The sequence below is a fragment of the Mesoterricola sp. JemC181 genome, from assembly GCF_055384585.1.
Genome location: NZ_AP045076.1, coordinates 1,445,624 through 1,501,392, shown reverse-complemented (window position 1 = coordinate 1,501,392; position 55,769 = coordinate 1,445,624). Strand labels below are relative to the sequence as shown.

50 protein-coding genes and 1 tRNA gene (2 of these 51 running past the window's edge) are annotated in these 55,769 nt (G+C 70.6%); 24 read left to right on the top strand and 27 right to left on the bottom strand.

The genetic code is table 11. The features are described from left to right. Nucleotides 1-602, bottom strand: the 5' end (the start) of a protein-coding gene (gene xseA, locus ACZ5MC_RS06630) for an exodeoxyribonuclease VII large subunit (RefSeq protein WP_464517351.1). Its footprint begins 709 nt before the window's first position; 602 of the gene's 1,311 nt are visible here — the first part of the coding sequence; the start codon lies at nt 600-602; the stop codon falls past the left edge of the window. Between the two features lie 3 nt (nt 603-605). Continuing rightward, a complete protein-coding gene (locus ACZ5MC_RS06625) occupies nt 606-2,030 on the bottom strand; it encodes a pyridoxal phosphate-dependent decarboxylase family protein (protein ID WP_464517350.1) in 1,425 nt (474 codons plus the stop codon). 93 nt (nt 2,031-2,123) lie between these two features. On the opposite strand from ACZ5MC_RS06625, the gene ACZ5MC_RS06620 reads away from it, so the two are divergent. Beyond that, nucleotides 2,124-2,200 (top strand) — tRNA-Arg (locus tag ACZ5MC_RS06620). An 86-nt stretch (nt 2,201-2,286) separates the two neighbouring features. Further along, nucleotides 2,287-2,694, top strand: coding sequence for a hypothetical protein (locus ACZ5MC_RS06615; protein ID WP_306599531.1), 408 nt, complete (start codon nt 2,287-2,289; stop codon nt 2,692-2,694). Here the strand turns inward: ACZ5MC_RS06615 and ACZ5MC_RS06610 are convergent. After that, on the bottom strand, nt 2,669-3,922 hold the full coding sequence (locus ACZ5MC_RS06610) for a cryptochrome/photolyase family protein (protein ID WP_464517349.1): 1,254 nt from the start codon (nt 3,920-3,922) through the stop codon (nt 2,669-2,671). The two genes, ACZ5MC_RS06615 and ACZ5MC_RS06610, sit on opposite strands and share 26 nt — an antisense overlap. 86 nt (nt 3,923-4,008) lie before the next feature. Between ACZ5MC_RS06610 and ACZ5MC_RS06605 the strand changes: the two genes are divergently transcribed. From ACZ5MC_RS06605 to ACZ5MC_RS06595, 3 genes are all read left to right on the top strand, one after another. Next, nucleotides 4,009-5,022 (top strand): guanosine monophosphate reductase, encoded by a 1,014-nt coding sequence (locus tag ACZ5MC_RS06605; RefSeq protein WP_306599529.1) that lies wholly within the window; start codon nt 4,009-4,011, stop codon nt 5,020-5,022. A 9-nt stretch (nt 5,023-5,031) separates the two neighbouring features. Beyond that, nucleotides 5,032-5,547 carry a phosphoribosyltransferase gene (locus ACZ5MC_RS06600; protein WP_464517348.1) on the top strand — a complete coding sequence of 172 codons (516 nt, stop codon included), beginning with the start codon at nt 5,032-5,034 and terminating at the stop codon, nt 5,545-5,547. Between the two features lie 203 nt (nt 5,548-5,750). Continuing rightward, nucleotides 5,751-6,161: a DUF6982 domain-containing protein gene (locus ACZ5MC_RS06595; protein ID WP_306599527.1), complete on the top strand. Its 411-nt coding sequence runs from the start codon at nt 5,751-5,753 to the stop codon at nt 6,159-6,161. Here ACZ5MC_RS06595 and ACZ5MC_RS06590 read toward each other — a convergent pair. After that, nucleotides 6,142-6,639, bottom strand: coding sequence for a ferritin-like domain-containing protein (locus ACZ5MC_RS06590; protein ID WP_306599526.1), 498 nt, complete (start codon nt 6,637-6,639; stop codon nt 6,142-6,144). The genes ACZ5MC_RS06595 and ACZ5MC_RS06590 overlap by 20 nt on opposite strands. A gap of 103 nt (nt 6,640-6,742) precedes the next feature. Here ACZ5MC_RS06590 and buk point away from each other — a divergent pair, with 103 nt between their 5' ends. Both buk and ACZ5MC_RS06580 read left to right on the top strand, forming a co-directional pair. After that, nucleotides 6,743-8,956 carry a butyrate kinase gene (gene buk / locus ACZ5MC_RS06585; protein WP_306599525.1) on the top strand — a complete coding sequence of 738 codons (2,214 nt, stop codon included), beginning with the start codon at nt 6,743-6,745 and terminating at the stop codon, nt 8,954-8,956. A gap of 221 nt (nt 8,957-9,177) precedes the next feature. Beyond that, nucleotides 9,178-9,441 carry a hypothetical protein gene (locus tag ACZ5MC_RS06580; RefSeq protein WP_464517347.1) on the top strand — a complete coding sequence of 88 codons (264 nt, stop codon included), beginning with the start codon at nt 9,178-9,180 and terminating at the stop codon, nt 9,439-9,441. 35 nt (nt 9,442-9,476) lie between these two features. Here the strand turns inward: ACZ5MC_RS06580 and ACZ5MC_RS06575 are convergent, their stop codons facing one another. Continuing rightward, nucleotides 9,477-10,382: a phosphate acyltransferase gene (locus ACZ5MC_RS06575; RefSeq protein ID WP_306599523.1), complete on the bottom strand. Its 906-nt coding sequence runs from the start codon at nt 10,380-10,382 to the stop codon at nt 9,477-9,479. A 104-nt stretch (nt 10,383-10,486) separates the two neighbouring features. On the opposite strand from ACZ5MC_RS06575, the gene ACZ5MC_RS06570 reads away from it, so the two are divergent. From ACZ5MC_RS06570 to ptsG, 6 genes are all read left to right on the top strand, one after another. Next, on the top strand, nt 10,487-11,122 hold the full coding sequence (locus ACZ5MC_RS06570) for an SDR family NAD(P)-dependent oxidoreductase (RefSeq protein WP_464517346.1): 636 nt from the start codon (nt 10,487-10,489) through the stop codon (nt 11,120-11,122). A 25-nt stretch (nt 11,123-11,147) separates the two neighbouring features. Continuing rightward, on the top strand, nt 11,148-11,489 hold the full coding sequence (locus tag ACZ5MC_RS06565; RefSeq protein WP_306599521.1) for an ATP-dependent Clp protease adaptor ClpS: 342 nt from the start codon (nt 11,148-11,150) through the stop codon (nt 11,487-11,489). Nucleotide 11,490: 1 nt separating this feature from the next. Then, the gene (gene clpA, locus ACZ5MC_RS06560) at nt 11,491-13,743 is read left to right on the top strand and encodes an ATP-dependent Clp protease ATP-binding subunit ClpA (protein WP_464517345.1); all 2,253 of its coding nucleotides are present in this window, start codon (nt 11,491-11,493) and stop codon (nt 13,741-13,743) included. A 203-nt stretch (nt 13,744-13,946) separates the two neighbouring features. Then, complete coding sequence (locus tag ACZ5MC_RS06555) at nt 13,947-14,882, top strand: PaaI family thioesterase (RefSeq protein WP_306599519.1); 936 nt, start codon at nt 13,947-13,949, stop codon at nt 14,880-14,882. Nucleotides 14,883-14,969: 87 nt separating this feature from the next. Beyond that, a complete protein-coding gene (gene ptsP, locus ACZ5MC_RS06550; RefSeq protein ID WP_464517344.1) occupies nt 14,970-17,474 on the top strand; it encodes a phosphoenolpyruvate--protein phosphotransferase in 2,505 nt (834 codons plus the stop codon). A 12-nt stretch (nt 17,475-17,486) separates the two neighbouring features. Next, nucleotides 17,487-19,160 (top strand): PTS glucose transporter subunit IIBC, encoded by a 1,674-nt coding sequence (gene ptsG / locus ACZ5MC_RS06545; RefSeq protein ID WP_464517343.1) that lies wholly within the window; start codon nt 17,487-17,489, stop codon nt 19,158-19,160. A gap of 43 nt (nt 19,161-19,203) precedes the next feature. Here the strand turns inward: ptsG and ACZ5MC_RS06540 are convergent, their stop codons facing one another. From ACZ5MC_RS06540 to ACZ5MC_RS06510, 7 genes are all read right to left on the bottom strand, one after another. Next, nucleotides 19,204-19,734 carry an outer membrane protein gene (locus ACZ5MC_RS06540; protein ID WP_306599516.1) on the bottom strand — a complete coding sequence of 177 codons (531 nt, stop codon included), beginning with the start codon at nt 19,732-19,734 and terminating at the stop codon, nt 19,204-19,206. Nucleotides 19,735-19,745: 11 nt separating this feature from the next. Beyond that, nucleotides 19,746-23,984: an Ig-like domain repeat protein gene (locus tag ACZ5MC_RS06535; RefSeq protein WP_464517342.1), complete on the bottom strand. Its 4,239-nt coding sequence runs from the start codon at nt 23,982-23,984 to the stop codon at nt 19,746-19,748. 253 nt (nt 23,985-24,237) lie between these two features. Beyond that, on the bottom strand, nt 24,238-26,172 hold the full coding sequence (locus ACZ5MC_RS06530; protein WP_464517341.1) for a hypothetical protein: 1,935 nt from the start codon (nt 26,170-26,172) through the stop codon (nt 24,238-24,240). Beyond that, a complete protein-coding gene (locus tag ACZ5MC_RS06525) occupies nt 26,172-27,167 on the bottom strand; it encodes an AAA family ATPase (RefSeq protein ID WP_306599513.1) in 996 nt (331 codons plus the stop codon). The genes ACZ5MC_RS06530 and ACZ5MC_RS06525 overlap by 1 nt, the downstream gene beginning before the upstream one ends. A 14-nt stretch (nt 27,168-27,181) precedes the next feature. Beyond that, the gene (locus ACZ5MC_RS06520; protein WP_464517340.1) at nt 27,182-29,284 is read right to left on the bottom strand and encodes a transglutaminase-like domain-containing protein; all 2,103 of its coding nucleotides are present in this window, start codon (nt 29,282-29,284) and stop codon (nt 27,182-27,184) included. Next, nucleotides 29,281-30,525, bottom strand: a complete 1,245-nt coding sequence (locus ACZ5MC_RS06515; RefSeq protein WP_464517339.1) for a DUF58 domain-containing protein — start codon at nt 30,523-30,525, stop codon at nt 29,281-29,283. The genes ACZ5MC_RS06520 and ACZ5MC_RS06515 overlap by 4 nt, the downstream gene beginning before the upstream one ends. Before the next feature lie 19 nt (nt 30,526-30,544). After that, nucleotides 30,545-31,060: a rhodanese-like domain-containing protein gene (locus ACZ5MC_RS06510; RefSeq protein WP_464517338.1), complete on the bottom strand. Its 516-nt coding sequence runs from the start codon at nt 31,058-31,060 to the stop codon at nt 30,545-30,547. Between the two features lie 141 nt (nt 31,061-31,201). Here ACZ5MC_RS06510 and ACZ5MC_RS06505 point away from each other — a divergent pair, with 141 nt between their 5' ends. Together ACZ5MC_RS06505 and ACZ5MC_RS06500 are read left to right on the top strand one after the other, a co-directional pair. Beyond that, on the top strand, nt 31,202-31,747 hold the full coding sequence (locus ACZ5MC_RS06505; RefSeq protein ID WP_306599509.1) for a hypothetical protein: 546 nt from the start codon (nt 31,202-31,204) through the stop codon (nt 31,745-31,747). A gap of 8 nt (nt 31,748-31,755) precedes the next feature. Next, the gene (locus ACZ5MC_RS06500; RefSeq protein ID WP_306599508.1) at nt 31,756-33,003 is read left to right on the top strand and encodes a YhjD/YihY/BrkB family envelope integrity protein; all 1,248 of its coding nucleotides are present in this window, start codon (nt 31,756-31,758) and stop codon (nt 33,001-33,003) included. Here ACZ5MC_RS06500 and ACZ5MC_RS06495 read toward each other — a convergent pair. The 11 genes from ACZ5MC_RS06495 to ACZ5MC_RS06445 all read right to left on the bottom strand — a co-directional run bounded on the left by ACZ5MC_RS06495 (nt 32,987) and on the right by ACZ5MC_RS06445 (nt 43,659). Beyond that, nucleotides 32,987-34,684 carry a cholesterol oxidase substrate-binding domain-containing protein gene (locus tag ACZ5MC_RS06495; RefSeq protein WP_464517337.1) on the bottom strand — a complete coding sequence of 566 codons (1,698 nt, stop codon included), beginning with the start codon at nt 34,682-34,684 and terminating at the stop codon, nt 32,987-32,989. The two genes, ACZ5MC_RS06500 and ACZ5MC_RS06495, sit on opposite strands and share 17 nt — an antisense overlap. Before the next feature lie 73 nt (nt 34,685-34,757). After that, complete coding sequence (locus ACZ5MC_RS06490) at nt 34,758-35,750, bottom strand: RluA family pseudouridine synthase (protein WP_464517336.1); 993 nt, start codon at nt 35,748-35,750, stop codon at nt 34,758-34,760. Next, nucleotides 35,747-36,544 carry a prolipoprotein diacylglyceryl transferase gene (locus ACZ5MC_RS06485; protein WP_306599505.1) on the bottom strand — a complete coding sequence of 266 codons (798 nt, stop codon included), beginning with the start codon at nt 36,542-36,544 and terminating at the stop codon, nt 35,747-35,749. Before ACZ5MC_RS06485 ends, ACZ5MC_RS06490 begins: the two co-directional genes overlap by 4 nt. Before the next feature lies 1 nt (nt 36,545). Continuing rightward, nucleotides 36,546-36,986 carry a hypothetical protein gene (locus tag ACZ5MC_RS06480; RefSeq protein ID WP_306599504.1) on the bottom strand — a complete coding sequence of 147 codons (441 nt, stop codon included), beginning with the start codon at nt 36,984-36,986 and terminating at the stop codon, nt 36,546-36,548. Nucleotides 36,987-37,032: 46 nt separating this feature from the next. Then, nucleotides 37,033-37,779, bottom strand: a complete 747-nt coding sequence (locus ACZ5MC_RS06475) for a hypothetical protein (protein WP_306599503.1) — start codon at nt 37,777-37,779, stop codon at nt 37,033-37,035. 1,262 nt (nt 37,780-39,041) lie between these two features. Further along, nucleotides 39,042-40,136 (bottom strand): protein-glutamate methylesterase/protein-glutamine glutaminase, encoded by a 1,095-nt coding sequence (locus tag ACZ5MC_RS06470; RefSeq protein WP_306599502.1) that lies wholly within the window; start codon nt 40,134-40,136, stop codon nt 39,042-39,044. Nucleotides 40,137-40,141: 5 nt separating this feature from the next. Beyond that, nucleotides 40,142-40,990: an HDOD domain-containing protein gene (locus ACZ5MC_RS06465; protein WP_464517335.1), complete on the bottom strand. Its 849-nt coding sequence runs from the start codon at nt 40,988-40,990 to the stop codon at nt 40,142-40,144. A gap of 2 nt (nt 40,991-40,992) precedes the next feature. Next, a complete protein-coding gene (locus tag ACZ5MC_RS06460) occupies nt 40,993-41,841 on the bottom strand; it encodes an HDOD domain-containing protein (protein ID WP_306599500.1) in 849 nt (282 codons plus the stop codon). Nucleotides 41,842-41,859: 18 nt separating this feature from the next. Then, nucleotides 41,860-42,714, bottom strand: a complete 855-nt coding sequence (locus ACZ5MC_RS06455; RefSeq protein WP_306599499.1) for a CheR family methyltransferase — start codon at nt 42,712-42,714, stop codon at nt 41,860-41,862. Nucleotides 42,715-42,781: 67 nt separating this feature from the next. Continuing rightward, complete coding sequence (locus ACZ5MC_RS06450; protein ID WP_306599498.1) at nt 42,782-43,162, bottom strand: holo-ACP synthase; 381 nt, start codon at nt 43,160-43,162, stop codon at nt 42,782-42,784. After that, complete coding sequence (locus ACZ5MC_RS06445; RefSeq protein WP_306599497.1) at nt 43,159-43,659, bottom strand: GNAT family N-acetyltransferase; 501 nt, start codon at nt 43,657-43,659, stop codon at nt 43,159-43,161. Before ACZ5MC_RS06445 ends, ACZ5MC_RS06450 begins: the two co-directional genes overlap by 4 nt. A 139-nt stretch (nt 43,660-43,798) precedes the next feature. Here ACZ5MC_RS06445 and vorB point away from each other — a divergent pair, with 139 nt between their 5' ends. The 6 genes from vorB to ACZ5MC_RS06415 all read left to right on the top strand — a co-directional run bounded on the left by vorB (nt 43,799) and on the right by ACZ5MC_RS06415 (nt 49,924). Then, nucleotides 43,799-45,199, top strand: a complete 1,401-nt coding sequence (gene vorB / locus ACZ5MC_RS06440) for a 3-methyl-2-oxobutanoate dehydrogenase subunit VorB (protein ID WP_306599496.1) — start codon at nt 43,799-43,801, stop codon at nt 45,197-45,199. Beyond that, the gene (locus ACZ5MC_RS06435; protein WP_306599495.1) at nt 45,199-46,623 is read left to right on the top strand and encodes a 2-oxoacid:acceptor oxidoreductase family protein; all 1,425 of its coding nucleotides are present in this window, start codon (nt 45,199-45,201) and stop codon (nt 46,621-46,623) included. Before vorB ends, ACZ5MC_RS06435 begins: the two co-directional genes overlap by 1 nt. A 70-nt stretch (nt 46,624-46,693) precedes the next feature. Next, nucleotides 46,694-46,945: a hypothetical protein gene (locus tag ACZ5MC_RS06430; protein ID WP_306599494.1), complete on the top strand. Its 252-nt coding sequence runs from the start codon at nt 46,694-46,696 to the stop codon at nt 46,943-46,945. After that, nucleotides 46,942-48,042, top strand: coding sequence for an esterase/lipase family protein (locus tag ACZ5MC_RS06425; protein ID WP_306599493.1), 1,101 nt, complete (start codon nt 46,942-46,944; stop codon nt 48,040-48,042). The genes ACZ5MC_RS06430 and ACZ5MC_RS06425 overlap by 4 nt, the downstream gene beginning before the upstream one ends. A 61-nt stretch (nt 48,043-48,103) precedes the next feature. Next, complete coding sequence (locus tag ACZ5MC_RS06420) at nt 48,104-49,162, top strand: sensor histidine kinase (protein WP_464517334.1); 1,059 nt, start codon at nt 48,104-48,106, stop codon at nt 49,160-49,162. A gap of 21 nt (nt 49,163-49,183) precedes the next feature. Continuing rightward, nucleotides 49,184-49,924: a LytR/AlgR family response regulator transcription factor gene (locus ACZ5MC_RS06415; RefSeq protein ID WP_464517333.1), complete on the top strand. Its 741-nt coding sequence runs from the start codon at nt 49,184-49,186 to the stop codon at nt 49,922-49,924. 449 nt (nt 49,925-50,373) lie between these two features. Here the strand turns inward: ACZ5MC_RS06415 and ACZ5MC_RS06410 are convergent, their stop codons facing one another. Beyond that, entirely contained in the window at nt 50,374-50,943 is a 570-nt protein-coding gene (locus tag ACZ5MC_RS06410; protein WP_464517332.1) for a hypothetical protein, read from the bottom strand. 114 nt (nt 50,944-51,057) lie between these two features. Beyond that, on the bottom strand, nt 51,058-52,200 hold the full coding sequence (gene metK / locus ACZ5MC_RS06405; RefSeq protein ID WP_464517331.1) for a methionine adenosyltransferase: 1,143 nt from the start codon (nt 52,198-52,200) through the stop codon (nt 51,058-51,060). 129 nt (nt 52,201-52,329) lie between these two features. On the opposite strand from metK, the gene ACZ5MC_RS06400 reads away from it, so the two are divergent. Further along, nucleotides 52,330-53,469: a coiled-coil domain-containing protein gene (locus ACZ5MC_RS06400; RefSeq protein ID WP_306599488.1), complete on the top strand. Its 1,140-nt coding sequence runs from the start codon at nt 52,330-52,332 to the stop codon at nt 53,467-53,469. Nucleotides 53,470-53,599: 130 nt separating this feature from the next. Then, complete coding sequence (locus ACZ5MC_RS06395) at nt 53,600-54,355, top strand: CsgG/HfaB family protein (protein ID WP_306599487.1); 756 nt, start codon at nt 53,600-53,602, stop codon at nt 54,353-54,355. Here the strand turns inward: ACZ5MC_RS06395 and ACZ5MC_RS06390 are convergent, their stop codons facing one another. Both ACZ5MC_RS06390 and ACZ5MC_RS06385 read right to left on the bottom strand, forming a co-directional pair. Further along, a complete protein-coding gene (locus ACZ5MC_RS06390; protein WP_306599486.1) occupies nt 54,356-54,760 on the bottom strand; it encodes a phage holin family protein in 405 nt (134 codons plus the stop codon). Between the two features lie 81 nt (nt 54,761-54,841). Next, on the bottom strand, nt 54,842-55,453 hold the full coding sequence (locus ACZ5MC_RS06385) for an LPP20 family lipoprotein (RefSeq protein ID WP_306599485.1): 612 nt from the start codon (nt 55,451-55,453) through the stop codon (nt 54,842-54,844). 185 nt (nt 55,454-55,638) lie between these two features. Here ACZ5MC_RS06385 and ACZ5MC_RS06380 point away from each other — a divergent pair, with 185 nt between their 5' ends. Continuing rightward, nucleotides 55,639-55,769, top strand: partial view of a hypothetical protein gene (locus ACZ5MC_RS06380; protein WP_306599484.1) — the start only. It continues 973 nt past the right edge of the window; 131 of the gene's 1,104 nt are visible here — the first part of the coding sequence; the start codon lies at nt 55,639-55,641; the stop codon falls past the right edge of the window.

The window sequence follows — 55,769 nt, the reverse complement described above, 5'->3', positions numbered from 1 at the left end:
CCGCCCCGCACCATGAGGATGGCGTCGCAGCCCCAGAAGGCGTCCTGGATCTCCTGGAGGGCGAGGAGGTTCTCCGGCACCGAGCGGTCCCCCTGGGCCGCGGCGGGGGCGATGAGCAGGTCCACCCCGGGGGCCCGGCGCAGGGTCACCTCCAGGACGTCCCGCAGGGCCGCGCCGCCCAGGGCGGCCACGATGCCCAGCTTCCGGGGGGAGGCCGGCAGGGGGCGCCGGGGCCGGTCGAAGACGCCCTGGGCGCGCAGGTCGGCCTCCAGCTGGCGCAGCCGGGCCTGGAGGTCGCCCTTGCCGGCGGGCTCGCAGTGGGTGACGGCCAGGGAGAGGGTGCCCCCGGCCACGTAGAGGTTCAGGGAGCCCTTGACCACCACGCGGTCGCCGTCCCTGGGCGCGGCCTTCAGGAAGCGCTGCTGGCTGGCCCACACCGCGCAGGAGAGCGCCGCGCCCTCCTCCTTGAGGGTGAAGTACCAGTGGCGCCCCGAGGTGCGGGCGTTGGAGACCTCCCCGGCCACGCACACGGCGGCGAAGGGGGGCTCGATCCGCGTCTTGATCTGCTCAAGCAGCCGTTTGACGGAGAGCGGCGCGTCCAAGGGTCACCCCGCGGCGCGCATGGAAGCCTCGATGAGCGCCTCCCAGAGCCCCTCCACGTCGGCGAGCTCCGTGGCCGAACTGCCGATGGAGACCCGGATGATCTGGCGGCCCTTCAGGACGGAGGGCGTGAGGTAGTACTTCCCCGACTTGTTGACCGCCCCGAGAAGGGCGAGGTTGTGGGCCCGCAGCTCGGCCTCGTCCGTCATGCCCTCGGGGACGTGGCGCACGCACACGGTCTGGAGGCTCACGGGGGCCATGAGCTCCCAGCCGCCGGTGGCCTGCACCTGGGCCTTGAGCCACTGGGCGTTGGCCAGGTCCCGGCGCACCCGGGCCTGGAGGCCCTCGACGCCCTGGGAGCGCACCAGGAACCACAGCTTCAGGGCCCGGAAGCGCCGGCCCAGGGGGATGCCCCAGTCGCGCAGGTTCTTCACCTGGCCGTCCTGGTCGGTGTGCAGGTAGCTGGGGTTGGTGCTCATGACCCGGATGAGGTGCTCGGGGTCCTTGACGAAGTAGGCGGAGAGGTCGAAGCCGGTGCCCATCCACTTGTGGGGGTTCAGCACGAGGGAGTCCGCGCTCTCGATGCCCTCCCACATGACCCGGCACTCGGGGCAGATCATGGCCGTGCCGGCCATGGCCGCGTCCACGTGGAGCCAGATGCCGTGGCGGGCCGAAAGCCTGGCCATGCCCGCGAGCGGGTCCACGGCCGTGGTGGCGGTGGTGCCGATGGCCGCCACCATGGCGCAGGGCCGGCGCCCCGCGGCCAGGTCCTCGAGAATGGCCTTCTCCAGAAGGTCCAGGCGCAGGGCGTGATTGGCGTCCGTGGGGATCAGCCTCAGGTTGTCCCGGCCGAAGCCCGCCAGAAGCGCGGCCTTCTCGATGGAGCTGTGGGCCTGGTCGGAGGCGTACACCACCAGGGGCGCCTCCTCGGCCTGGAACCCGCCCCGGCTCTGGCCGAAGGCGCAGGACCATTCCCGGGCGCACAGCAGCGCGCAGAAGGTGGCCGTCGAGGCCGTGTCCTGGATGACCCCGGTGAACTCGGGCCCGAGCCCCAGCATCTGCCGGAGCCAGTCCATGACCACTTCCTCCACCTCCGTGGCGGCGGGGCTGGTCTGCCAGCTCATGCCCTGGGCCCCCAGGCCCGCGCAGGCCATGTCGGCCAGCACCGAGGCCAGGTCGGAATTGGAGGGGAAGTAGGCGAAGAATCCCGGGTGGTTCCAGTGGGTGATGCCCGGCAGGACGATGCGGTCCAGGTCCCCGGTGACGCCGTCGAGCCCTCCGCCCTTCTGGGGAGGCGTGGCGGGAAGGAGGCGCTTGACGTCTCCGGGACCCAGGGGGCTCATCACGGGCAGCTCCGGCATCCGCTCCCGGTAGGCCGCAATCCACTCGACCATCTCATGGCCTAAGCGTCGAAACTCTTGGGTATCCATACACCCCAATTCACCATAAATCCCCCGGCAAGGCTATCCCAAATTGCCCGGCCCTTGCGCCAGGTCCCGGGGGGCGTCATGATGGACGTTCTGGCAGCCGTAGCTCAGTTGGATAGAGTATTGGCCTCCGAAGCCAAGGGTCGCGCGTTCGAGTCGCGCCGGCTGCACCAAAAGCAACCCCCATCCGCCCTGGATGGGGGTTGTATATTTTCTGCCCATCCGTGACATCATGGGCCTTTCACCACGGGAGCCGCCCATGGTCGTGACCGTTTCGAACCTCGACGAGCTGATCAGCCTCCGGAAGCGGGAGCGGGACGAAGAGCAGCGCGCCTACACGCTGGCCATGGCCGGCAAGGCCGACGCCGCCCTGGGCCCCCGGGTGGTGGAGGCCATCGACCCCGGCGGCACGGCGGGCTGGGAGGTGAACCACACCTCGGCCGTGCGCCGTTTCGCCTACCGCGGCGGGGACTACCACCTCGTCCTCACCGCCATCCAGGGGGTGAACCGGGTGGAGGTGGAACTGCGCCACGTGGATCTGCGGTTCGCCCCCCTGGCCAAGAAGGCCGCCGCCGCCGACGTGTCCGAGGACTGGTTCCTGGGGGCGCTGGAAGGCCTTTCTTCCCAGGTCCTGGACCGGCTCACGAGCCCGAGGAACTTCGCCTGAGGTGGGCCTTGGCCAGGCTCAGGAACCGCTCCCGGGCCATGGCGTGGTCCACGATGGGCGGCGGGTAGCCCGCCGGCAGGCTCCCCTCCCAGGGGCTGTGGATGGTCCTCGCGGGCACCGCCGCCAGCTCGGGGACCCAGGCGCGCACGTAGGCGCCGTCCGGGTCGAAGCGCCGGCCCTGGAGCACCGGGTTGAACACCCGGAACCAGGGCTGGGCGTCGCAGCCGCAGCCGGCGCTCCACTGCCAGCCCATGGAGTTGTTGGCCAGGTCCGCGTCCTGGAGGCGGGCCAGGTAGTGGGCCTCGCCCAGGCGGTAGTCCAGGAGCAGGTGCTTGGCCAGGAAGCTGGCGGCCACCATGCGGGCGCGGTTGTGCACATAGCCCGTGGCCATCAGCTGCCGGGCGGCGGCGTCCACGAGGGGGTAGCCCGTGCGGCCCTCCACCCAGGCCTCGAGCAGGGCCGGGTCGCTGCGCCAGGGGAAGTCCCGGAAGCCGGCCTGGAAGGGGCCCTCCAGGACGGCGGGCCACTCCCGCAGGAGGTGATGGGCGAAGTCCCGCCAGACCAGCTGCCGCTGCCAGGCTTCGGCACCGGGGCGGCCGGACGCCGCGGCCCAGCAGGAGGCGGCGCTCACCCGGCCGAAGTGGAGGTCCGCGGAAAGCAGGGAGGTGCCGTCCCGGTCCATGCGGTCCCGGCCCTGGGCATAATCCGCCAGGCGGTTCTCCAGGAAGGGCGCCAGCAGGTCCGGAAGCAGGGGCCCGGCGGGCCAGCGGGGCAGTTCGGGCAGGGCGGGCAGGCGTTGCGGCGTCGCCGAGGGGGCCTCCAGGCGGGCTTCCTGCTGAAAGGAGCGGTAGAAGGCCGAGAAGACCCGGTGGCGGCCCAGGGGGCCGGCGAGGGTTTCCCCGGAAAAGAGCCGCAGGGGGCACGGGAGCGCCCCGGCCATGCGGGTTTCCAGCAGCCGGGCGGCGGGTTCCGTGAAGCCGTGGGCCAGCACGGCCTCCGCGCCCAGCTTTGCGGCCAGGCGCGGCAGCTCCTCCAGGGGGTCCCCGGGCACCCACGCGAGGCCGGACCCCAGGGCCTCCAGCCGGGCGGCAAGATCCCCCAGGCGGGGGGCGAGCCGTTCCGAAACCGGGCCCAGGAAGACCGGAACGGCCCCGCCGCCCGCCTCCGCCAGGGGCCCGTGGTCCGCCACGCGCAGGTCCTTCTCCCTGAACCAGACCAGGTTGGTCAACCGTTTCTCCTTGATTTTGCTAACGATCCCGCTCCCGAGTGAGGTCCGTCCTTTTCGGATAATCTGGAGATGAAACGGAGAGGCCCATGCCCGAAACCGCCATTACGTTCGACGACGTCCTGATGATACCGGCGTACAACCACCACGAGTCCCGCAGGATCGTGGACATCAGCATGACCGACAAGAGCGGCAAGCTGACGCTGGAACTCCCCATCATGACGGCCAATATGGACACCATCACCGAGGACGCCATGGCCGACTTCATCGGCGGGCGGGGCGGCATCGGCACCCTCCACCGGTTCTGCACGGTCGAGGAGAACGTGGCCATGTTCCTGCGCTGCAAGACCAAGGTGTTCTGCTCGGTGGGCACCTCGGAAAAGGAGATGGAGCGGGTGGAGGCCCTCAAGGACGCGGGGGCCCAGTACTTCTGCGTGGACGTGGCCCACGGGCACGCCAAGTACGTGGGCAAGATGATCAAGCGCATGCGCCAGATGCTTCCGAATGAGTGCATCATGGCGGGCAACGTGGCCACCTACGCCGGCGCCGACTACCTGGCCTCGGTGAAGGCCGACATCATCAAGGTGGGCATCGGGCCGGGCAGCGTCTGCACCACCCGCATCAAGACCGGCTTCGGCGTCCCCCAGGTCACCGCCATCCAGGAGTGCGCCCGGGCCGACCGGTCCATCGTGGCCGACGGCGGCATCCGCTACCCCGGCGACATCGTCAAGGCCCTGGCCTTCGGCGCCGACTTCGTCATGGTGGGCGGCATGCTGGCCGGCACCCGGCCCACCCCCGGCGACCCCATCCTCAACGACAAGGGCGAGCCCACCCATAAGAGCTACCGGGGCATGGCCAGCAAGGAAGCGGCCGATGACCACCTGGGCGGCCTGACCGGCTGGAAGACCGCCGAAGGGGTGGCCACCAAGGTCCCCTACCGGGAGGACGAGGAGGAGATCATCGCGGACATCGTCGGCGGCCTCCGCTCCGGCCTCACCTACGCCGGCGCCAACACCATCCGGGAACTGCAGCGCAAGCTCAACTACATGGTCGTCTCCCCCGCCTCGCGCGTGGAGAGCCTTCCCCACAAACTGCTCCAGTAGGGGACGGACATGGCCGAGAAGCGCTATTTCAGCTACAACGAGATCCACCGCACCGTGGCCGAGCTGTCCAGGGAGATCCTGGCCAGCGGCTTCGACCCCGACGTCACCGTGGCCATCGGCACCGGCGGCTTCATTCCCGCCCGCATCCTCAAGACCTATCTGAAGAAGCCCATCCTCACGGTGGGCGTGAAGCTCTACGGGGACGACAACACCATCGAGGGCGGCCCCTCCAAGGTCCAGTGGATCGACGAGGTGGAGCGCAAGCTGAAGGGCCGCAGGGTCCTGCTCATCGACGAGGTGGACGACACGCGCACCACCCTGGCCTACTGCCTGCGCGAGCTCCTCTCCCACCAGCCCGCGGAGATCGCCGTGGCCGTGCTGCACTGCAAGGACAAGGCGAAGCTGGACCAGATCCCGCCCCAGGTGACCCGCTACTGGGCCGGACAGCACCTGGAGGACATCTGGGTGGTCTACCCCTGGGACGCCGAGGACATCGACGACCATTCCCGCCGGGCGGGAGCCTGAGCGCCTTGGAAATTCACCTTGGCATTAAAAACTGAAATACTGAATTGATTGAATTTTAGTCTTGAACCCAAAGGGGTTATATAAGCTTGTATTATTTTAACCCCCTGAAATAAGTGCTTCCAAAATCCATATATAGGCTTATCTTTCCCATGAGGTCCACTATTCTGCCCGACCGGACGGACAGTGGGGATCAGGAGGAAGAAATGAACCAAGTCGTCGCCCGGTACCTGGATGGCCACCTCCTCAAGGGCCACACGGTCGATTTCCTCCCCACCAGCGACCGCTTCCACCTCTTCCCGGCCGGATCGTACCCCGGTTCCCGGCCTCTCGAGATCGACGTGCACGATCTCAAGGGCATCTTCTTCGTCAAGAACCTGCAGGGCAATCCCGCCCATGTGAAGCGCAACATCTTCGAGCCCACCAACCTGACGCCAGGCAAGAAGATCCGGGTGGTGTTCAAGGACGGGGAAGTTCTCCTGGGGCATGCCCAGGGCTACCACCCCGAGCGCAAGGGCTTCTTCATCCTGCCGGCGGACCAGCGCAGCAACAACGAACGGTGCTACGTGGTCTCCTCCGCCACCCGGGAGGTATCGGTCATCGCGTCCGGAACATGAGGTCCAGGTCCTCCTTGAGACCCTGGAGATCCTCCTCGTGCTCGACCTCCTGGGTGAGGATGGTCAGGGCGATGTTGTAGGTGACGGGGTCGGCCTCGCGGGTGATGTCCATCAGGTTCTTGTAGACCGAGATGGCGCACTGCTCCCCGGCGATGTTCTGGTCCAGCAGCGTGCCCACGTAGGGGTCCGCCGGGGCGTCGTAGGCGCAGGGGCTGAACTCGGCCCACTGGGAGGGGGCCAGGACCGGCGTGCCGCCCAGCTGGATGATGCGGTTGCTCAGCAGCAGGGCGTGGCCCAGCTCCTCGGTGGCGTGGAGGTTCAGCTCGGCGGCCACCGCGTCCTTCATGGGGCCCTTGATGAGCTTGGCGCCCAGCCAGTACTGGTAGTAGGCCAGCCACTCGCTGGCGTAGGCGGCATTGAGGAGCTTCAGGAGTTCGTTGACGTCCATGCCGACGATCGAGGTTCCGCGCGTTCCCATGGGAGTCTCCTTTGCCGCCCAGGATACCCCAGTTGTGATCGACTTGCATGGCCCCCTCGCTACAATCCACTGTCCTGAATGGTTGGAATCGCCGGAGGCTCGCATGTTCGACATCGAAGGGTCCATGGACCAGCAGATCCTCGCCGAGGGCCGGACGCGGCCGGCCGTGATCTTCCCCGAGGCCCTGGATCCGCGGATCATCGAGGCGGCCTGCAACCTCACCCGCTTCGCCCGGCCCGTGTTCCTGGCCACCGAGGGCGAGGTGCGGGAGGTCATCGCGAAGGACCTGGCGCACCTGGATCCCACCCGGGTGGCGTTCGCCCTCTCCGAGAGCGCCTTCGTGGACATCGGCAAGCGCCCCGACCTGGTCGGGGAGTTCGCGCGGCTCCACCAGGAGGAGCAGCGCGCCGAGGGCCGGGAGGTGAACCTCTTCGACGCCATGTGCTGGGCCTCGGTGCCCGTGAACTTCGGCATCTGCGCCGTGGCCCAGGGCCACGCGGACACCGTGGTGGGGGGCGTGGCCACCGGGGAGAAGCAGTTCTTCCGGCCCATGCTCAAGGCGCTCCGGGCCCAGGAGCACTGCTGCGAGGCGGGGATCTTCGTCCTTCCCGACGAGCATCCCAGGGACATCATGAACGAGAATATCGTCGTGTTCGGGGACGTGGGCGTCAACGCCGTCATGACCCCCGAGGCCCTGGCGGCCGCGGCCGTGGGCACCTGCGCCATCGCCCGCGACCTCATCCCCGAGTCCGTGCTCCCCGTGATCCACGGCGCCATCGTCTCCTACTCCAACCGCGGCTCCGACGAGGGCCCCGGCCCCGACCTGGTGCGCCAGGCCACCGCCCTGGTGCCGGCCCTGCTGGAGCAGCGGGTCCAGCGCGGCGAGCGCTACCGGTCCATCCGGATCGAGGGCGAGGTGAAGGTGAGCGTGGCCCTCTCCCAGCGTTCGGCCACCTACTACCAGGGCGGCAAGGACGTGAAATGGCCGGGCTCGGCCAACGTGATCATCTGCCCCAACCTCGACATGGGCAACCTGCTCTACCACCTCTACGCCACCCGCTTTCCCGACGCCAAGAAGTTCCCCGTCCTCTTCGGCCTGCGCTTCAAGGGCGTGGACCTGGCCATGGACTGCACGCCCGAGGACATCCGCCTCGCGGTCAAGGCCTCCGTGCTGCGCATGCTCAAGTACGGCGTCTGGGACGAGACGCCGAAGGACACCTTCTTCCGCCGCTACCGGGTGCTGGCCATCAACCCCGGCTCCACCTCCACCAAGATCGCCTTCTTCGAGGGGGACACGGAGCGCTTCACCCAGGAGCTGCAGCATACCGCCGAGGAGCTGGCGCCCTTCGACGGCATGAGCATCACGGCCCAGTTCGCCTTCCGCAAGGAGGCCATCCTGAAGTTCCTGGCCGACAGCGGCCTGACGGTGGACGGCCTGGACGCCGTGGCGGGCCGGGGCGGGCTCCTGTGGCCCATGTCCCACGGCACCTTCACCGTCAACGAGGCCATGGCCCGGGACCTCCTGGACGGCGTCCAGGGCGACCACGCCTCCAACCTCGGCGGCCTCATCGCCCGGGAGCTGGTGGCCGGCTCCGCCCGGCCCGCCTTCATCGTGGACCCCGTGGTGGTGGACGAAGTGGACGAGGTCGCCCGGATCACCGGCGTCAAGCGCATCCGCCGGGTCGTCATCAGCCACGCCCTGAACCAGATCGCCACGGCCCGCCGCTATGCGGAGGAGCAGGAGACCTTCTACGAGCGCATCAACGTCGTCGTGGCCCACCTGGGCGGCGGCATTTCCGTGGGCGCCCACTGCAAGGGCCGCTATGTGGACGTGAACAACGCCCTGGACGGGGAGGGCCCCTTCACCCCCCAGCGCTCGGGGTCCCTGCCCGTGGGCCAGCTCATCGACCTGTGCTTCTCCGGAGAGCTCACCCGGGACGAGCTCAAGCGCCTCAACAAGGGCCGGGGCGGCCTCATCGACCTCCTGGGCACCGCCGACCTGAGGGCCCTGGAGGCCCGCTACCTGGCCGGGGAGGCCGAGGTGGTGCTGGTGATGGACGCCATGGCCTACCAGATCGCCAAGTGGATCACCTCCCTCCTGCCGGCGTTCAAGGGCCAGCCCGTGGACCGGGTGCTCCTCACCGGCGGCATGGCCCGCTGCCGGCCCACCGTGGACTACATCCGCAAGGCCATCGCGGCCCTGGGTTGCGGTGTCACCGTCTACCCCGGAGAAAATGAAATGGCCGCCCTTGCCAAGGGGGCCCTCCGGGTCCTGGCCGGGAAGGAAACCGCGAAAACTTATACCGGGCGAGCCTAAAATCCCCCTTCGGCATGCATGCGCCGCCTCCAATTCAATGAATTAATATTTGCCCAAAAAATAGGCATATCTTGTTCGGCTCAAATTAAATATTGATAGTTCTTGCCCCGGGATTAAGCTTCCGCCAGCAGGTTGCTAATTCCGGGGATCACCCTATCTTGATATCCCCGGTCGAGACGGGACCCGCGTGGCGGGAGGTGGCCGTGTCCGATGGAACCACGATGAACGTGCTGGGCCTGGAGACGTTGCTCCAGGGCATCGCTCCTCCGTTCCAGCAGGACTTCCTGACCGTTCTCGTGAAGGAGGGGTTCGAAATCACCCGTGGCATTCCCAACCTGCAACTGCCCCAGGAGATCGATGATTCGATCGGCTGGCTGGCGGATGCCCGGTTCGGGGATACCTGGGTCCGGCTCCATCGCCTGCTGGTTCATGCGGCGGTGGACGGGACCCTGGTGGATCTGAGTTTCGGGGCCGGCGGCTCCTGAGGGGGGATTGTGCTGCCGGCCCCGCGGGGGAAGGGTCACTTGGCGGTGAGCGCCGCCAGGGTGATGGAGTAGAGCTTGGTCAGGACGCTGTCGCCCCGGGAGCTGAGGATGCAGGGCGCCTGGGCCCCCGCCACCATGGCCGCCAGTTCGCACCCGGCGAGCTTGCTGCTGGTCTTGTAGAACACGTTGCCGGCGTCGATGTTGGGGAACACCAGGCAGTCCGCGTCCCCGGCCACGTCCCCGGCGATGCCCTTGGTGGCGGCGGACTCCGCGTCCACGGCCACGTCCAGGGCCATGGGGCCGTCCACGAAGGCGCCCTTGATCTGCCCCCGCTCCGCCATCTTGGCGATGACCGCCGCGTCCATGGTGGCCTGCACCTTGGGCAGCACCTGCTCGGAGGCGGCGATGAGGGCCACCTTGGGCCTGGCGATGCCCAGGGCCTGGGCCACGCCGATGACGTAGTTCGTGATGGCCACCTTCTCCCGGAGGTCCGGATAGGGCAGAACGGCCACGTCGCCGCAGACGATGAGCTTGGGGTAGCTCGCGTACTCGATGACCGAGACGTGGGAGAGGATGGCGCCGGAATCCATGAGGCCCGTCTCCTTGTTGAGGATCGCGCGCATGTACTTGTCCGTGCTCACCAGGCCCTTCATGAGGATCTGGCCGCCGGCGCTCTTCACCAGGGCCACGGCCTTGGCGGCGGCCCGGGTGTCCACGGGCTCGTGCACGAAGGTGAACCGGGCGGGGTCGAAGCCGTGGTCGGCGCACACCTGGCGCATCACGGCCTCGTCGCCCACCAGCGTGGCCTCGACGATGCCGCGCTCCACCGCGTCGTGCACCGCCTCGATGGTGTGGGCGTCGTTGGCGTAGGCCGCCACCAGGCGCCTGCGGGGCCTGGACTTGACGGCTTCGAGCATCTGTTCGAGACGGGTGATGGGCATCGGGACCTCCGGTGTCGTTGCGTTCATGGCTTCGCGGCAAGTGTACAACGGCCCTCCGGCGGCCCCGGGGCGTTGTGACCCCCATCATCCGGTAGGATGGAGCCATGGCGAATCCACTGGCAGTGATCCTTGGGGCCGGGCCGGGCATCGGCCTCGCCGCCGCCCTCCGCTTCCGGCGGGAGGGCTTCCGGGTGGCCATGGTGGCCCGGCCCGGCGACGACCTGGAGGGTTTCGGGAAGGCCCTGGACGGGGGCCTCGTCCTGGGCGCGGACCTGGCCGGAGGCGTCCCCACGGCCGCCATCGAGGCCTGGGGGGGCTTCCCCCGGGTGCTCCTGTACAACGCCTCCGCGGGCGCCGCGGGACCTGCGGCGGAACTGACGCCCGAACAGGCCCTGGCCGACCTCCGGGTGAACGTGGCCGCGGCCCTGGCCGGGGCACGGTGGGCCCTGCCCTCCATGCGGGCCGAGGGCGAGGGAACCCTGCTCTTCACCGGCGGCGGCATCGGCCTCAAGCCCCAGCGGGGCCTTGCCTCGGGGTCCCTGGGCAAGGCCGCCCTGCGCAGCCTGGCCCTCAGCTTCGCCGAGGAGCTGGAGCCCGAGGGCATCCACGCGGCCATCGTGACGGTTCGCGGCTTCGTGCGGGCGGGGACGGAGCTGAGCCCGGAGGCCGTCGCCGCGTGCTTCTGGGAGCTCCACGCCCAGCCGCGGGGTTCCTGGGACAGCGAGCGGGTTATGCCCTAGAATGGTCCTGGGAAACCTCCGCGACATGGCCAAACCTTTCTCAGACGATTCCAGGGACAGCCAAGGCGGTGCGGGCACCCGCACCGCCCCCCGCACGCGCCTCAAGCTCACCCCCCCGGTGCTGTGGAAGGTCATCCTCCACAACGACGACTTCACCACCCGGGAATTCGTGGTGATGATCCTGGAGACGGTCTTCCGCAAGCCGGAGGCCGAGGCGGTGCGCATCATGCTGGACGTCCACCGCCGGGGCACGGGCGTGGCGGGCGTGTATCCCTTCGACGTGGCCGACACGAAGGTGGCCCAGGTGCGCGCCCTGGCCGAGGAGAAGGAGTTCCCGCTGCTGTGCACCCTCGAACCGGAGGCCTGACATGGCCGTGCCCACCCCGACGATCGCCCCCGCGTTGAACCGCTGCATCCAGGCGGCCTTTGCCTCCGCCCGGGAGGCCCGGCACGAATACTTGACCCTGGAGCACCTGCTCCTGGCCCTCCAGGCGGACCCCCAGGTGGCGGCCGCCGTGGCCGCCTGCGGCGGGGACGCCTCGAAGCTGGGGACGGAGCTGCGCGTTTGGCTGGAGGCGAACCTCGAGGTCCTCCCGCCGGGGGCCGCCTTCAACCCGATCCCCACCATGGGCTTCAACCGCGTCATGGAACAGGCCATCCTCCACACCATCTCCTCGGAGCGCTCCACCGTGGACAGCGGGGCGGTGCTGGTGGCCCTCCTGGCCGAGAAGGAGTCCCAGGCCGCCTACCTCCTGAAGCGCCAGGGCATCAACCGCCTGCCCCTCCTGAAGCACCTCTCCCACGGCGGCGCCAAGGCCGGCTCAGGCACCGCCCCGGCGGAAAGTCCCGAGGCCGAGGAGGAGGCCCCGGCCAAGGATCCCCTCAAGGCCTACGCCACCGACCTGGTGGCGCGCGCGGCGGAGGGACGGATCGATCCCCTCATCGGACGCGACGAGGAGATGGACCGCATCATCCACGTGCTGAGCCGCCGCAGGAAGAACAACCCGCTGCTCGTGGGCGAGGCCGGCGTGGGCAAGACGGCCGTGGCCGAGGGACTGGCCCTGCGCATCCACGAGGGCAAGGTGCCCGACGCCCTCAAGGGCGCGCGGTTCTTCTCGCTGGACATGGGCTCGCTCCTGGCCGGCACCCGCTACCGGGGCGACTTCGAGGAGCGCGTGAAGGCCGTGCTGGCGGCCCTGGCGGCCCATCCCGGGAGCCTGCTCTTCATCGACGAGATCCACACCCTGGTGGGCGCGGGCGCGGTGAGCGGCGGCGCCATGGACGCCTCCAACCTCCTCAAGCCGGTGCTGGCCAGCGGCGAGCTGCGCTGCATCGGCGCCACCACTTTCCAGGAGGCCAAGAGCTCCCTGGACCGGGACCGCCCCCTGTCGCGGCGCTTCCAGAAGGTGGAGATCAACGAGCCCACGGAGGCCGACAGCGTGGCCATCCTCAAGGGACTGCGCCCGAAGTACGAAGAGCACCACGGCGTGAAGTACGCCGACGCCGCGCTGGAGGCCGCCGTGCGCCTCTCCAGCCGCTACCTGCGGGACCTGGCCCTGCCCGACAAGGCCATCGACGTGCTGGACGAGGCCGGCGCGGCCCTGAAGCTCCTCCCCGGCCGCAGGCGCCGCAAGACCGTCACCGAGGCCGACGTGGAGACCGTCGTGGCCCGCATGGCGCGCATGCCCCTGCAGGCGGTGAACGCCGACGACCGCGAGAAGCTCGCCGGCCTCGAGGACGGCCTCAAGGCCGTGCTCTTCGGCCAGGACGAGGCCATCGCCAAGGTGTGCGGCGCCATCCGCCTCTCCCGTTCCGGCCTGCGCGGCTTCGAGCGTCCCGTGGGCTCGTTCCTCTTCGCGGGCCCCACCGGCGTGGGCAAGACCGAGCTGGCCCGGCAGCTGGCGAAGATCCTGGACGTGGAGTTCATCCGCTTCGACATGTCCGAGTACATGGAGAAGCACGCCGTGAGCCGCCTCATCGGCGCCCCTCCCGGCTACGTGGGCTTCGAGGACGGCGGCCTCCTGGTGGACGCCGTGCGCAGGAACCCCCACGCGGTGGTCCTCCTGGACGAGATCGAGAAGGCCCACCCCGACATCTACGCCATCCTCCTCCAGGTCATGGACCACGCCACCCTCACCGACAACCACGGCCGCAAGGCCGACTTCCGCCACGCCGCCCTGATCATGACCACCAACGCCGGCGCGAGGAACCTCAGCCAGCGCAAGGTGGGCTTCGCCGACGCCGGCACCGGCGGCAGCGCCCGGGGGGCGCTGGAAAAGGCCTTCAGCCCCGAGTTCCGCAACCGCCTGGACGCCATCGTGACCTTCGGCCCCCTGGGCAGGCCCGAGATCCTCAAGGTGGTGGACAAGAACCTGAAGGAGCTGCAGGCGCTCCTGGACGAGAAGAACGTGGTGCTGGAGGTCGCGAAGCCCGCCAGGGAGTGGCTGGCCGAGAAGGGCTACGACCCCGCCTTCGGCGCCCGCCCCATGGCGCGGGTGGTGGAGGAGCACCTGAAGAAGCCGCTGGCCAACGAGATCCTGTTCGGGGCGCTGAAGGACGGCGGGACGGCCATGGTGACGCGCGACGGCGACGGCCTGGCCATCACCGCGGCTTCGAGGTAGGGCGCCGGGCCGGAGGCCATCACGAACCGTTGGAATCTTCAGGATTCCCGCCACCCCTGCATGGAGAGCACTTGGGTCAATGCACTTTTTGCGGATCAGCACTTTCGGATGGATGGGGGTGGCTGAGGGGATACGCCCGGTCATGGGCGTTCCTGCGATGAAGAAATCAGTCCTGCCGCGGAAGCCAGCCTAGAATGTTTCTGATGACGAAGCCCCCAAGCCCCGCCCCCGACCTCCGCCAGCGGTTCGACCAGCGCATGGCCATCATCCCCTACTCCCGCATGGCGGGCATGACCATCGCCGGCGTGGACGCGGACGGCGTGACCCTCCACCAGCCGGTCCGGCCCGAATGGAGCGGAGACGTGACGCGCAACCGCATCCACACGGGGTGCATCTGCGCGCTGGCGGACACGGCGTGCGGGTTCGCGGTGGGGGCGGCCATCGGCGAGGCCGGGAACTTCGCGACGCTGGACCTGCGCATGGACTACCTGCGCTCCGCGGACGCGGGCGGGGACCTCACGGCCCACGCGCACTGCCACCGGGTGTCCCGCAGCGTGGCCTTCGTGACCGGGGAGGTCCGGCAGCCGGGCAGCGGCGAGGTGATCGCGCTGGTGAACGCCACCTTCATGCGCACGGCGGGAACCTCCGGGAGCGGGCCGCGCAAGGCGCTCATTCCGGACCCCGCCCTGCACCAGGTGTCGCCCGAGGCCCACGAGGCCGCGTCCCAGGCCACCCACCCCGCCATCCCCGAAGGCCGGTCGCCCTACGTGGACTTCCTGGGGGTGGTGATGCACCCCCAGGTGGAGGCCGGCCCCATCCTCCGCCTGCCCTACCGCGGCGAGCTCATCGGCAACCCCCGGCTGCCGGCCATCCACGGCGGCGTGCTCGCGGGCTTCGCGGAGACGGTGATGTTCATGCACCTGGTCGCCACCAACGCGCCCATGACCCCGGCCATTCCCAAGGCGGTGGACTTCTCCATCGACTACCTGCGGCCGGCCCGTCCGGTGGACACCTACGGGCAGGGCATCACGATCCGCCTGGGCAACCGCGTCTCCCTGGTCCAGGCCAACCTCTGGCAGGAGGACCCCCAGCGGCCCGTGGCGGCCACGCGGGGACACTGGCTGATGCCGCAGGCCTGAGTCGGCCGATCGCCCACTATTAATTGTTTTTTCCTATTCCCGGGCCGAGGTGCCACACTGACGGCACAATCCCCGGAAGGAGTCCCCATGGTCGTATCCACGCCCGCGGCCGTCCAACTGGAGCTGCGCGCTCCCCTTTCTGGCATCCTGGTCCCCCTGGACGAGGTGCCCGATCCCGTCTTCGCCGGGAGGCTGGTGGGGGACGGGATCGCCATCGACCCCACCTCCTCCGTCCTGGTGGCCCCGCTGGCGGGCACCGTCACCCAGCTGCACGCCGCCCACCACGCCCTGGCCATCACCTCCGCCTCGGGGGTGGAGGTGCTCCTGCACATCGGGCTCGACACGGTGGAACTCAAGGGCGAGGGCTTCCAGGCCAAGGTGCGCATGGGGGACCGGGTGGCCGCGGGCCAGCCCCTCGTCGCCTTCGACGCGGCCCTGGTGGGCCGCAGGGCCCGGAGCCTCCTCACCCTGATGGTCATCCCGGACGGCGCCCGGGTGGCCTCCCTGCGTCCGGCCTCGGGCCTGGTGGTGGCCGGGCGGGACCTGGCCTTCGCGCTCACCCTGCGGGAGCAGCAGGACGGCGCCGCGGGGAACGCGGGGGTCACGGTGGAATCGGATGCGGTCGTCCTGCCCAACCCCGCGGGGCTGCACGCCCGCCCCGCAGCGCTCCTCGCGGCCGAGGCCAAGCGCTTCGGGGCCGCCGTCCGGCTCGTGAAGGGCGGCACGGAGGTGAACGCCAAGTCCGTGGTGGCCATCCTGGGCCTGGGCGCCAAGGGCGGGGACGCCCTGCGCGTGCGCGCCACCGGGGCAGGCGCCGCCGAAGCCGCGGCGGCCCTGGCCGCGCTCCTGGCCGCGGGCTGCGGCGACGCTTCCGTGGAGAGCCCCGCGGCGGCGCCGCGGGCCTCGGCGGGCTCGGGAGAACTGGCAGGGGTGCCGGCCTCGCCGGGCTTCGCGGTGGGGCGCATCTTCCAATACCGGCCGGAGCCGCCTCCGGTGGCCGAGGAGGGCCGGGGCCCAGCCCTGGAGCGCTCCCGCCTGGAGGCCGCCCTGGGGGAGGCGGGACTCGCGCTGGACGCCATCGTCGCCGGCGCGGCCCCGGGCTCGCCCCGCCGGGAGATCCTGTCGGCCCACCGGGAGCTCCTGGCGGACCCCGACCTGGCGGACCTTGCCCTCGAGGGCATCGCCGCCGGCCGGAGCGCGGCCTTCGCATGGCGCGCCGCCTTCACCCGCCACGCGACGCTCCTGGCGGGCCTGGACTCGCCCCTGCTGCGGGAGCGGGCCGGCGACATCCGGGACGTGGGTCGCCGGGTGCTGGCCCTGCTCGCCGGCGCCGGCCCGGGCCGGCTGGAGGCGCCGGAGGACACCATCCTCGTGGCGGAGGAGCTCTCGCCCTCCGAGGCGGCCCAGCTGGACCGCACGAGGGTGCTGGGCCTGTGCACCACCACCGGCGGGCCCACGGGCCACGTGGCGATCCTGGCGCGGTCCCTGGGGATCCCGGCCGTCTGCGGCATCGACGAGGCCGTCCTGGACCTGGCCGGCGGCACCCTGGCGGTGCTGGACGGCACCCTGGGGGTCCTGCGCCCGGACCCGGGCGAGGCCGACCTGGTGCAGGCCCTGGCCCGCATCGACCGCCAGGCCTCCCAGCGGGCCCTGGAGCGCGAGGCGGCGCAGAAACCGGCCGTCACCGCCGACGGCTTCCCGGTGGAGGTCGCCGCCAACATCCGCAACGCCGCCGACGCCCGGGAGGCCGTGGCCGCGGGGGCCCAGGCGGTGGGCCTCCTGCGCAGCGAGTTCCTCTTCCACGACCGGCCCGAAGCTCCGACCGAGGACGCCCAGGCCGAGGAGTACGGCGCCTGCGCGGCGGCCCTGGGCCCGGGCCGCAGGCTCGTGGTGCGCACCCTGGACGTGGGCGGGGACAAGCCCCTGGCCTACCAGCCCCTGCCCCGGGAGGACAACCCCTTCCTGGGCCTGCGCGGCATCCGCGTGAGCCTGGACCGGCCCGGGCTCTTCCGCGCCCAGCTGCGGTCCCTGCTGCGGGCGGCGCACCTGGGCGACCTCCACATCATGTTCCCCATGGTGGCCACCCTGGAGGAGCTGCGCGCCGCCAAGGCCATCCTCGCGGAGGAGGCGGGGACCCAGTACCCCGCCGTGAAGGTGGGCGTGATGATCGAGGTTCCCTCCGCCGCGCTCATCGCCGACGCCCTGGCCCGGGAGGTGGACTTCTTCTCCATCGGCACCAACGACCTCACCCAGTACTGCCTGGCCATGGACCGCGGCCACCCCAGGCTGGCGCGGCAGGCCGACGCCCTGCACCCCGCGGTGCTCCGGCTCATCGCCCTCACCGTGGAGGCCGCGCACCGCCACGGCAAGTGGGTGGGCGTCTGCGGCGGACTCGCCTCCGACCTGCTCGCCCTGCCCGCCCTCCTGGGTCTGGGGGTCGACGAGCTGAGCGTCGACGTCCCCTCCATCGGGGCCGTCAAGTGCCGGCTCTCGCGGCTGGCCCGCACCGAGTGCGAGGCCCTGGCACGGGAGCTGCTCACCCTTCCCACCGCGATGGAGGTCCGGGCGCGCCTGGCCTCCATGGCCGACTGACCGGAGTCCGCCATGAACCTCAATCCGTTCGGTTTCCTCCAGAAGGTCGGCAAGGCCCTGATGCTCCCCGTTGCCGTGCTGCCCGTGGCGGGGCTGCTCCTGGGCATCGGCGCGGCCCACTTCTCCTTCATCCCCGCCCCGGCCTCCATCATCATGAAGGAGTCGGGCGACGTCATCTTCGGCAGCCTGCCGCTCATCTTCGCCATCGGCGTGGCGCTGGGCTTCACGGACAACGACGGCGTCTCCGCCGTCGCCGCGGCCATCGGCTTCCTGGTGATGACGGCCACCCTGGGCGTCATGGCCGGCCTCTTCCACGTGCCCCCGAAGACCGTCATGGGCATCCCCTCCATGCAGACCGGCGTCTTCGGCGGCATCCTTGCGGGGGGCCTCGCGGCCTTCATGTTCAACCGCTTCTATCGCATCTCGCTGCCGGACTACCTGGGGTTCTTCGGCGGCAAGCGCTTCGTGCCCATCATCACCGCCCTGGGGGCGATCCTCCTGGGCGTCCTGCTCTCCGTCATCTGGCCGCCGGTGCAGGGCGGGATCAACGGCCTCTCCCACTGGGCCGCCGTGGGCAGCCCCCGCACCGCCGCCACCCTCTATGGCCTCGTGGAGCGGCTGCTGCTGCCCTTCGGCCTCCACCACATCTGGAACGTGCCCTTCTTCTTCGAGATGGGATCCTACACCGACGCCGCGGGCAAGGCCGTGAGCGGGGACATCAACCGCTTCTTCGCGGGCGACCCCACCGCCGGGATCCTTTCCGGCGCCTTCCTCTTCAAGATGTTCGGCCTGCCCGGGGCGGCCATCGCCATCTGGCACACGGCCCGGCCCGAGAACCGCGTGAAGGTGGGCGGCATCATGGTGTCGGCCGCGCTCACCTCGTTCCTCACGGGCATCACCGAACCCATCGAGTTCGCCTTCATGTTCGTGGCGCCGGCGCTGTACCTGGTCCACGCCGTGCTGGCGGCCTCCACCCAGTTCGTGGCCAACACCCTGGGCATGCACATGGGCTTCACCTTCTCCCAGGGCGGCATCGACTTCCTCATGTTCAACGCGCTGGGCCGTTTCGCCCAGAACTGGTGGCTGGTGCTCCTGCTCGGCCCCGCGTACGGCCTGGCCTACTACGGGATCTTCCGCTGGGTGATCCTGCGCTTCGACCTCCGGACGCCGGGCCGGGAGGACGAGGCGGCCCCTGCCCGGGCCGGCCTCGGCGCCGGCGGGCGCGCCGGGGACCTGGTGGCGGCCTTCGGGGGGCGGGAGAACATCGCCAGCCTCGACGCCTGCATCACCCGCCTGCGGGTGGCGGTGCGCGACGCGGCCCGGGTGGACGACGCCGCCCTCAAGGCCCTGGGCGCCTCGGGCGTGGTGCACGTGGGCAAGAGCGTCCAGGCCATCTTCGGGCCCCTGTCGGAGAACCTGAAGACCGACATGGAGCTGCACCTCAGGGGCGGCGCCCGCCCCGAAGGCCGGGCCCTGCGGCTCCTGGAGGCCCTCAAGGGCCGCGGGAACATCCTCGCCCTGGACCCGGTGGCGGCAACGCGCCTGCGGGTGCGCCTGGCTGACCCGGACCTGGACCCCAAGGCCCTGGAGGCCGCCGGCGTGAGGGCCGTCATGGACCTGCCCGGCGGCGAGCGGGACCTCATCGTGGGCATGGAGGCCGGGGCACTCGCCGAGGCCCTGAAATAGGCAACGCCCCCCGGGCGGGGGGCCTTGCCCGGTTGACGTTCAGCTATTTCCGGAGGACCACGCCCAGGTAGAAGGCCACGTTGTTCTGCCCCTTGCCCGCGAACCGCGTGAACACGAACTCCTCCTGGGCCCGCAGCGAGACGTTGCGGTTGAGGGCGAAGTCCACCCCCGCGCCCGGCGCGAGGGCCAGGGAGTTCTTCTTGTCGGAGGCGGCGCCCTCCCAGGCCGACAGTTGCTGGAAGCCGGCCAGGACGTGGGCGAAGGCCTGCCAGCGGGGGGCGAGGGTGCGGGAGTAGCGCGGCCCGGCCATGAGGCCCAGCTGGCGCATGCTCACGGAGCCGCCTTCGGTGCCGGTCTGGCGGTTGAAGGCCGCCTCCAGGCTCCAGGTGCGGTCGAAGCTGTGCCGGAAGCCCAGGGAGAAACCGTTGAGCCGCTGGTCGAGGCCCGAGGAAGGACGCTCGTGGAAGGCGGAGTAGCCGAGCGTCGCTTCCGGCGCGGGGGCCTGGGCCAGGGCCGGCAGGGCGCAGAGCAGGGCGGCCGCGGTGAAGAGTCGGTGCAGGAATTCCCGATGCATGCGTGCCTCGCTCAGTTGACGGTCAGGGTGAAGGTGGACGTCGCCTGGACCGCGCCCTGGGAGCTGGCGGTGATCGTGACGGCGTAGGAGCCCGCGGGGGTGCCGGACGTGCCGGTGGTGATGCCCTTGGCGGAGCTGGTGCCGCCGCCGCAGGCCGTCAGGCCGCCCACGAGGAGCAGCGCCAGGGCCGACAGGACGAGCCCCGCCCGCTTGCGGCGCCGGGAAGGCACCGCGAAGAGGCCGCCCAGGAGCAGGGCGCCCGCGCCCACGCCGCCCAGGGGCAGGTGGTCCCGGACGCTGCCGATGATCTGGAGCCTGGGGGTGGTCGTGAAGGTGGCGGTGACGACCACGGGGGTGCCGGTGACGGCGAAGCTGGGATGGTCGAAGGTGCAGGCGGCGCCCGCGGGCAGGCCGGTGACGGCCAGGGTGACCGGCGCGCCGAGTGCGCCCATGCTGGCCAGGGTGAGCTGGGTGGTGGCGGTGCCGCCGTCGGCGACGGTGACGGGCGCCGGCGGCGTGGGGATGACGACCGAGGGGGTGGTGGTGGTTTCGGTCACCGCGGAGGAGACGCCGGCCGTGTTCGCGCCGTCGCCGGCGTAGGAGGCCGTGATGCTGTGGGTGCCCAGGGCCAGGGCGGACGTGGCGTAGGAGGCCGTCCCGCCCGAGAGGGCCACCGTGGCCAGGGCCGTGGTGCCGTCCAGGAACGTGACCGTGCCGGTGGGGGTGATGCCGCCGGCGTTGGCGACGGCGGCGGTGAAGGTCACGGAGACGCCGAAGGGATCCGAGCCCGTGGTGCTGGAGCGGGTCAGGGTCACGGTGGAGGCGAGCTGCTGGACCACCTGGGACAGGGCGGCGCTGGTGATGGCGGCGAAGTTCCCGTCGCCGGCGTAGACGGCGGTGACGGCATGGGTGCCGGGCGCCAGGGCCGAGGTGGTGTAGGAGGCGGTGCCGGAAGCAAGGGTGGCCGTGCCCAGGAGGGTCGCGCCGTCATAGAAGCCGACGCTGCCGGTGGGCGTGCCGCCCGTGCCGGTGGCGGTGGCCGTGAAGGTGACCGGCGCCAGGCCGAGGGAGGGAGTGGCGGAGGAGGCCAGGGCCACCGCGGGGGCCGCCTTGGCGATCACCAGCGGGTAGGTGGCGGCGGTGGCGACGGGCAGGTAGTTGGCGTCGCCGCCGTAGGTGAAGCTGACGGTGTAGGTGCCCACGCCAAGGGTCGCGGCGGAGACGCTCCAGGCGGCGGAGCTCGAGGTGGAGCCGGCCGTCAGGGCCGCGGTCCCGGAGGCCACGCTGGTGCTGGAGGCGTTCAGGATGGACCAGGCGAGGGTGCCCGTGGGACGGGCGATGGTCGTGTAGGGGCCGGTGGCCGTCGCGGTGAGGGCGGCGGTGTCGAACAGCGTGGCGGTGGGGGTGGTCGCGGGTCCGAGCAGGGCCACGGGGGCCTTGGCCAGGGCCACGGTCGAGGTGCCCGAGCTGGCGAGGAAGGCGCCCGTGACGCCGGCGTAGGAGGCGGTGATGGTGTGCGAACCGATCCCCGTGAGGACGACGCCGGAGAGGACGGCCTTGCCGGCGCTGACGGTGACGGAGGCGCCGTTGTTGAGGCTGGTGGTGGTGCCGCCCACGGTGTCCGTGAAGGTCACCGTGCCGGTGGGAAGGGTGGCGGTGTGGCCGGCGGTGGTGTCGGCCAGGGTGGCGGTGAGGGTCACGGCCTGGCCGTTGGTGAGGGAGGAGGGCGCGAGGGTGACGGTGGTGCTGGTGGTGTCGCCCGGGTTGGTGCCGGTGCCGGTGGCGGCGAACGCCTGGGTGGTGCCTGCCACGTTGAGGGAGTTGTCGGTGAGGGTGATGGCGGCGCTGAGGCTGCCCACGGACTGGGGCGTGAACATCACCGAGACGTTGGCGCTGGTGCCCGGAGCCAGGACCGTGGCGGAGGTGACGGGGTTCGTGCCGGCGGGGTTGCCGCTGAAGTCGCCCGTGAAGGTGGGGTCGGCGCTGAAGGCCAGGTCCTGGTTGCCCAGGTTCGCCACCGTGGCCGTCTTCGGGCTGTCGGTGGAGGTGAAGCCCTGCTTGGTCGCGGCGAAGGACAGCGCCCCGCCGGAGACGTTGGCGTAGACGATGCGGCCGTTGGTCCAGTCGGGGATGTAGAGGTTGCCGGCGGGATCCGCGGTGACGCCGAAGAGCAGGGAGCCCAGGGTCGCCGGCGCGGGCAGGCCGGAGAGGGCCACGGCCGAAGCCAGGCCGGCGGTGGTGACCTTGACGATCCGGCTGTTGCCTGTGTCCACCACGTAGATGTTGCCGAAGGCGTCGGAGGACACGCCCTGGGGATTGCTGATGGTGATGCCGGGCAGGGCCAGCGCGGACGCGGCCCCCGCGGCCGTGACCTTGACGATGGAGCTGCTGTTCTGGGTGCGGGCGGCGATGTAGCAGGATCCGAACGGGTCCACGGTCATGCCGGTGACGGTGCTGCCGGCGAACGTGAAGGCGCCGGTGCCGAGCACCGCGCCCAGGCCCGAGGCGGTGCTGCCGGTGACCTTCAGGCTGGACACCCGGAGGATCCGCCCGTTGGTGAAGTCCGCGATCAGGAGGTTGCCGGCGCCGTCGAAGGCGAGGGCGGTGGGGAAGCCCAGGGCGGTGGGAAGGCCGCTGATGGCCAGCACCGAGACCACGCCGTCGGGCGTGACCACGAGGATGCGGCTGCGCTGGTGGTCGCCGACGAAGAGGTTGCCGGCCCCGTCCAGGGCCACGCCGGTGATGTTCAGGTTGGCGAGGCCGCCGGGGGTGCCCAGGGGCACCGCCGCGGCGCTGCCGCCGCCCGCGGGGATGCGGACGACGCTGCTGCTGCTGTAGACGCCGCAGTAGAGGTTGCCCGCGCCGTCCAGGGCCACCTGGTAGGGGTTGGCCATGGGCAGGCCGCCGGTGGCGACGACCGTGCCCACGTTGGGGGACACGGCGGCCACGGGGGCGTCGGCGAAGCCCACGAGGGGGATGGTCATGATGATGTTGGCGGGGGTCGCGTCGTCGTAGAGCACGACGGCGCCGGTGCGCTGGCCGGAGGCCGTGGGGAGGAACTTGACCTCGATGACCGCGGACCCGGGGACGCCGGCGGCAATGGTGGTGCCGGCGCCGAGCGTGAAGTCGAGGTTCTGGACGCCGGCGGTGAGGACCTTGAGTGATCCGTAAGCGGGGCTGGCCATGGTCTGGACCGGGAGGGTCAGGGTGACCGGCGTGGCGGCGCCCAGGGTCGCGTGGCCGAAATTGACGGCGGTGCGGTTGAAGGAGCTGCCGTAGGTGGAGTCGGCGGAATTGGTGGTCAGGGGCAGCGTCGCCTCCACCACCTGGCTGTTCCCGGTGTCGGCGATGTGGACGGTTCCGAAGATGTCCACCGCCACGCCGGCGGGCGCGGCCGAGGGCAGGCCCCAGTTGCCGGTGTTCAGGTTCTGCGCGTTGAGGGCGGTATCCATCACGACGATCCGGTTGTTGCCCGTGTCGGCGACGAACAGGTTGCCCACCCGGTCGAAGGCGACGGCGCTGGGGCCGGAGAAGGAGGCGGGACTCCCGGCCCAGGTCGGGGCGACCACCCCACCCGTGGTGGAGCCGGCGGCCACGGCGACGATGCGGTTGTTGCCCGCGTCGGCGATGTGGAGCTTCCCGGCGGCGTCGAAGGCGAGGCCCTTGGGCGAAGCCAGGTTCGGCGCCCCTGGAGAGACGTTGATGGCGAGGCCGGCGGCCGATCCGCCCGTGGTCACTTCGACGATGGCGTTGGCGCCCGCGTCGGCGATGAAGAGGTTGCCGGAGGCGTCCACCGCCACGCCCTGGGGCGAAGCGAGGGTCACGGACCCCGTGCCGACGACGGTGGCGGTCCCGTTCGTGGCGACCTTCACCACCCGTGCGTTGCCGGTGTCGGCGATGTAGAGGTTGCCCGGGCCGTCCAGGGCCAGGGCGGTGGGACCTGCCAGGGCGGTGCCCAGGCCGCTGACGCCCAGGACGGAGGCGGCCCCCGTGGGATCGACCTTGATGATCCGCCCGTTGGCGGTGTCGGCGATGAAGGTCGTGCCGTTGGGCGCCACGGCCAGGCCCGCCGGGCCGTTGAGGGTGAGGGAACCCGTGGGGGTTGCCTGGGCCATCCCCTTGAACTTCAAGGTGGGGGCCGGCCCCGCCAGAACGGGCGAGGCGCCCGCCAGGGTCAGGCAGAGGAGGAGCAGCCACCGGAAGGGAGGCCGGCCCGGGGAGGCGGAGGCGATTCTGGCGAGGTTGGGCATGTGGCTCCTTTCAGAACGCAGCAGAGGACAGGCCTGCGGCCAGCGGGCCCAGGTCCAGGAAAGGCGGGTTGCAGACCATCCATCGGGTGGCGGTCTATTGAGCATTACAAGATTCGGAGGGGACTTGAAAAGCTCAATTAACAACTCATTTACTACAACCAGATAATCTTAGGTGTTCCCGAAGAAACCCTTGCATCCAAGACTAGGCCATCGGCCGGTAGCTGTCCGTACGCTGGATTACCTAGTCTCAAAGTCAATTGCCCAGGATTCCCTTGAGCTGCTCCTCCGCGCTCTGGGAGGAGAGGGTGCTGCCTTCGAGGGACCGGATCTGCTGCTGGGACAGATCGATGCGGGGCCCGAAGGCCTTGCGGTGGAACTGCCGGCAGAACTCCCGCACGGTGGCGTCCCGGTCGGCGCCCGGCGCCACCTGGAACCGGCACAGGACGGTGCCCTGGGGGCCGTCCAGGCCCCCCTGGAGCCCCCCGGCCCCGGTCTGCTCCACCACCACCCGGAACCCGCGGGGGTCCGGTTCCAGGCGCGGGGACGAGGCCAGGAGGCCGGCGGCTTCGGCGGCCATGGGGCCGGACGTCTGGATGCGGCAGGGGATTCGCAGGCCCGCCCGCCGGAGTTCTCCGCCGTCCCGCTGCAGGACGGCGGCCAGGGAGGCCAGGGCCCCCGCCCGGTCCCCCCGGGCGGCCTGGGCCTTGGCCCGCAGGGCCAGGAGCTGGGTGTGGAGCACGGCGAACTCGGCGGGCAGGACGGGCTCGGCCGCGGCCAGGGCCTCGAGGGCGCTCCCCGCGTCGCCCCGCTCCAGGCGCGCGGCCCCCAGGCCCAGGAGGAGGAAGCCACGTTCCCGGTCCGCGGCGGGGCCGGTGCGGGCCAGGAGCCGCAGGGCCTCGGCCTCGGCGACGCCGGCTCCGGCGATGCGCGGCAGGAGCACCTCGGAGCCGGGCAGCTCGGCAACGGCCTGGGGGGCCAGCACGCGAAGGGACTGCCCCAGGCGCTCCCGGTTCCCCATCAGGAGGGTCCCGGCCCGCCGGCGGGCCAGGGCGGCCTCCACCTGGTGGCGGGCCATGCGCAGGAGGATGGCGGGGCGGCGCTTCCAGGGGGCGAAGCTGAGCTCCTCCCCGTCCCGCGCAAGGGCGTCGAGGAGGGCCTGGTAGAGGAACACCTGGGTGCCCGCCTCCCGCTGGCCGTCCCGGGCCGAACCCGTGGCGTGGCGGTCGGGGCGTTCCCGCACGCGCCGCGCGATGGCCAGGGCCTCGTCGGTGGCCCCGCAGGAGAGCAGGAGGCCGCCGGTGAGGGTCTGGCGGGTGTTCCAGTGGGTCTCGGCGGGCAGCGGCAGGGTGCGGAAGGCCCACTGGTGCATGCGCTTGACGGCGTCCATGGCCTCGGGGAGCCGCTGCTCCTGAAGGTAGAGGAAGGCCAGGTCGCCCCAGGGGTTGGTGACGCTCCCGGGCTGGAAGTGCTCCGCGGCCTCCAGGAGGAGCTGCTCGGCCCGGGCCAGGAGGCCCAGGTGCCAGGCCCCGTCGGCCGCGTTGCGGATGAGGGTGCAGTCCCGGTCCTTCCCCCGGAGGAGATCCAGCGCGTACACGCGCATCTGGGTGGCGAAGGCCTCCTCGGGGCGGTCCGACTCGGCCTCCATGGCCGCGAGCGTGTTGAGCGCCGTGGCGGCGTCGCGCGGATCGCCCCCGGCCACGGCCTCGTCGATCTTGCGGCGGGCCTCCCGGAAGCGGCCCAGCTTCATGAGGGGCCAGGCGTGGTCCACCGGGCGCTGCTTGAGGAAGAGCCGGTCGTGGGCGTCGAGGGTGCGCAGGGCGTCCTCGTAGCGCTCCATGCGGTACTGGGCGGAGGCCTGGAAGCCCAGCACGGAGCTGTAGTAGCCCGTGGGCGCCTCGGGCCCCCAGGCGCCTCCGTAGCGGGCTTCCAGGAGCTTGCGGGCCCGGGTGAACCAGTACAGCGCCCGGGGCAGGTCCCCGTCGGTGTTGAGGCTGACCATGCCGATGACCTCGCAGGCCAGCCAGGAATCCGGATGCGCGGCCAGGTAGGCCTTGGCGGCCTCCCGGGCCTCCAGGGGGTGGCGCTCCCTGTCCAGCATCTCCGCGAAGCGCGCCTCCCCGGGGGCGGGCCGGTACGGCGCGGCGAAGGCCGCGCACGCCACCAGGAACGCCGCCAGGGAGCGGAGCATCAGGCCCTCCCCCGCAGCGTCGCGCGGCTCAGCGCCTCCATGGGTTCAGCCAGGCAGGCCCGCACCACCTCGGCGGCGGCGGGAGCTCCCGGGCCCAGCTCCATGCGGTGCCCGAAGACCAGGGGCGCCAGCCACGCCACGTCCTCGCCGGAGACGAAGTCCCTTCCGCGCAGCGCCGCAGCGGCCTTGAGCGCGGGCACCAGCAGCACCAGGCTGCGGGTGGAGACGCCCTGCACCACCTGGGGATGGCTCCGCAGCGCCCGGGCCAGGTCCACCAGGCAGTGGTTCACCGGATCCGCCACGAAGACGCCGGCCTCCACCTGCTCCCGCGCGTCCAGGAGCTCGGCGCGGGTGACGGGGGGGCTCGCGGGTTCGGCCCTGCGGGCCAGGCGCGTGGCGAGTACCGCCAGCTCGGCGTCCCGCGAGATGTGGTCCATGCGGATCTTGAAGAGGAAGCGGTCCAGCTGGGGCAGCGGCAGGGGGTAGGTGCCGGCCACGTCCCGGGGGTTCTGGGTGGCGATGACGAAGAACAGCGTGTCCAGGGGCCGCGTGACGTTGTCCACGGTCACCTGCTTTTCGGCCATGGCCTCCAGCATCGCCGCCTGCACCTTGGGGGAGGTGCGGTTGATCTCGTCGGCCAGCACGACGTGGGCGAAGAGGGGCCCCGGGCGGAAGGCGAAGTCCCCGGTCTGCGGCTCGAACACCGAGACGCCGGTGATGTCCGAGGGCAGCAGGTCGGGGGTGAACTGGATGCGCCGGAAGGGCGGCAGGTCCCGGCCGTCGCCGTCCTCCAGGGCCTCGCCCAGGGCCTTGGCGAGCGTGGTCTTGCCCGAGCCCGGGTAGTCCTCCAGGAGCACGTGGCCATCGGCCAGGAGCGCCACCATGACCAGGTCCACAACCTCGTCCCGGCCCAGCACCTGGAAGCGGATCCGCTCCCCCAGGCGGGCCAGGACGGACCGGGCGCGTTCGAGGCCTGCGGGATCGGGTGGGAGCATGGCGGCACCTTTCATCAGTGGACCCGGGCCCAGGCCAGGGGGTTCAGGAACGCGAGGACGCGAAGCGCGGGATGGGCGGCGGCGCGGAACTGGCCCCGGGCCTCCCGGGCCAGGCGGAGGCACTCCGCCGCGGGCGGTGCGCCCGGAGGCCCCAGGGCCCAGCGCAGGTGGAGCGCCGTGAGGGCCGAGAAGGCGGGGCTGGCGGCCCGGGCCGCGAAGGCCTCCCGGCTCTCTCCACGGGCCCGGGCGAGGCCCGAGGCGCTCGCGGCGTCCAGGGCGGCCCGGTAGGCCAGGCGTGGCACGTTCCCGGGGCCGCAGAAGGCCGGCGCGAAGCGGCGCCAGAGCTTGACGGCGTAGGCCGCCGGGAGCGCCAGGGCCGCGGCGGCCAGCAGGGCCAGACCCAGGATCCTTGCCAGGGCGGCGGGTTCGAAGGGGGGCCGCTCCAGGCCGGGGGGAGGCGGCGGCGGGGGCTTCTCGGACATGGCCATCTCGCCCAGCATCTGCTGGAGGTCCTTGTCCGGGGCCTGCTGGGGCATCACCTCGCTCCTGGCCGGGGTGATGTCCAGGGGCGTCCAGCCGTAACCCTGGAGGCGCACCTCGGGCCAGGCGTGGGCATTGGAGGCCCGCAGCATGAGCGAGGCGCCGCCGAACCGGAACGAGGGATCCGCCGCATAGCCCGCGGCCACCCGGGCCGGGACGCCCGCGGCGCGGTACAGCAGGCAGGCCGCGTGGGCGAGGTACACGCAGTGCCCGCGCAGGTCCCCGAAGAGGAAGTCGGCCAGCGGGTCGGGGCTGGCGCCGTGGGTGGTGTCCAGGCTGTAGGTGGTGTTGGCGTCCAGCCACAGCTTGACGGCCAGGGCCCGGGCGAAGCGGTCCTCCCGGAGGTCGTCGCGCAGGGTCTCCAGGATCCGGTCCGCCAGCTGCCGGTAGCGGGGATCCGCCGGACCCTCGAGGTAGTGGGCGAGGGTTTCGGGGGTCCAGGCGGGGTCCCCCACGGGCGTCCCCACCAGATCCTTCGGGTGGAGGGTGCAGACCTTCGAGACGACGTCGTAGGCCTGGAAGAACCGCTTGGGGTCGGGGTTCCCCGTCTCCCGGAAGGACACCGGGCCCACCAGGCCGAAGGGCCTGGCGTGGGCGGCCATGACGGCGACGGTGGTGCGCACCTCCCGGCCCCGCAAGGCGGGATCGGCCTTGGCGCCCAGGGCGGGCAGATCCGTGTCGAAGCGCCCGCCGGCGTCCTGCACCACCCGGAGGCCGTTGAAGGCGCTGAAGGCGGTCTCCCGGAAGTAGCAGGCGCCCATGGGGGGCGTGTAGTCGTTGTGGAAGACGACGACCGCCAGGGGCGCGTCGGAGGGCTGGTCGGACTGGTTCTCGAAGCTGTCGGGCGGGGTCTGGCCTTCGCCCCCGGTGGAGGCTCCGCCACCGCCCTCCTGGGGTTTCCCGTCCCCCAGCACCCGGTGGAGCTCGGTGACCTGCTTGAGGTGGCGCTGGGGCAGGACCAGGAAGACCGCGGCCAGGGCCGCCACCAGCATCGCCGTGCCCGCCAGGGACCTGCGCGTGGCGTCGGCGCCCGCCAGCACCAGGGCCAGCAGCGCCGCCAGGGCCAGGCCCAGCAGGAGGAACCACGGCAGGGGATCCAGCCCGTGGCCCCAGAGGGGGTCCACCAGGAAGTAGGGCCGGTTGAGGAAACCCTCCCGGTGGGCCGCGAACAGCGACGCGAAGAGCGCTCCCAGCAGCGTGAGCCCCGCGATCCTCCAGGCGGCGTGGCGCCGCGCCAGGGCCTCCTGCGCGCCCACCAGGGCCAGCGGCAGGGCCAGCGCGGGAAGGCACTCGGCCAGCGCGTAGAGCGCCCGGGGGCCCAGGAGCCGGGCCGGGCCCGGCCACCGGGAAAGGAGGGCGGAGAGGAGCAGCGCGGCGGCGGCCAAGGCCAGGGGCGGCAGGGGCACGGCCCAGGTGCGAAGGCGGCTCGCGGCCAGCCGGGGCCCGGCGAGGACCCCCAGGAGCGCCCCCAGCGCCGCCGCGGCGACGCCCGCCGTCAAGGTATAGCTGGCCGCGGCCAGGGCCACCACCGCCATCCAGAGGGCGGCGTGGAGGCAGGTCCACAGCCGCGGCCTCACGCGGGCCTCCCGGCGAGCTTGCGGAGGTAGGCCTGGGGCTGGACCAGCACGTCGCCGCTGCGGGTGTCCACAAGGGTCGCCTCCATGTGGGGAAGGACGAGCCGCCCCAGCAGGTCCAGCACTTCGTCCGGGGCGGCCCCTCCGGACGGCGCCGGCCGCAGGAAGGCGCGGCGCCACCGGGACGGCGTGGGCTCGCGCCACCCGTCCAGGGCGAAGACGGCGTGGATGCGCAGGGGCGCCGCGGCCAGGGCGGCCTGCGCCTCGGCCACCCAGGGACCGTCCCTGCCGGGAAGGAGGAGGATGCAGGCGCCGAACCCGTCCCGCCGGGCCCGCTCCAGGAAGGCCGGGAAGCCCCCTGCCCCGCCCGCGGAACCGGACTTCGCCAGGGCTTCCAGGGCCCGGTCCAGGTCCTCGGCGTCCTCGGCCCCGTCGGCCCCGAAGCGCCATCCCGGGCCCAGGAGGCCCCGCTCCAGGAGCGTGCGCGCAAGCCGCGCCGGGGGCTCGTCCCAGGGGCTGGCGGGAAGGTAGGCGCAGACCCGGGGCGCGGGCTCCAGAGCCCTCTCGGGGACGCGCACGAAGGCCTTGCGGGTGCGGGCGTAGACCTTCCAGAGGATCATGCGCAGCGGGTCGCCGTGGCCGTACTTGCGGATGTCCACCCGGTCGCCCTGGGGGCCGCCCCGGGGATCGGGCTGATCCTCACCCTGCACCAGGCCGCTCAACACCGCGCCGGGGTCCAGGAGGGCGCGCTCGGGGAGGATGCGGGCGGCCGAGGCCTCCGCAGCGCGCCAGCCGGTCTCCGTAAGGCCGAGGATGTCGCCCACGCGCACCGTTCGCGTGACGGAGGGGGCCAGGGCCCGCCGGCGGGGCAGCACGTGCTCCAGGCCCGAGGGCAGGCGCAGGTCGGCCTGGATGTCCCCGGGGGCCTCCCAGGCCACGCGCACCCGCAGGAAGGGCAGCCACCGCGAAAGGGGCACCCGGAAGCCCGTGGCATTCCAGGCTCCGCATTCGAGGCTCATGCGCCCCTGGCCGCCCCCGGCGCGCCTGCGCAGCACGAGCGCCGCGGCCACGGTGGCCACGCAGAGGCCCGCCACGAGAAGCGCCGCCAGGACGCTGGCGGCGAGCAGGACCAGGTCCAGCCTGCCCACGCCCTGGAACCAGAAGGCCGCCCCGGCCAGCGCGAGGAGGCTCCACCCCGCGAAGGTGACGGGGAAACCCTCCCTCAGCCCGGCAAGCGGCTTCATCCCGCGGTCCCCTCCTTCGTCAGCGGGGCCCGCTCACGGACACCGGCAGGTTCGCTTTCAGCCAGGCCCGCATGCCGCCCCGGAGGACCCGCACCCAACTGTAGCCGTTGGCCTGGAGGTCGGCTGCCGCCACGTGGGAGACCCGGTCGTCGTAGTCCACCAGGACCACCAGCTGGCGCTTGTCCTTGGCGATGTCCGCCAGACCCCACACCAGGTGGTTGACGGGGAGGTTGTAGGCGCCCCGGATGTGCCCCCGGGGCCCGTTGAAATCGTCGGGCCTCCGCAGGTCCACCACGACGGGCGGCTGGCCGTGCAGCACCTGTTCCAGATCGATGGGGCGGAAGACCTCCTTGTGGCGGGCCCGCTTCCAACTGGCGAAATCAGACCACTTAAGAACGACAACCACCAGCAGCGCCAGGAACGCGCCTGCCAGGGGATAGATGGCCTCCGGGCGGGAAAGCCAGTCTCCCGCGGCCCCCGGCCCGGCCAGGAGCGCTGGCTTCAGTGCCGGGAGCAGGGCTTGGGGATCAAACATGGTTCGCCTCCGGTGCTGGTTTCTGCCTACCCTGGAGGTACCGTGATCTCGAAGAGCCATCCAAGGGCGGGATCCAGGCCATTATAAACCTGTGGGATGATCGAACCGATGCAAGAAGCCGCAACGTCAGTGGGAAAAGGAGTGCTTATCGCCGCCGTGGCCCTGCTGGCCGCCTGCGGGGGAGGCCGGGATCCCAGGCAGCTGGTGGTCGAACCCGAGGCCCCCGCCGTGATGGTGGGCGAGACCCTCGTGCTCTCCGCCCGCACCCCGGGCGACGCTGCGGCGGATCCGGAGTGGGAGGTGCAGGAGATGTACGGGGGCGGCCTTCTCAACAGCCAGGGTCCGCGCGTCACCTATGTTCCGCCCGAGGCGGCCGGGACCTACCACCTGGTGCTGCGCACCCCCGGCCACAAGCAGACCCTCGAGGTGCGGGTGCTGCCCAGCCCCGTCCTGGAACCCCATTCGCCGCGCATCCCGCCGGGCTCCTCCATCGCCTTCCGGGTCCGCATGCGCGGCCTGCCCCGGGACGCTGCGGTGTGGACCGTGGACGAGGCCGAAGGCGGCGAGATCACCGCGGACGGCCGGTACACGGCCCCGCGCAGGCCCGGGGTCTACCACGTCACCGCCACCTCCGCGGCGGACCCGTCGGCCTCGGCGCGGGCCACGGTCACCGTGGGAACGGATTGAGGCCACCCATGGGGGAGCGCCGGCCCCGACCCGCGGACCTGGCCCACCACGCCTGGGAGACGGCGCTGGAAGCCCTGGCGGGGTTCCAGGCCAACGGGGGCCTCCGGCAGGCCTCCAGCCTCGCCTTCTACACGCTGCTGGCCCTCATCCCCGCCCTGCTCCTGCTCACCTACATCCTGGGCCTGATCACCGGCAGTTCGGCAGCCGCCCACCAGCGGCTCACGGACTACCTGGCCCGCATGCTGCCGGGCCAGGCCGACCGGGTGCTGGAGGACGTGGCCGCCCTCACGCGCCACCCCGGCACGGCCGGTCTCCTCAACCTCCTGGTGCTGGCCTGGTCCGTGTCGCCCCTGGTCTCGGCCCTGCGCGAAATCGTCCGGGGCATCTTCAAGGAGCGGGAGACGCGCTCGCTGTGGCTGGTCAAGCTGCTGGACCTGGCCGGGGGCGTCGCGTCCCTCACGGCCCTGGCCGCCCTGGCGGGGGCGGGCGTCTTCCTGCACTTCCTCAACGCCTCCCTCCTGGGCTCCCGGGGCGTGTCCCTGGGCCTCGCCCTGCCCTTCACGGTGAGCACGGCCCTGGTGACGGGCCTGATGGCGGTGTACGCCCCGCGGGACGCCAGCCGGGGCCACCTGCTGGCGGGGGCCCTGACCACCACGGTCCTGTGGTTCCTGCTGCGCCCCGCCTTCACCTGGTTCCTCACCCTCGACCAGAGCTACGGCGTGGCCTTCGGCTCGTTCAAGTCCCTGTTCCTCATCGTGATCTGGATCTACGTGTCCATGGCGATGCTCCTCCTGGGGGTGGAGGTGGCCGCGGCCTGCCACCGCGGCGACGCGGTGGCCATCAAGCGCCTGATGGAGGGCAAGGCCCGCCGCGGCTACCCCGGCCATCGGCACCTGCTCCTGGAGGCCCCGGACGGCCACGTCTTCTTCCGGGAGGGCGAGCCCGGCGTGGAGATGTTCTACCTGCTCGCGGGCACCGTGCGGATCCTCAAGGGGGACCGGGAGATCGCCCGCATCGGCCCCGGCAGCTTCCTGGGCGAGATGACCTTCCTGCTGGGCCTGGACCGCTCCGCCACCGCCGTGGCGGAAGGCCCCTGCCAGTGCGTGGTGATCCACGCCCGCAACTTCGCCCAGCTCCTGCGGGAGTTCCCGGACACGGTGCGGGTGATGCTGGTGGGCATGGCCTCGCGTCTGCGCGCGACCAGCGAGAAGTCCGCGGAGGCCCCGACCCCCATGGACGTCATCGCGCTTTCGTGAGCCGGTCCAGGAAGGGGCTGCCGAAGATCCCCGCCGGGTCCAGGGCTCGCAGGCCCTCCAGGGCCTCGCGCCAGCCCCTCCCGTAGCCCTCCGTGAACCCCCGCGGGATGTGCCCCTCCAGCATCCCGGGCCCGGTCCAGGGGCCCGCGGGGGAATAGGCCCAGCCCTTGGCCCACTCCACCCGCACCGCGGCGTAGTCCCCCGTGTAGTTGCCCAGCATCCACGCCTCCAGGTCCGTGTAGAACGGCATGGCTCCGGGCGTGCCGGGCAGGGTCAGCACCTCCGCCCACACCGCGCAGTCCCACTCCGGATGGTCCGGGCGGGGGCGGATGGGGGACAGCAGGGCCTCGGCCTGGCCCGGAGCCGCGTGGTCCAGGCCCGTGGCGCGCAGGTCCACGGGGCCGTTCACCGGGAAGGCGCCGCGGGCCCGGGCGGCCTCCAGCAGATCCTCCACGGCCCGGTGGAACTCGCTGGCCACCCGCTGGAGGTCCGCCCTGCGGCACAGGATGGCGTGGCCGCTCACGTGGTAGCGCAGCGTGGAGGGCTTGACGTGCAGCGTGGTGAACCGGGAGGGACCCCACACGTCCCGGGTGCCGGTGAGGTCCAGCCCGGCATGGGCGAGGGCGCGCTCCAGGCCCAGGAAGGCCGGGGTGCGGGAAGGCGACTCCCGGAGCCACGCGGCGGCGGCGTCCGAGTCGTCCCGGCCGACCCAATTGGCGAAGGTGTAGGGATAGGGCCCGTCAAGGGCCACCGAACCCGCGGGCCGCTCCGGTTCGGCGGACCACACCCGCACCCAGGGACACTCCGTGAAGGGGAACCAGGTGGCCTCCACCCGCCCCGAGCCCATGGCCAGGGCCTGGAAGCTCCGGGGCCCCGCCAGGGCCGGGGGGGCGTAGAGCTCGGAGGCGGGGACGTCCGTGGTGCTCAGGCACCGCAGGTTCACGTCCGCGCCCAGCTGGAGCGTGGCGGAGGTGACCAGGGCCCGGCCCATGTGCACCAGGAGGGGGCCTATTTCCGGATCCGCCCGGCCGAAGGTCCGCACCACGTGCCGCCCCGTCCCCGGATCCCAGACCACCGCCTCCAGGGCGAGCACCGCGTTGCTGAGCGAGCCCCAGGTCCAGCCCTGCACCGGCGGCCCCGGCAGCACGGAGCCGTGGGCCCCGATGGCCAGGGCGCCCCCCAGGGTCAGGTTCCCCGGCGCGGGCGTGGAGGCCACGGCGAGCCCCGCCGCGCCGGCCGCCTCCCACAGGCGGTCCAGGCTCGCGCCGGCCTGGGCCGTGAGGGTGGACCCCTCCACCCGCACCTGGTCCAGGTGGGCCGTGAGGTCCACCAGCAGGGCCGGAGGCAGGGGCCGCCCCGAGGACGCCAGGAGCGGGGACCAGCCGTGGCCCATGCCCCGGGCCCGCAGGCGCCACCCGCGGTCCAGGGCCCAGTCCGCGAGCCCGGCCACCTCCTGGGGCGTGCGGGGCGCGGCGGTCCAGGCGTCGGGCACCCGGATCTCTCCGCTCCAGTTGAGGAAGGACTCGCGGCGCGCGGACACGGGCAGCGCCGCGGGCACGGGACCGCCATCCCGGCCGTGCAGGAGGGCGGGCCCGAAGGCCAGGGCGCCTGCGGCGCCGAGGAAGCGGCGGCGGGTCAGGCCGGGGGCACAGACTCCGGGGAGGGGACGTCCCTTGCTCATCTTCAATATCCGATAAGTTACATATAAATATTAAAAATAATAATCTTAAACAACCTGACCCAGTGTGGGTCCCCTACGCGGGCGTGGCAATCCCCAAAAGCCTCAGGATCGATGTGAACCCCTCGGGCACGGGCGCCTTCAGGTCCAGCCGCCTCCCGTCCGCCGGGTGGTCCAGGGAGAGCTTCCACGCGTGGAGCATGGGGTGGGGGCAGGCGAAGTGGCGCTTGTCGGCATCGAGCCAGGCGCTGGCGCCGCCGTACACGGGGTCCCCAAGGATGGGCGCGCCCAGGTGGGAGAGGTGCAGGCGGATCTGGTGGGTCCGCCCCGTGAGGAGCTCGCACTCCACCAGGGCCAGCCCGCAGGCCTTGGCCAGCACCCGCACGCGGGTCTGGCTGGGGCGGCCGGACGCGTTGACGGTCATCTTGAGGCGGTCCACGCGGTGGCGGGCGATGGGCTCGTCCACGAGGATGCTGCCCACCTCCGGAAGCTTGCGGCTCATGCGCACCACGGCCAGGTAGCGCTTCTCCACCGTCCGCTCCTTGAACTGGGCCTGCAGGGCGGCCTGGGTGGGCTGGTCCTTGGCCATGGCCAGGCACCCGGTGGTGTAGCGGTCCAGTCGGTGCACGAGGCCGGGCCAGAGCGGCGCGGGGATCTCGTCCTCGCCCTCCTCGGGCAGTTCCTCGACCGGGGCGATGGCCGCGCGCAGGCGCCCCAGGAGGGCGTTCAGGACCGTGCCGCCGGCGTGGCCGGGGCCGGGATGCACCACCATGCCCGCGGGCTTGTCGATGATCCAGAGGTGCTCGTCCTCGAACAGGGTGGGCAGGTCGATGAGTTCAGGCTCCAGGAGGAGCGCGGGGGGCACGAGATCCGGCAGGACGGTCTCCACCGTCGCGCCGCTGCGCACGCGGGTGCCGCCCTTGGTGACCACGACGCCGTTGATCGTGACGTTGCCGCCCCGCACCCAGGCGTCCCAGCGGGAGCGGGCGATCTCGGGGTGGATCTCGGTGAGGAACCGGTCCAGGCGCGGGGCGCCGGTCGGAAGGAAGTGGGAGATGGAACCGCTCATGATGCAACCTCGGGCCGCGGGGCCCTCGAATACCAGAACCAAAGGAAGGCGCCGAAGGCCACGAAGGCCAGCGCCGTAAGCCTGCCGGTGGAGAGCCAGGGGATCCCCAGCAGGAAGCCCCGGTCCAGGTCGGCGCGCCAGATCTCGGTCACGATGCGCCCTACCCCTTCCAGGACGAAATACAGGGCCCCCACCTGCCCCGCGAAGCGGCGGCGGCGGCCCGTGAGGAGGAGCGTCCCCAGGACGAGGGCGTTGGCCGCCAGGGTGTAAAGCTGCACCGGATGCACCGGCACGTTGAGGGGCGTCCCCGAAAGCCAGTGCGCGTCGGGACTGGTGAAGGTCACGGCCCAGGGGAGGTGGCACTCGGTGCCGTAGCAGCAGCCCGCGGAGAAGCATCCCAGCCGCCCGATGGCCTGGCCCAGGGCCACGGCGGGGGTGAGGGCGTCCAGGGTCCCGGCCAGGGGCAGCTTGAGCTTGCGCATGCGCCAGAAGAAGACGGCGAGGCCGCCGATGACGCCGCCGTGGATGGCGCCGCCGGCCCGGAGGTAGCCCAGGTCCAAGATCTGCGAAGGGGGCACGCCGCTGGCCAGGTCGACGACGATCATCAGGACCTTGGCGCCGACGATCCCGCCCAGGAGGAGCGAGATGGCCAGGTCCGAGATCCCCTCGGCGGGGATGCCGTCCCCGCGCCCCAGGCGCTGGGCCAGGGCGAGCGCCAGGAAGAACCCGACGGTCAGGATGAGCCCGTAGGTCCCCACGGGGAAGCTGCCGATCTTGAAGAGGATTGGGTGCATCTTAGTCCTTGGGCAGGGGGCGCAGCCGGGCCGGGGGGAGGTCCAGGGCCGCGATGTCGAAGCTGATGATCTCACCGTAGGGCCGCAGGAGCGGCATGAGCCGGTCCGTGATGGCCGGCCGGAAGCCCGCGTAGAACTCCTGGGCCAGCGGGGCCCGGGAGCGGCCCCGGATGTGGAACTCCCGCACCGGACCCTGGCGCACCTCCTCCAGGACCGCGCCTTCCAGGTGCCGGTCCAGGATCGCCATGGCCCGGGATCTCACCGCCTCCGGCAGGGGCCCGTGGTCCACCGGCCCCTGGGGCAGGGCCGCGAGCCTGCGGAGGTGGAGCACCGCCGGAACGGAAGCGGCCAGGACCAGGACCCCCAGGACGGCGGCGGACCGGCCCCATCGCCTTTCGCGGCGACGCTCGGGGTCCGGTGGTGGGTTTTCCAGGGAGGGCATGGGTTTCCTAAGATCGAACTACCAGCATGCCATCATTCGGCCCCGTTCACCCCAGGACCTGGAAGCCGGCGCCCCCCGTGAGGCTCCGGATGCTGGGCACGGGCCCCGGCTCCAGCCCCTGGATCCGCAGGTCCACCGGCACGCCCAGGGCCTTGAGCTCGTCCTCCATCCCGGCCTGGGCGGCCAGGAGCGCCTCGGGGTGCTGTGCCCAGACCCGGACCTGGAGCCCTCCGGCCCCCTTGGCGATGCCCAGCCGGGTCTCCCCGAGCCGGGTGAAGTTCAGGCCCAGGAGCACCCGGGTGGTGGCGCCTTCCGGATTCCCGCGGCCCTTGCCCCCGGCGTCCGACTCCACCCACATCTGCAGCGGGGCCTGGGGCGCCCACGGCAGCGGCAGCTCGTAGAAGGCGGTCCCCTCCTTGGCCTGGGCCGCGTGGAACGGCGCCTCCCGGGGCGAGACGCCCGGGTCGGAAAGGGCCTTCACTCCCGCCTTGATCCAGGATTCCCAGGTCTCCGGCGCCCCGGGCAGGGCGGCCGTGGACGCCTGGGCCCGCACCAGCCCGCGCAGCAGCTGGGAGACCGCGTCGGCCTGCCCCTGGGGCGCATCCGCCCTGCGCGCCAGGGCCGTCTGCACCCGGACCGAGGCCTCCTGGACCACCGCGGGATCCGGGGCGCCGCCCCGCAGCAGGGCCCTCAGGGCCAGGGCCTGCGGTTCGGGCAGGTCCCTGAGGACCGCCCGGAGCGCCTCCTGGGAGCCGGGCAGCCTGGCCTGCACCAGGGCGATGAGATCCTCCACCGCCTGGGACGGCGGCGCGGGGCTTCCGGAATGGGCCAGGCCTTCAGCCGGCCGGGTCAGCCCCAGGGATCCGGGGCCCTCGGATGCCTGTTCGAGGGAAGGGAGGCCGGAAGGCTGGTCAGCCGTCTGCGTAGGTGAAAGGAAGGGTTGGGCTTCTGTGGATCCAGCAGGCTGACCTGGGGTCTGGGTCCCGGGTGGGAGGTCGGTTGGGGTGGCCGGTTGAGATACCGGTGGGTTGGTCGGGGGTGAACCGGTCGCTTGTGTTGTTGCTTGAGTGGTTGTTTGGGTGGTCCCTTGGGTGGTTGCTTGGGTGGTTGCTTGGGTGGTCCCTTGGGTGGTCCCTTGGGTGGTCCCTTGGGTGGTCCCTTGGGTGGTCCCTTGGGTGGTTGCTTGGGTGGTCCCTTGGGTGGTCCCTTGGGTGGTTCCTTGGGTGGTTGCTTGGGTGGCTGGCTGAGGAGCTGGCTGATTGGGTGCCAGGGTCGTCGAAGGTGCGATCGGTTGCTCGATTGCTTGCTTTGTTGGTTGTCCTGCAGGTTGTCCTTCCCCCTGCCCTGCCGGTTGCCCCGCAAGCTGTCCTGGCGGTTGCGCTCCCGGCTGAACCCCCAGTGGCCCCGGTGGCTGGGTCCCCAGCTGGGTGCCTGAGGGTCCCGCCGGTTGGGCTCCAGGCTGTCCCGCCGGCTGCGCTCCGGACGGCAGTTCCGATGCGGTTCCTGGGGTCGGCGCAGGTTGGCCGCTTGTTTGCTGAGCGGATTGCCCTGTTCCTTGCGCGGTCGCCTGGTTTGGCGCCTGCCCTGACCCGGTTGCGGAAGGCTGCGGGCCCGTCTCGGCGGGCAGGGCGCCGCCCAGGAGGCGGAAGAGCTGCACCAGGGGCTCCAGCTCCGGGGGCGGGGCGGGCTGGGTGAGGCGGTTCTGGAGGAGCTGGGCCTCGCCCTGGAGCAGGGGGGCCAGGATGGCGGGGGGGGAGGGGGGCAGGGCCTGGAGGGTCTGGAGCCGGATGGTGCCGCCGTCGGAGGCCGCGACGCGCACCAGGAGCTGGGTGCCCTCGGGGTAGGGGAAGTCGCCCTGGGCGGTGAGGACCTGGCCGGACGGCAGCGTGAACTGGAGGCCGGCGGCGGTCTGTCCCTGGAACCGCAGGTTCACGTCCTGGCCCAGGAGGGCGTTGAGGACCGCCTGCGGGGCCGCCGGGAGCTCCGGCAGGGGCTGCGCCGCCTGGACGGCGTTCAGGAAGGCGGTGACGGCGGTCTGGACGGGGTCCATGGTCGCTAGATCTGGAAATGCCTGCGCAGGATCCCGGCCATGTCCTGGAGGGGAGCCACCTGGTCCACGCAGCCCTTCTCGAAGGCGGCCCGGGGCATGCCGTAGACCACGCAGGACTCCTCGGCCTCGGCCAGGGTGTGGGCGCCCTTGGCCTTGAGGGACACCATGCCCCGGGCGCCGTCGCTGCCCATGCCGGTGAGGATCATGGCGAGCACCTGGCGGGAGCACTGGTCGGCGATGCTCTGGAAGAGGACGTCCACGCTGGGGCGGTGGAGGCTGGAGGCGGGCTCGGCGCTCAGCTCGATGGAGCCGCCCAGGCCGCGCTGGCGGTAGAGCATGTGGTGGCCGCCGGGGGCGATGTACACCACGCCGGGGCGCGCCGTCTCGCCGTGCTCGGCCTCCTTGACCTCCACCTGGCACAGGCCGTTGAGGCGCTCGGCGAAGGCCTTGGTGAAGGTGCCGGGCATGTGCTGGACGATGAGGCAGGGGACGGGGAGCGTCCTGGGGATGCCGGGCAGCAGGTCCTGGAGGGCCTTGGGCCCTCCGGTGGAGCACCCGATGGCCAGGAGCTCCGCCATCGGGCCGCCGAGCGCGCCCACCCGGCCCACATGGGCGGGAGGGGCCGCGGGGGCGGGAGGGGCCTGGAGCGCGGGGAAGCCGGGGCGCGGGGCGGGGGCGGCGGGCCGGGCCTTCTGGAAGCGGGGGCTCCGGGCGAGCTTGCGCACCTTCTCCTGCAGGTCCTGCTGGATCTGGAGGATGCTGGAGCTGGCGAGGCTGCTCTCCTTGGGGATGAAGTCCAGGGCGCCGAAGGCCAGGGCGTCCAGGGTGGCGGCGGCGCCCTCCTGGGTGAGGCTGGAGACCATGAGCACGGCCCGCGGCATCTCCGCCATGATCCGCTTGAGGCAGCCCAGGCCGTCCAGGCGGGGCATCTCCACGTCCAGGGTGACGATGTCGGGGTTGAGCTGGGGGATCTTCTCCAGGGCGTCCAGGCCGTCCCGGGCCGAGCCCACCACGGCGATGTCGGGCGCCTGGAGCATGCGCTCGAGGGCCTTCCGCATGAAGGGGCTGTCGTCCACGATCAGGACGCGGATGGGGTCCATGGCATTCAATCCTGGAAGGCTAGTTTCACGAAGGTGACGGCGTGCTCGAGCTCGTCGTCGATGCTGAAGGTGAGGCGCTCGGCGTCGAAGTCCCCGCCGCCGAAGACCACGGGGTAGGCGGGCTGCTCCTCCAGGGCGAACATCAGGGTCTCGTCGGCGGGACCGTTGGGGATGCGGGTGCGCACCAGGAGATCGGCGATCTGCACCAGCGCGGGAAGGAACTCCTTCGGGTGGTCCTGGTGGTGGTCGCGGATGGCGGTGACCATGGGCGCGGGGAAGCTCCAGTGCTCGGCGACCATGGCCCCCACCTCGGCGTGGGTGATGCCCAGGTTGCCGAACTCCGCGTCGAGGCAGGCGTCGCCGCGCTCGATGGCCAGGACCACGGGGCCGTATTCCTCCGTGAAGCAGCGGTCCAGGGCGATCTTGCCGATGTCGTGCAGGAGGCCCGCGAGGTAGGCGGACTCGTCCATGTGGTTCATCTTGATGAGCCGGCAGATGCCCTTGGACACCAGGCCCACCGCCACGGAGTGCTGCCAGAGCCGGAAGGGGTCCATGTGGTTGGAGCCCCGGAAGCTGCGGATGATGGCGGCGGTGCGGCCCAGGTTCAGCAGGGCCTCGAAGCCCAGGCGCATCACGGCGGTGCGCAGGTCCATGACCCGCTGGTCGCCGGCGTACATGACCGAGTTGGCCAGGCGCAGCATGGTGGCCGACAGGGCCGGGTCCTTGGCCAGGATGTTCAGGATCCGGTCCACGCTGCACCGGTCGTCCGCGACCGCCTGGCCCAGCGACACCACCGTGGTGGGGAGGCTGGGGAGGGTTCTCACCCTCGTGCGGACGAGCTCGGAAGTGATCATGGTCAGAAGTCCCGGATGAGGTTCTTGTCGGTCTCGAGGGCCTCCACGACCTGCAGCTGGTAGCCCTCCAGGTCCTCTGGGGCGATGCCCAGGAGTTCGACGGCCTGACGGGTGCTGCGGGCGAGGGATTCGGGGCGTCCGAGGCCGACCTTGCGGTCCAGGGCCATCTGGTTGCCCAGGGCGACGAAGGCCGTGAGGGCCTGGTCCTCGGCCGGCGCGTGGCCGGGGTCGTGGTGCCAGCGCACCGCGTGCACCATGCTCGCGGGCAGGTTCCAGGAGATCAGGAGGGCCTCGCCCACCATGGTGTGGTCGAAGCCGAAGAGGTCGAGCTCGGATTCCAGGCAGTCCGCCTCGCCGTTGTAGATGCTCCGCACGAGCGCGGAGTAGCGGTCGGTGAACTTGATGCCCATGACGGACTTGCCGATGTCGTGCATGAGCCCGCCCAGGAAGACCTCCTCCACCCGGGGGCTCCGGAAGGCCTTGGCGTAGGCGCGTCCCGAGAGGGCCGTGACCAGCGCGTGCTCCCACAGCACCCGCTCCTGGAGGCCCGTGCCCCCGCGGCTGTAGAGGTTCTTGGCGCTGGAGGCGATGACGACGCTCTTGATGGTGGAAAATCCCAGGGTCATGATCGCCTGGGTGAGGGTCTTGACCTCGCGCACCATGCCGAACATGGCGGAGTTGGCGATCTTCAGGATCTGCGTCGTGAGGGCCACGTCGGAGGAGATGACCCGCCGGAGCTCATCCGTGGTTGAATCCGGATCCGCGGCCAGGCGAAGAACCTGGGCCGCCACCTGCGGAAGCGGGGGCAGGTCGCCGAGGTTCGAGATCAGTTCCTGGGGTGTGATGGGCATCTGGTTGAACCCTCCTGGTCAGCGCTTCCGGTAGCCCATGGCCTTGCTGAAGTGAAGCAGCTCGAAGCCGACGTTGAAAGAGTGGATGGATTCGCTGTGCCCCACAAGGAGAAAAGACTTGGGCTGCAGGACCTCGTGGAACCCCTTGATCACCTTGCCCTTGACCGCCTCGTCGAAGTAGATGAGGACGTTCCGGCAGAAGATGATGTCGAACGAGCCCAGGCTCTTGTAGTTGGCGTAGTCCACCAGGTTGAAGTTCCGGAAGCTGATGAGCTGCTGGAGCTCGGGCTTGACGAGGAAGCTGTCCGGCCCCTGCTGGTTGAAGTGCTGCTTGATCTGGACGGGCGTGAGGTTGCGCAGGGTGTAGCTGCCGTAGTTCCCCTCCCGGGCCATGGCCAGCACCTTCTCGGAGATGTCCGTGGCGACGATCTCCACCTGCATGCCCCGCAGGAGCGTGTCCCTGGCCTCGGCGCAGATCATGGCCAGGGTGTAGGGCTCCTCCCCCGAGGAGCAGGCCGCGGACCAGAGCCGGAGCCGGTTGGCCCCGCGCGCCTTGGCCAGCGACACCGCGTCGGGCAGGACGATCTTCTGGAAGGCCTCGATCTGGGGGGGGTTCCGCCAGAAGCTGGTCTCGTTGGTGGTGATCTCGTTGAAGAGCTGCTTGAGCTCCTCCCGGCCGGCGTGCCCCTGCAGGTGCCCCAGGTAGTCCCGGTGGCTGCTCATGTTCAGTTCCTGGATCCGCCGGTTCAGCCGGTTCTCCAGGAAATACTGCTTGGATTCGTTGAAGAAGATTCCCGTCTTGGCGTAGATGAACTCCCGGATCGCCAGGAAGTCCTGGACGCTCATCTGCTGATTGGTGGGGAGAGCGGTCATCTACGCGTTCCGGGTGGGGGTTGGACGGTCTCTTATCATGCGGGATCGGCGGGATTGGCAAAAGGCATTAATCGCGGTCACCTTTCTTCTCGAGGATGACCACGGCGAACGAGATTCCCCCGTCATGGGTGACGCTGCCGTGCATGGGGCCCACCCCCCTGTCCTGGATCATCCGGGCCAATTCTCCCTCAGCCCACAGCTTCCCGTCCAGGAACCTGAGCTGCTTCCAGGACCAGCCGTCCAGGCCGATCCCCAGGGCCTTGCCGAAGGCCTCCCGCAGGGCCCACCTGCCGGCGGCCCGCTCCGGAAGCCGCTGGCGGTTCCCCCCCAGGAGGTAATCGGCCTCCTCCTGGCAGAGGACCCGCCGGAGGGCCTTCTCCCCGAAGCGGTCCAGGAGGTGGGCCCACCGGGCGGCAGGGCAGATGTCGGTGCCCATCCCCAGGATCATGGGGTCGCCTCCAGATCAAGCATAAACCACTTATCGCACCCATGGTGCCCCGTGGCCCCCATGGGGGCGCAGATGGGCCGGAACCCGACGCGGGAATAGAGCCTCATGGCCGCGTCCATGCCCGTGAGGGTCTCCAGGTAGCAGGAGCGGAACCCCAGCTCCCGGGCCCTGTCCAGGCAGGTCCGCATCATGCGCTCCCCCTGGCCCCGGCCCCGGGCCGAGGGCAGGAAATACATCTTCCGGAGTTCGCAGATGTCCGGGGGACCGGCTTCCAGGGGGGCCACCCCGGCCCCGCCGACGACCGTTCCGCCCTCCTCCAGGACGAAGTAGGCCGCCCGGGGCCCGCCGTAGGCGGCGGACATGTGATCGACTTCCGGATCGTGGATGGCGAAACCGGGGCCGTCTGCGCCGAATTCGGGCATCACGGCGCGGATGATGGCCGCCACGGCCCCGTCGTCGGCCGCGCAGATGGGTCGGATCACGGAATTCGAATTCATGGCGGCTCCGGTCTACATCATGACAAAGGTGGCGTCCAAATGTGACCCCCTGCACTGGGACGCCGCTTGATACTTCAGCGTCGAGTTGGCTAGACCCCTTAATTTTCAATACGTCCACCCTGCCCTGAGGAGAGTGCAAATGGCTCAGCTGAAGGAAAGACCCAAACCGTTCCTCTTGCCGGACTACTGCAAGGGCTGCGGCAGGTGCATCAGCGCCTGCGCCAAGCACTGCATCACGTTCGACAAGGAGATCGACGCCGCCACGGGCTACGTGCCGGTCGTCATCGACCTGGACGCGTGCAACGCCTGCGGCCTCTGCATGGACGCGTGCCCCGAGCCCTACGGCCTGCGCGAGACCCCCCAGGACGTGGACTTCGAGCTGCAGGACCCCGCCAAGCTCTTCGGCAGCAAGACCCCCCGCCCCGAGCCCAAGGTCGTCCCCAACACCCTGATCCCCCTGCCGAAGACCGAGCCCCTGGTCATCAAGGGCAACTACGCCTCGGCCCTGGGCGCCCTGCTCGCGGGCTGCCGCCACGTCTTCGGCTACCCCATCACCCCCTCCACCGAGGGCGCCGAGCTGATGGCCAAGCTCCTTCCCAAGCTGGACGGCACCTTCCTGCAGGCCGTGAGCGAAGTGGCCGCCGTCAACCACATGTACGGCTCCGGCGGCGCGGGCTACCCCTGCATGACCTTCACCTCGTCCCCGGGCTTCAGCCTCATGCTCGAGGGCGTCTCCTACATGATCGGCGCGGAGGTCCCCGGGGTCTTCGTGAACATCATGCGCGGCGGCCCGGGCCTGGGCAACATCGCCCCCGAGCAGTCCGACGTGAAGCTGGCCTGCCGCGGCCTCGGCCACGGCAACACCCACGCCATCACCCTCATGCCCAGCACCCCCCAGGAGATGCTCGACCTGACCATGCTGGCCTTCGAGCTCACCTTCAAGTACCGCAACCCTGTGGTCATCCTGGGCGACGGCTACCTGGGCCAGATGACCGGCAAGGTCAACCTGCCCGCCGCCATGATCAAGCCCGGCATCCCCACCTGGGCCGTGAACGGCGACGCGGACCACCGCGGCAACCTGATCAGCTCCATCTACCTCAGCGAGCACGATCTGGAGATGCACAACATCTACCTGAACGACAAGTACCGGCAGATGGAGGAGAACGAGACCCGCAGCGAGTCCTTCATGACCGCCGACGCCGAGATCCTCATCGTCGCCACCAACACCCCCGCCCGCGCCTCCAAGGGCGCCGTGCAGGACCTGCGCCGGCAGGGGATCAAGGCCGGCCTCTTCCGGCCCATCACCGTGTGGCCCTTCCCGGTCAACCAGCTCATGAAGGACCTGGCCCACGTCAAGCACATGGTCGTCGTGGAGGCCAGCAACGGCCAGCTCGAGGACGAGATCCGCCTGGCGCTCTCCAAGGCCGGCGTCACCCAGCTCCCCGTCATGTCCCACGTCCGGCACTTCGGGGGCATGCTGCCCCAGCAGACCGAGGTCCTTGCCCACGTCAAAGCCATCCTGGCGAAGGAGGTCCGCTGATGTCCGTCTTCTATGACAAGTTCGAGCGCCATTCCCAGGGCGCGGGCCTCAAGGGCAACTCCACCCACTACTGCCCCGGCTGCGGCCACGGGCTGGCCCACAAGTATCTCGCCGAGGCCATCGAAGAGCTGGGCATCCAGGAGAACACCGTGCTGGTGTCGCCCGTGGGGTGCTCGGTGTTCGCCTACTACTACTTCGACGTGGGCAACACCCAGGCCGCCCACGGGCGCGCCGCCGCGGTGGCCCTGGGCCACAAGCTCAGCAACCCCGAGGCCAACGTCATCAGCTACCAGGGCGACGGCGACCTGGCCTCCATCGGCCTGGCCGAGACGGTCTCGGCCGCGCAGCTCGGGGCCCCGATCACCGTCATCTTCATCAACAACGCCATCTACGGCATGACCGGCGGCCAGATGGCCCCCACGAGCCTCATGGGCCAGTCCACCGCCACCAGCCCCGACGGGCGGAGCATGTACAACGGCCAGCCCATGCGCATGGCCGAAGTCATCGCGGGCCTGGACGGCCCGGTGTACGTGGAGCGCGTGGCCCTGTTCGACGCCAAGAACCGGCGGCTGGCCAAGAAGGCCATCAAGAAGGCCGTTCAGTGCCAGGTCGAGGGCCGCGGCTACGCCTTCGTGGAAGTGCTGGCCGAGTGCCCCACCCACCTCAAGATGAGCCCCGAGGACACCGAGAAGTGGGTCAAGGAGTGCATGGTCCCCATCTACCCCCTGGGCGTGAAGAAGGACCTGGCCACCGAATCCTGGTGGAAGCGCCCCGCCCCGAACTTCGAGGCCGACCACTTCCTCCACGCCGTGGGCGCCTCCAGCGACACCACCGTGCGCCACTGCGACGCCTTCCCCGTCCACCTGAACCCCGCCGACATCTCCCTGAAGCTGGCCGGTTCCGGCGGCGACGGCGCCCAGACCGCGGCCATGCTCATCGCCCGCGCCGCCATCAACGAGGGCTACGACGCCACCCACATCCCCAGCTACGGCCCCGAGAGCCGAGGCGGCACGTCCTACGCCGACGTGCACGTGGCCAAGGACGAGGTGCTCAACCCCGCCAGCCCGCACCCCGACGTCCTGATCGCCTTCAACGCCCCCAGCCTGGCCAAGTTCGGCCCGACCGTCGTCAAGGGCGGCACCATCATCTACGACAGTTCGATCGTCAAGGACGTCCCCCCGGGCATCGACCCCGGCGTCAGGGTGGTGGGCGTGCCCTTCACCGAGATCGCCGTGGACCTTGGCAAGGCCGTGGTCAAGAACATCGTGGCCCTGGGCGCCCTCCAGGCGGCCACCGGCATCTTCCCCAAGGCCACCCTCACGGCCGCCATCGGGCAGATGCTCAAGGACAAGTGCGCCCTCATCCCCCTCAACGAGGAGGCCTTCGCCTGGGGCGTCAAGGCCGTGGAAGAACTGGGCAAATAGCCCTTCAGCACCCCCGGGGGGCGCGGCCGGAATCCCCGCCCGCGCCCCCCGTCCCTTTCCGGAGAGCCCCGTGTTCGAACCCATCAGCCTCACCGCCTCCGAACTCCGCATGATCACCACCCTCCGGGACATGCCCGAGAGCCCCCTGCGCACCCGGGTGGAGAAGCTCCTGGAGGACCTCCTGGCCTTCGCCCGGAACCCCAGGTGCCACGAGATGCAGTCCGACGGGGTCCCCTGCGAGGATCCCGGAGCCGACTGCGACCAGTGCAAGGTCGTACTGGATATGCTGGAAGCCATGGGGAAGAGGCTCCCAAGGGAATGATCCGCCGCGCGCCCATCGTCCTGGTGGGAGGCTTCACCGTGTGGGGCCGCGAGGAGGCCTTCGGCATCAAGTACTGGGGCGGTCCCGGCCGGGACATCCAGGACGACCTGCGCGCCAAGGGCCACCCCGCGGTCACCGCCGCGCCGGGCCCCTTCTCCAGCAACTGGGACCGGGCCGCCGAGGTCTACGCGCAGCTGCGGGGGGGCACGGTCGACTACGGCAGGGCCCACGCGGAGCGCTTCGGCCACGCCCGGTTCGGCCGCACCTACCCGGGCCTCCTTCCGGACTGGGAGCTGGGCGTCCATTTCATCGGCCACAGCATGGGGGGCCAGACCATCCGGGTCCTGGCCCACCTCCTGGCCGAGGGTTCCGAAGAGGAGCGCCAGGCCACGCCGGAGGGCGACCTGAGCCCCCTGTTCCGGGGCGGCCACCCCGGCGTGCTGAGCCTGACCACCCTCGCCACGCCCCACCTGGGCACCACCCTCACCCGCAAGCGCGAGGCCCTGGAAGGAGTCGCCCAGCGCATCCTGGCCCTGGCGGGGGGCCTCGCCAGCTCCGTGTACGACCTCAAGCTCGACCAGTGGGGCCTGCAGCGGCTCCCCCTCGAAAGCTGGAAGGCCTACCGGGACCGGATCCTGGCCACGCCGCTGTGGGCGGGCACGGCGGACTTCAGCGCCCGGGAGCTGAGCCCGGAGGGCGCCCGGGACCTCAACGCCTGGGTCCGGCTCCCCGCGGACGTCTACGCCTTCTCCTGGTCCACCGCCAAGACCGAGCCCGGCCCCGGCGGCTTCCACGTCCCCGCCCCGCACATGAACCTCCTCTGGCGCTCCGGCGCGCGGTACATCGGAAGGGCCCCGGGCGCCGGCCCCGACTGGTTCCGCAGCGACGGCGTGGTGAACACCGTCAGCATGGCCGGACCCGGCGGCGACCCCGTGGAACCCTACGGCGGCACCCCCCGCCCCGGCGTCTGGAGCCACATGGGGGTCCTGGACGGGTGGGACCACAGCGAGATCCTGGGCATGGGCCCCGAGCACGGGGACGAGGTCCTGCCCCTCTACCGGGCCTGGGCCGGATTCCTGGATGGAATCCGCCCCTGAAATCGGCTCCTTCGCCCCACGGGGGCTTGTGGGCGCGCGGGTTGGCCACCACCATGGAGGCATGTTCAAGAAGCCTGTGCACTGGATCATGTACGGCGGGATCTGGGTCCTCATGGGCCTCTACTACACCACCTGGGACATGGTGGCCTACCGCATGCCCTTCCTGTCGGTCCTGCCCATGAACCTCCTGCAGAACGCGGTGTGGGCCCTGGAAGGCCTCGTCATCCTCCGCGTCGCCCAGCGCTTCCCCATCCAGTCCTTCTCCCTGAAGGGGCTGCCGGCCTGGATCATCAACCTGGGGACCGGCTTCGTCATGGCCTGCCTGGGGCTGGGCATCGCCTGGCTCATCTCCCTGGCCTTCCAGGAGCCGGAGATGCGCGCCAAGATCCTCCAGTGGCCCTGGAAGAACCTGCTGCGGTTCTTCTTCACCTACCTCCACTCCACCCTCATCCTCATGTGGGCCGTCCTGGGCGGCTTCCACGGGTTCCTCCTCTACAAGGGGATGAAGGCGCGGGAGCTGGAGGCGGCCCAGCTCGAGGCGTCGCTCACCCTGGCCCGGAACCAGATGCTCCTGGCCCAGTTCCAGCCCCACTTCCTCTTCAACGCCCTCAACTCCATCTCCGCCCTCATCCACACCGACCCCCAGGCCGCGGACCGCATGGTGGCCAGGCTCGGCGACCTGCTGCGCCTCAACCTGGACGCCGAGGCCTCCCAGGAGCTCCCCCTGGAAAAGGAGATGGCCCTGGTGGACGCCTTCCTGGCCATCGAGAAGGTGCGCTTCCAGGACCGGCTGGAGGTGGAGGTGGACATCCCCCCCGGGCTGGCCCGGGCCCCCGTGCCCAAGTTCCTCCTGCAGCCCCTGGTGGAGAACGCCCTGAAGCACGGCCTGGCTCCCCGGGCCCGGCCCGGCAAGCTGCTCATCCGCGCCACCCGTGAGGCCCCCTGGCTCACCCTCGAGGTCCAGGACAACGGCGCGGGCTTCGAAGGCAGCCGGGAGGGGGTCGGCCTCCGGAATACCCGGGCCAGGCTATTGATGCTTTATCACGAAAATCATCGATTGGAGATATTCTCCGTTCCGGATAAGGGGACCCGCGTCGTCGTGCGTATACCCCTTCATTGAACCCGAAGGGCGGCCCCCACGATGATCCGGTCCCTGATAGTCGATGACGAGGTGCTGGCCCGCCAGCGTCTGCGCCGGCTGCTGGGGGACCATCCGGACCTGGAGGTGGCGGGGGAATGCTCCAACGGCCTGGAGGCGGTGCGGGACATCGAGGCCCTGCGCCCGGACCTGGTCTTCCTGGACATCCAGATGCCCGAGCTGGACGGCTTCGGGGTCGTCGAGGAGGTGGGCCCGGACCGGATGCCCCCCACCCTCTTCGTCACCGCCTACGACCAGTTCGCCCTGAAGGCCTTCGAGGTCCACGCCCTGGACTACCTGCTCAAGCCCTTCGACCCCGAGCGGTTCGCCGCCGCCCTGGCCCGGGTGCGCACCTGGATCCAGGGCAGCCCGCGCCCGTCCCTGGAGCCCATGCTCAAGCAGGTGCAAGCCGACCGCCCCCCTCCCGAGCGCCTCCTCATCAAGGAGGGCACCCGCTACGCCTTCGTGCGCCCCGCCGCCATCCAGTGGGTGGAGGCCGAGGACAACTACGTCCGGCTCCACGTGGAGGGCACCAGCCACCTGGTGCGCCAGACCATGAGCGGCATGCTGGACAAGCTCAGCCCCTCCCGCTTCCGGCGCATCCACCGCTCGGCCATCGTGAACCTGGACTTCATCCGGCACCTGGAGCCGTGGACCGGGGGAGACTACCTGGTGACGATGAAGGACGGGAGCCAGCTGACCATGAGCCGGACCTACCGGAATCAGCTGGGGGAGTGGCTCTGAGGCGGGGAAGGTCAGGAGTTGCCGCGGCCGGCAAGCCAGGCGCGTCCGCGGGATCCTTCCGGGCCGGATCAGGTTCAGGCGGGAGGCGGTTCGGCAAGTCGATGGGGGTCGAGTCGAAGTCCAGGAGGAAGGCGCCCTTTCTGGCGCGGGGCTTTCGGGCCTTGTTGGGTGTCGAATGAGGTCCCGATGTCTTTTCGCGGCCTGGATCGCGAAGATCGGCACCACCCTTGTAAAAGCCTTTCGCCGAGGCGCCGGGGAGCCGAGGATCGCCGGGAAGGGAAACTGCATTTCTCGGCGATCCTCGGCTCCTCGGCGATAGGTTCTTCTCCCGAACCTGACGGATCGCAGGGATAAAGGGTTGGCAACAGCGGAATTCAGTAATCTTGGGTCTGCTCGTGCCCAACGGAAAAGGACCCCCGGAGGGGTCCTTTCCATCGCCTGGATTCGGTTCAGCGGGACGCCACCACCGAAACCGTGGCCATCCCCTTTCCATAGTTGGACATGCTGTTGACGAAGTTCGCCCGCTGCGGCAGGATCACGCCCACGGTCCCGATCACCTTGTCGGTGACCAGCAGGTTCATTCCCGTGGCCTCGCCGATGGCGAAGACGGCGCCCTGGGAGATGGCCTTGGGGGTCGTGGCGATCGAGGGAATGCCCTTGTAGGCCAGGCGGTTCACCACCTGGGTGGCGGCGAAGGAGCCGTCCCATACCAGGCGGTCCTTGGGCAGGAGGACCAGGTAGTCGGGGCGCACCCGGTCCGTGATGAGGCCGTAGGCCTTCTCGACGTCGATCTGGTTCCGGGTGTCCAGAACGGTGATGCGGTGGCCTTCCCCGGCGGCCATGGCGAGGTTCTGGACCTCGTCCTGGGACCGGCCGTAGTCGGCCACCACGGCGATGTGGGTCTTGGCGGGCCACGTGGAGTGGGCGACGTCCATGAGGGGGCCGAAATCGGTCGCCTGGGCGGCGGAACCCGCCAGGGCCATGGCCGCGATGCCGGATAGTTGGACCAAGGTGCGCATGCTACCTCCTCCTGGTGGGGCCGGGATCGTTCCCGTGCGAACCAAGATTCGGGCATCGGCGCCGGCGTCCCAGGGAACTGGGGCGAACCCGGCGGGCGCGGGGGCGAAACCCCCCTAGCGCGCGGCGGACCGAAGGGCGTCCGCCTTGTCGGTGCGCTCCCAGCTGAAGCCGTCCCGGCCGAAGTGGCCGTAGGCGGCGGTGGGGAGGTAGATGGGCCGGCGCAGGTCCAGGGTCTCGATCATGGCCCTGGGCGTGCAGCTGAACACCTCCCGCACGGCCCGGACGATGGCGGCGTCGCTGACGGTCCCGGTGCCGAAGGTCTCCACGGCGATGGACACCGGCTCGGCCACGCCGATGGCGTACGCCAGCTGGATCTCGCAGGTGCGCGCCAGGCCCGCGGCCACGATGTTCTTGGCGATATAGCGCCCCATGTAGGCCGCGGAGCGGTCCACCTTGGAGGGATCCTTGCCGGAGAAGGCCCCGCCGCCGTGGTGGCCGGTGCCGCCGTAGGAATCCACGATGATCTTGCGGCCCGTGAGGCCCGTGTCGCCCATGGGGCCGCCGATGACGAACCGGCCGGTGGGATTCACGTGGTAGATGGTGTCGGCGTCCAGATACTCGGGCGGGAGGGCGGCCTGGATGACCTCCTGGATGACCCGCTCCCGGATCTCCTTGTTCCCCGCGGACTCGGCGTGCTGCGTGGAGATCACCACGGTGTGGATGCGGGCCACCCGGTGGCCGTCGTATTCCACCGTCACCTGGGACTTGCCGTCGGGCTGCAGCCAGGGGATCTGCTGGCTCTTGCGCACCTCGGCGAGCTTGCGGGTCAGGGCGTGGGCGAAGTGGATGGGGGCCGGCATGAGCTCGGGCGTCTCGTCCGTGGCGTACCCGAACATGAGGCCCTGATCCCCGGCGCCCCCGGTGTCCACGCCCAAGGCGATATCGGGGCTCTGCTGGTCGAGGGTGACCATCACAGCACACGTGTTGCAATCAAAGCCCTTGATACTGTGGTCGTAGCCGATGCCCTTCACGGTGTCCCGGGCCAGCTGCGCCACGGGGATGTAGCACTCGGTGGTGATCTCCCCGGCCACCAGGATCAGGCCCGTGGTGACGAGGGTTTCGCAGGCCACGCGGCTGCGCGGGTCGCCTCGCAGCGCCGCGTCCAGGACGGCGTCGGAGATCTGGTCGGCGATCTTGTCGGGATGGCCTTCCGTGACGCTTTCTGAGGTGAAAAGAGCCCTGGAATCAGCTGACATGACGCCTCCGCCGGATTGGGAGAATAATGGTAGCAGCAAATGCCGGGTCCCCTTTCTTGCCACCCGGACCAAGGATGGCTATTCTGACGGGGCAAAGCCTCCCCCAGTCAACTCAACCATGGAGTATTTATGAACGTCTCGCGAATAGCACGATACCTGTTCGGAGCCCTGGCCGTCGCGATGCTGACGATTTCGCCGGCCTGCAAGAAGACGGGCGAGGACAAGGAGATCCACGAACTCTCCCAGAAGGCCGCCGAACTGGACAAGATGAGCCAGAAGGCCAACGTCGCCGGCTCGGAACAGACCCGCAACCTGAAGGCCGCGGGCGTCAACGACATCCGCCCCAACGCCGAGACCCTCCAGCTGACGCCCGAGCAGAAGAGCGCCCTGGAAGAGCGCATCAAGGCCGAGAAGAACAGCTCCTACCAGGCCCTCCTCCAGGAGGTGCTGGACAAGGACAAGGAGATCAAGGACCTCAACGAGAAGATCGCCAAGCTCCGCGCCGTGCTGCCCAAGCCCGACATCGCCAAGGAGAACGACAGCCACTACGGCATGGCCATGCGCTTCCTGAAGCGCAAGGGCGTGAACGAGGAGAAGGCCAAGCAGCTCGTCAGCCGCGTCCTGATCATGGACAAGATGGCCGCCGGGTTCGAGGTCTACCACTTCTACAACAACGGCGTCTACGGCAGCTGGGTCTCCCAGGGCAAGGCCCACATCTCCCCCACCGAGCTCCAGGCCGAAGAGAAGGCCAAGATCGAAGGCGAGCGTGACGTGGCCCAGGCCGATTCCGCCAAGAAGACCGAGGAGCTCACGGACCTGACCGCCCAGAAGGCCAAGCTCATGGCCGACATCGAGGGCCTGCAGGCCGAGAAGACCAACATGATCAAGGAGCTGGAGAGCCTGAACGCCAGCAACGAGGCCGCCAAGGCCAAGCTCAACTCCCTCCACTACGTGGTGGGCGACCGCAAAGCCCTGGAGAAGGACGGCGTCGTGGTCGTCCCCGTCTTCGCCAAGGACCGCGCCGGCTCCAACTGGGCCGACGGCGTGTTCACCAAGGCCCTGGACCTGCGCTCCACGGACACCATCACCATCACGGCCTCCGAAGTGGGCCTGAAGAAGATCGGCAAGGTCAGCGTCATCCCCGGCTCCATCGAGAGGGACAAGCACTACACCCTCACCATCGCCGAGGACAAGGCCACCGCCGTCGTCAAGCTCATCAACAAGGAACGCTTCAAGAACGAGAAGGTCGTCTTCGCCGTCACCGACTAGGACCTCCGGGTTCCATGTAAAAAGCCCCCGGAAGGGGGCTTTTTACATGGAACATTCCCTTCGCCGAAAGGTGGGTTTTTTCCGGGCCGTGTGTATACTCGGTTTGGTAAACCCCAGAATGGAGGATTCCGTGGTGACACGCCGAATGTTCGCGCTTTGCGCACTTTGCCTGCTCGCTTTGGCGCCCGCAGTCGCGGTGGTTCCCAAGAAGGACCGTCCCCGCGTCATCGTCGCGCCCTTCCCCGTCGCCAAGGGCGCCTACGAAGGCTGGGGCGGCTGGGGCTACGGCTACGTCGGCGGGGAGACCCGCATCAGCGACGTGCTCCAGGACCTCTGCGTCACCACCCTCATCGAGGAGGGCAGCGACAAGGTCCGGGTGATGGACCGCGCCCGCCTGGACGAGGTGCTGGCCGAACAGAAGCTCAATGCCAGCGGTCTGGTGGAGGAATCCGACGATCCCGCCGAGCAGAGGAAGGTCGCCAAGATGGGCAAGCTCCTGGGCGTGCGGTGGATGGTCACCGGCAAGGTGACCCGCTTCGCCTACAAGAAGAGCGGATTCGGCACGGGCTGGGGCGCCGGCGCCCTGGTGGGCAAGCTCACCGGCAGCGGCATCGCCGGGGGCGTGGCCGGCGACATCCACGTGCAGAAGGCCACCCTCACGGGCCGCCTGGACATGAAGCTCATCGACGTGCAGACCGCCGAGATCGTGGCCGTGGCCCACGACGAGGCCACCGTCAAGGACATGGGCGTCAAGGTCGCCGGCACCGGCAGCCAGCTCCAGTTCGACCAGAGCATGGTGAACCAGATCTTCGAGCCGATCATCCAGAAGCTGGCCAAGCAGATGCTGGGCAAGATCACCCGCGCAAGCGCGGAAGCGGACGACTAGTCACTCGTTGATGATCTTGATGCGCCGGGGGGCCTCCTCCCGGCGTTTCTGTTCCTTGCCGATGAGCAGCGTCTCCAGGAACGTGGCGCACACGCTGGAGACCAGCGCCCCGAAGAACCCCGCCCAGAACCCCGACACCCGGAAGTCCAGGCCGAGCCGCACGGCCACCCAGCTCGCGGCCCAGAACACCAGCCCGTTGATGAACAGGCCCAGGCACCCCAGGCTGCAGGCCAGGGGCACGAAGGCCACGAACCGCAGCAGCATCCCCAGGGTCGCGTTGAGGGCCCCCAGGATGACGGCCACGGCCACCAGGTCGATGAAGGCGCCGTGGTGGATGCCCGGCACGAAGTATGACGCGATGAGCAGCCCCACCGCGGAAAACAGGAACCGAAGCAGCGTTCTCACAATCCGTCTCCGTTCCCCATTCTAGACCCCGGCCGCCGTCCCGCGGTAGGCGGATGCGGCGGCCGGGGTCCGGGGCGGGGCTCAGTGCCGGGTGGGATCGCTGGCGGCGATGGCGGCGTCCAGCTTGTCCAGGGCCGCGTTGAGGCTCTGCTCGCCCTGGGCGATCTCCTTGCGGATCTGGCTCTGGGCGGCGCCGGCCAGGGCGCGGTCCATGGTCTCCTTGGTCATGACCACGAAGACGTAGAGGCTGCCGTCGGAGGGGTCGTTCCAGAAGTTGCGGGTGGTGGTGCCGGCCAGTTCCTGGTCCACCAGCTGCCGGGTGACGTTCTCGATGACGCGGTTCATGACGTCGGTCTTGATGGGCTTCTTGGTGTTGTCGGCGGCGGCGGTGGTCACCTGCTGGTTGAGCTGGCTGAACATGTTCTGCACGCGGACCTTGAGCTTCCCGGCCAGCTTGGTGCGGGCGTCGGCGATGGCCACGGTGCGCATCATGGACTTGTCGCCCATGGGGTTGGGCTGGGCGATGCCTACGGCGGCGAGGCCGTCGGGGATCTCCTCGTTGTCGATCCAGCTGGGGGCGTTCTTGGTCGCGGTGGTGGTCACGGCCACCTTGTTGGGCTCCGTCTTGGGGCCGCCGCAGGCCACCAGTCCGGCCATGGCCAGACCCACGGGGAGGTAGAGGGAAAGACGCATGTCGACTCCTTGATTGGGGGTTGGGGTGGACTTCCGTTTGAAGGAGCATCCCAGGCTTTTCCGGAATGCGCGAAACATTCGTCCTTCGATCGCGTTGTGCTGCAACTCCAAAGCTGGCATATTTGCGGCATCAATCCTAGCATCAATTCCGTTCCGGATAATCCCAAGCCCGAGGAGAAATCGCCATGAAGATCGCAAGCATTCTTCTTGCAGCCCTGCTCTCCGGCGCCGCATGGGGACAGACGCCCACGATCCGGCAGGGCCTCGTCAAGCCCATGTGGATCACCGCCCTCCCCGCCCAGGCCGGCCGGGTCTA

Bases quoted from the DNA above. Each gene is read 5' to 3' on its own strand.
- ACZ5MC_RS06605 (WP_306599529.1), top strand. From the start codon at position 4,009: ATGCCCGAAACCGCCATTACGTTCGACGACGTCCTGATGATACCGGCG.
- ACZ5MC_RS06625 (WP_464517350.1), bottom strand. From the start codon at position 2,030: ATGGATACCCAAGAGTTTCGACGCTTAGGCCATGAGATGGTCGAGTGG.
- ACZ5MC_RS06565 (WP_306599521.1), top strand. From the start codon at position 11,148: ATGGCCAAACCTTTCTCAGACGATTCCAGGGACAGCCAAGGCGGTGCG.
- ACZ5MC_RS06535 (WP_464517342.1), bottom strand. From the start codon at position 23,984: ATGCCCAACCTCGCCAGAATCGCCTCCGCCTCCCCGGGCCGGCCTCCC.
- ACZ5MC_RS06435 (WP_306599495.1), top strand. From the start codon at position 45,199: ATGTCCGTCTTCTATGACAAGTTCGAGCGCCATTCCCAGGGCGCGGGC.
- ACZ5MC_RS06530 (WP_464517341.1), bottom strand. From the start codon at position 26,172: ATGCTCCGCTCCCTGGCGGCGTTCCTGGTGGCGTGCGCGGCCTTCGCC.
- ACZ5MC_RS06425 (WP_306599493.1), top strand. From the start codon at position 46,942: ATGATCCGCCGCGCGCCCATCGTCCTGGTGGGAGGCTTCACCGTGTGG.
- vorB (WP_306599496.1), top strand. From the start codon at position 43,799: ATGGCTCAGCTGAAGGAAAGACCCAAACCGTTCCTCTTGCCGGACTAC.
- ACZ5MC_RS06500 (WP_306599508.1), top strand. From the start codon at position 31,756: ATGGGGGAGCGCCGGCCCCGACCCGCGGACCTGGCCCACCACGCCTGG.
- ACZ5MC_RS06490 (WP_464517336.1), bottom strand. From the start codon at position 35,750: ATGAGCGGTTCCATCTCCCACTTCCTTCCGACCGGCGCCCCGCGCCTG.
- ACZ5MC_RS06485 (WP_306599505.1), bottom strand. From the start codon at position 36,544: ATGCACCCAATCCTCTTCAAGATCGGCAGCTTCCCCGTGGGGACCTAC.
- ACZ5MC_RS06555 (WP_306599519.1), top strand. From the start codon at position 13,947: ATGACGAAGCCCCCAAGCCCCGCCCCCGACCTCCGCCAGCGGTTCGAC.
- ACZ5MC_RS06540 (WP_306599516.1), bottom strand. From the start codon at position 19,734: ATGCATCGGGAATTCCTGCACCGACTCTTCACCGCGGCCGCCCTGCTC.
- ACZ5MC_RS06470 (WP_306599502.1), bottom strand. From the start codon at position 40,136: ATGGACCCCATCCGCGTCCTGATCGTGGACGACAGCCCCTTCATGCGG.
- ptsP (WP_464517344.1), top strand. From the start codon at position 14,970: ATGGTCGTATCCACGCCCGCGGCCGTCCAACTGGAGCTGCGCGCTCCC.
- ACZ5MC_RS06480 (WP_306599504.1), bottom strand. From the start codon at position 36,986: ATGCCCTCCCTGGAAAACCCACCACCGGACCCCGAGCGTCGCCGCGAA.
- ACZ5MC_RS06400 (WP_306599488.1), top strand. From the start codon at position 52,330: ATGAACGTCTCGCGAATAGCACGATACCTGTTCGGAGCCCTGGCCGTC.
- ACZ5MC_RS06525 (WP_306599513.1), bottom strand. From the start codon at position 27,167: ATGCTCCCACCCGATCCCGCAGGCCTCGAACGCGCCCGGTCCGTCCTG.
- ACZ5MC_RS06385 (WP_306599485.1), bottom strand. From the start codon at position 55,453: ATGCGTCTTTCCCTCTACCTCCCCGTGGGTCTGGCCATGGCCGGACTG.
- ptsG (WP_464517343.1), top strand. From the start codon at position 17,487: ATGAACCTCAATCCGTTCGGTTTCCTCCAGAAGGTCGGCAAGGCCCTG.
- ACZ5MC_RS06465 (WP_464517335.1), bottom strand. From the start codon at position 40,990: ATGATCACTTCCGAGCTCGTCCGCACGAGGGTGAGAACCCTCCCCAGC.
- ACZ5MC_RS06570 (WP_464517346.1), top strand. From the start codon at position 10,487: ATGGCGAATCCACTGGCAGTGATCCTTGGGGCCGGGCCGGGCATCGGC.
- clpA (WP_464517345.1), top strand. From the start codon at position 11,491: ATGGCCGTGCCCACCCCGACGATCGCCCCCGCGTTGAACCGCTGCATC.
- ACZ5MC_RS06450 (WP_306599498.1), bottom strand. From the start codon at position 43,162: ATGATCCTGGGGATGGGCACCGACATCTGCCCTGCCGCCCGGTGGGCC.
- buk (WP_306599525.1), top strand. From the start codon at position 6,743: ATGTTCGACATCGAAGGGTCCATGGACCAGCAGATCCTCGCCGAGGGC.
- ACZ5MC_RS06510 (WP_464517338.1), bottom strand. From the start codon at position 31,060: ATGTTTGATCCCCAAGCCCTGCTCCCGGCACTGAAGCCAGCGCTCCTG.
- metK (WP_464517331.1), bottom strand. From the start codon at position 52,200: ATGTCAGCTGATTCCAGGGCTCTTTTCACCTCAGAAAGCGTCACGGAA.
- ACZ5MC_RS06580 (WP_464517347.1), top strand. From the start codon at position 9,178: ATGAACGTGCTGGGCCTGGAGACGTTGCTCCAGGGCATCGCTCCTCCG.
- ACZ5MC_RS06495 (WP_464517337.1), bottom strand. From the start codon at position 34,684: ATGAGCAAGGGACGTCCCCTCCCCGGAGTCTGTGCCCCCGGCCTGACC.
- ACZ5MC_RS06460 (WP_306599500.1), bottom strand. From the start codon at position 41,841: ATGCCCATCACACCCCAGGAACTGATCTCGAACCTCGGCGACCTGCCC.
- ACZ5MC_RS06600 (WP_464517348.1), top strand. From the start codon at position 5,032: ATGGCCGAGAAGCGCTATTTCAGCTACAACGAGATCCACCGCACCGTG.
- ACZ5MC_RS06515 (WP_464517339.1), bottom strand. From the start codon at position 30,525: ATGAAGCCGCTTGCCGGGCTGAGGGAGGGTTTCCCCGTCACCTTCGCG.
- ACZ5MC_RS06575 (WP_306599523.1), bottom strand. From the start codon at position 10,382: ATGCCCATCACCCGTCTCGAACAGATGCTCGAAGCCGTCAAGTCCAGG.
- ACZ5MC_RS06455 (WP_306599499.1), bottom strand. From the start codon at position 42,714: ATGACCGCTCTCCCCACCAATCAGCAGATGAGCGTCCAGGACTTCCTG.
- ACZ5MC_RS06615 (WP_306599531.1), top strand. From the start codon at position 2,287: ATGGTCGTGACCGTTTCGAACCTCGACGAGCTGATCAGCCTCCGGAAG.
- ACZ5MC_RS06415 (WP_464517333.1), top strand. From the start codon at position 49,184: ATGATCCGGTCCCTGATAGTCGATGACGAGGTGCTGGCCCGCCAGCGT.
- ACZ5MC_RS06595 (WP_306599527.1), top strand. From the start codon at position 5,751: ATGAACCAAGTCGTCGCCCGGTACCTGGATGGCCACCTCCTCAAGGGC.
- ACZ5MC_RS06590 (WP_306599526.1), bottom strand. From the start codon at position 6,639: ATGGGAACGCGCGGAACCTCGATCGTCGGCATGGACGTCAACGAACTC.
- ACZ5MC_RS06420 (WP_464517334.1), top strand. From the start codon at position 48,104: ATGTTCAAGAAGCCTGTGCACTGGATCATGTACGGCGGGATCTGGGTC.
- ACZ5MC_RS06445 (WP_306599497.1), bottom strand. From the start codon at position 43,659: ATGAATTCGAATTCCGTGATCCGACCCATCTGCGCGGCCGACGACGGG.
- ACZ5MC_RS06410 (WP_464517332.1), bottom strand. From the start codon at position 50,943: ATGCGCACCTTGGTCCAACTATCCGGCATCGCGGCCATGGCCCTGGCG.